Here is a 57,671-nt window from a genome sequence, read left to right as displayed (position 1 = left end):
GGGAAGGCGACCTTACCGTGCTGGGCCGGCGTTATGACTGGGATATGGACGCGATATGGCAGTCGCTGCTCGGCTGGCTGGATAACCAGCCCCGTAGCGTACGCAGCCGCCCGCAGCTTGCGCCGTCTCTGAATGCCCTGCTGAAACAGGCCTGGATGGTGGCCTCATTACAGGGAGAAGAACATATCCGCAGCGTGCATCTGCTGGGTGCCCTGACGGAAAATCCGCACCTGGTTCGCTGTGACGGGCTGTGGCCCCTGCTGACACTGAGTCAGAGCCAGTTGCAGCGTCTGTCCCTGCTGCTGGATGCACAGTCTGATGAGTGTCCGGAGAGGTTACAGGATGCAGAGCCTGTGCTGCCTCAGGGAGACAATGTGACCTTTATCGGGCGCCCTGTCGGTTCGGATACGGCGGGTATACCGTCAGGTGACCTGCCGCCGGTGTTACAGCGTGCGCTGGATAAATTCACCCGGGACATCACGGCCAGTGCGAGAGAGGGTAAAATTGACCCGGTATCGGGACGCGATACGGAAATCCGTCAGATGGTGGATATTCTCTCCCGCCGCCGCAAGAATAACCCGATTCTGGTGGGGGACCCTGGTGTGGGGAAAACGGCTCTGGTGGAAGGGCTCGCCCTGCGTATTGCGGAAGGTAACGTACCGGAATCACTCAGACCCGTCACCCTGCGCACCCTCGACCTCGGTCTGCTGCAGGCCGGTGCCGGTGTGAAAGGTGAATTTGAACAGCGCCTGAAAAACGTGATTGATGCCGTGCAGCAGTCACCGGCTCCTGTTCTGTTGTTTATAGATGAAGCCCATACCCTTATCGGGGCCGGCAATCAGGCCGGCGGCGCGGATGCGGCCAACCTGCTGAAGCCTGCGCTGGCGCGGGGTGAACTGCGCACCATTGCCGCCACCACTTGGTCTGAGTACAAACAATACTTTGAACATGACGCGGCCCTGGAGCGGCGTTTTCAGATGGTCAAAGTGAACGAGCCGGATGATGAGACGGCCTGTCTGATGCTACGCTCCCTGAAATCCCGTTATGCGGAACATCATAACGTGCATATCACCGATGAGGCGGTACGTGCTGCCGTCACACTGTCGCGCCGTTATCTGACAGAACGTCAGCTACCGGACAAGGCCGTTGACCTGCTCGATACCGCTGCTGCCCGTGTGCGGATGAGCCTCGACACGGTGCCGGAACAGCTGACCCGTATCCGTTCACAGCTCGCTTCCCTCGGTATGGAAAAACAGGCACTGCTGGAAGATATTGCCGTTGGTCATCAGCATCACGGCAAACGCCTGTCTGCCATTGAGCAGGAAGAGAACGTGCTGATGACAGCACGTGATGACCTGGAGCAGAAGTACGCCCGGGAGTGCGAACTCACCGGTGAGTTACTTGAAAGCCGCAGCGATATTTCCCGTCAGAGTGAGACGCAGCATCTGCAGCAGGCACTGCACGACATTCAGCAGAATCAGCCCCTGCTCAGTGTGGATGTTGATGTACGCACCGTTGCCGGTGTGGTCGCGGACTGGACCGGGGTGCCGTTATCTTCCCTGATGAAGGACGAACAGACGGAACTGCTGCATCTGGAAAAGGATATCGGCAGACGGGTGGTCGGACAGGACGTGGCACTGGAATCCATTGCACAGCGTTTGCGTGCGGCGAAAACGGGTCTGACATCCGGTAACGGCCCCCAGGGGGTGTTCCTGCTGGTTGGTCCCAGTGGTGTGGGAAAAACCGAAACGGCACTGGCGCTGGCAGACGTGATGTACGGCGGTGAAAAATCACTGATTACCATCAATCTGTCAGAATATCAGGAGCCCCATACGGTTTCCCAGCTTAAGGGGTCACCGCCCGGGTACGTGGGATACGGTCAGGGGGGGATTCTGACGGAAGCTGTACGTAAGCGTCCGTACAGTGTGGTGCTGCTGGATGAAGTGGAAAAGGCCCACCGGGATGTGCTGAATCTGTTTTATCAGGTATTTGACCGGGGCTTTATGCGCGACGGCGAGGGGCGTGAAATTGACTTCCGTAATACGGTCATTCTGATGACCTCCAATCTCGGTAGTGACCACCTGATGCAGTTGCTGGACGAACAACCGGAAGCCACTGAGGCCAGCCTGCACGAACTGCTGCGCCCGATACTGTGCGACCACTTCCGGCCTGCACTGCTCGCCCGTTTCCAGACCGTGATTTACCGTCCGCTGACACCGTCTGCCATGCGCACCATTGTGCAGATGAAGCTTGCACAGGTCTGTGAACGCCTGCACTGCCATTATGGACTGAGCACATCGGTTGATGAACGTGTGTACGATGCCCTGACATCAGCCTGCCTGCTGCCGGATACGGGTGCCCGGAATGTGGAGAGTCTGCTGAACCAGCAACTGCTGCCGGTACTGAGCCGGCAGTTGCTGAGCCATATGGCCGTGAAGCAGAAACCACAGGCGCTGACTCTGGCATGGAGTGACGAGGACGGTATTGTGATGGTATTTGATGCACAGGCAGAGGGAGAGCCGTCATGCGCAGTTTCCTGACCAGCAAGGCTGACAGCGTTGTACAGCAGCTTTCAGGGCAATCACGATACCGGGTTCATGTGCATGAATGCAGCCATTTTCTGGATGTGTTACGTTACAGCGCGGTTGAGTCCCTCAGCCAGCCCTGGCGCTATGACGTGGTTGTCACCTGCTCCTCTGCGGATATTGCCTGTGACGCGTTACTGCTGAAGCCGGCGTCATTTACTTTCCAGACCCCGGTGTCTGACGGAACACCGGCCCTGCCGCTCAGGACGGTATTCGGCGTGGTTGAGTCGTTTCGTCGTATCTCTGCCTCGAATGATGAGACCCGTTACGCACTGACGATCGTTCCCCGTATCGCCCTTCTGAACTATACGAAAGGGAGCGAAATCTACCTCAATCAGTCAGTCACTGAAGTGGTTGAGCAGGTATTACGTAAACATGGTCTGGAAGGGCAGGATTTTGAATTCCGGCTCTCCCGGGAGTATCCACCCCGGGAGCTCATCACCCAGTGGAGGGAAACTGACCTTGAGTTTATCCGGCGCCTGCTGGCGGAGGTGGGGATTTACTGGCGTTATGAAATGGACAGTCGTCTTGAACAGGACATAGTTATTTTCCAGGACAGCCAGCAGCAGTATGAATTTGGCATCACGCTGCCATTGCGCAATCAGGCCGGGATGAGTGACAGCGGACAGGAGAGCATCTGGGATATTCAGACCACCTGTAACGTGGTGAGCGGAAGTGTGGTCACCCGGGACTACAACTACCGTGAAGCGCTGAAACCTCAGGACAGTGCCGAAAGTATTTTCAGTAAGGAAGGGATCACCACCGGAGAAACGTACCATTATGCTGAACCCTTCCTGACGGCAGGTGACGCTGAAAGTCCGGAGACCGGGGCATACTTTGCCCGTCTGCGCCACGAACGCATTCTGAACGCGCAGTATCGTGTCAGCGGGCATTCCTCCAGCCCTTATCTGACGCCGGGTCAGGTACTTGAAACGGACGGCACGTTACCCGATGTCGTTAGGGCAGGCATCGTTATCACCACGGTGCGTTCCCGCGGTTCACGCAAAAGTTGCTTTACGCTGACGTTTGAGGGGATCCCCTACAGCGAAACGGTCTGCTGGCGTCCGGCACTGCTCGGTCGCCCGGTGATATCCGGCTCGCTTCCGGCGCGGATTGAGAGCCACGAGAAGAACGATATCTACGCCCATCTGGACGGGCATGGGCGTTACCGGGTGAAGCTGGACTTCGATCGCAACAGTACAGAACGGGGTTACGCTTATCTGTGGTTGCGGCTGGCTAAACCTTATGCCGGTGATACGTACGGTTTCCACTCACCGCTTATCGACGGAACTGAAGTGGCCATTGTATTTGATGGCGGAGATCCGGATCGTCCCTACATCGCTTATGCCCTGCATGATTCAGAGCATCCGGACCTTGTCACCAGTGACAATCATACGCGGAACGTGTGGCGCACGCTGGCGAACAATAAGCTGCGGATGGAGGATAAGCGCCAGGAAGAGCATATCAAGCTCGCAACGGAATATGGCAAAACACAGCTGAACATGGGACACCTGGTCAACAGCCAGCGTGAAAAGCGAGGTGCCGGTTTTGAACTGCGAACGGATGAGCATGGTGTTGTACGTGCAGCAAAAGGGCTGTTCCTGACGGCAGATGCCCAGGCCAGAGCCCAGGGGCCAGTGCTGGAAATGGCGGCAGCGATAAGTCAGATTAAGCAGGCTAACAGCCAGATGCAGGCCCTGAACAGCGCTGCCGAAGCCGCCGGCGCCCTGCTCTGTGATATCAATACTCAGATTAGGTTTGTAACCGACAAAATCAGGGAACTTCAGTCAGCGGTTCTGCTGGGGAGTGCGCCGCAGGGGGTGGCCCTGACCTCAGGTGAACACCTTCAGCTCTGCAGTACCCGTAACACCATGATCAATGCAGGTCAGCATCTTGATATCGGTGCGATGAAAAATCTGTCGGTAACGGTGGAAAAAGCCCTTGGTCTGTTTGTGCATAAAGACGGGGCGAAACTGGTAGCCAACCAGGGAGATATTGAGATTCAGGCTCAGCACAACACGATGGCGCTGTTCTCTGAAAAACAGCTGACGGTGACCAGTAGTGAAGATGAAATTATTATCAGCACCCCGGAAACCCTGACGCTGAACGGTGGCGGGTCTTACCTGAGACTGAGTAAGAACGGGATAGAGCATGGTTCAGAAGGGATGATGGTGATGAAGGTCGCGAGCTATCTGGTGCCCGGAAATGGGAGCACACTGCCGCAGGAGACACCGGACTTTAAAAGGACAGACGTTACGGTCACGACCCCAAATTCCGCCAAATGGACCAGTGAATAGCATGAAAGGGGATTTATGACAGCAAAGTTACCTGAAATCAGTTACCCCGTACCGTCAAACAAAAATGGCCATGCCTTTTCCTCCGTGGAAGCGTTGTTATCGATGCTCGGAGGGGAAAGCTCAGGGTTGTATCTGGTGGGAAGCCAGGGAATGTGGCATGGCGGTATTCATATTACTGATGCAACGATCCCCTGGTGTGCCCTCAGTACAGACAGTGAGCCCGAAAAAGAGTACTGCCGCGAACTTTATAAAGGGGAGCAATTTATTCGTTGTATGGCCGATGGTGAAATCGTTGCCTGGCGGGTATGCAGGGATTACGAGAGTGCCGCGATTGAATGGCGCGGTGAAAAATTGTTCGCTTCGACATCCTTTGTGCTGGTGAAACATTATATTCAGCCGGCTGATAACGCAGAAAGTGGACTGACGTTTTTTACGCTGTACATGAATCTGGCCCCCTGGGCTGCTTATGGACAACAGGGGCGCCAGGCGGACAGAAAAGTGGCAGGGATCCAGCGCTATTACACCAGTGCGGAAGATATGCAGGCAGGCCGTGAAGCCGGAAAACTGAATAAAGACACGCTTGTCACACTGAGTGACGCTATCGTCACTCGCAGCAGAGACAGGCGTCAGTTTACCGAAGTGACCATTACCAGAGAGACGAAAAATGCAGCGGGAGAGACGCTTGCAGCGGGAACGAAAGTCTGGACGGTATCAGACAGGGGCTCTCTGAGAGCAGTTAAATCAGCGCCGGTTCCGTCCTGGTGGGCAAAATGTACTCCTGCTTACACCACTCAGCCGGAAGGTGTGGTGAACTGTACCTCGCGTACAGACTGGGGTTACTATCTGAGTCGGGAAGATGTGTTGCTCAATAAAAAGGCGGGCAGGCTGACAGCAGGTTTTCCGCTCTCTTACGAACCGGGTAATACGGCGCAGCAGGTTATCCACCCGGGCAGGAGCCCTGGCGATGCCGCAAAAACGTTCAGTCTGGTCACGCTGGGGCGTGATAAGGATACGTTGAAAAAAGGTGACCGGGTATGGGTGGTGTCAGATGGTGATAGCCTGACGCCGGTTGCACCGGCAGCATCCGACAGTGAACCCGTTTTTAATGATGTGTATGTCCCACCAGTCCCTGTAACTGTCAGTGCAGGGGATAATCTCGGCCATATGGGCTTTTATCAGCTACCGGAAGAAAACGGTAAACGATCGCGCTACCAGGTACATATAGAGTGCCTGAGTATGGATGATATGGAAAAGTTCATCACCAACCCCGGAAAAGCAGGAGAAGATGCACCGGTTTATCTGACCTGGCAAACTGATGTACCGTTATTTGATAAGGGGGAACAGGGTATGGTTGCGGGAGAGCGAAAAACAAGAGCCTCTGGAGTTCTGACGCTGGCAAATGTCCCTGGTGTTGGTGCCGGGGGGAATACGCTGACCAGTAATCAGGATGCGGCGTATTATCAGATATGCCCGGAAGATGGCTGGTTACCTGCAGCCAGTGTAAAAAAAGTATCGCAGTACGCGTTAGACGAGCTGGGGTTTGTGACGCTGAATAAAGCACCAGCGAGCTTTGACCTGATTGATGGGGTAAAGCGACCAGATAACGTGGTGAAGGGGATTCTGGAGCAGTTATATAAAGCAGCGCAGGAGGAAAAACGCATCTCTCACGCGCTGAACAAATATAACTACCAGCGGCTGCTGGAGATGACAGACAGTAACGAGGACGGACATTACTCAGAGCAGGAATATCTTCAGGCAATTCATAATGTGTCGTACCGTGACCGCCTGTACCGTATTATTGCGAAACACGCCAGTGAATGGTACTACGGTAAGGATGATCCGCTGTGGAAAAACTATCTGGATCCATTAACCAGGGATGCGCCGTTATGGAAAACATATCTGGAAGCGTTTCTGGATAAGATGACGTGGATGAAAGCAGTATCCGAAAAAGGAGTGGCGCTGGGACCGGAGCTGTGGCATATGCATCCGATTGTGTTTTTGGAGGCAATTCGTGTAAAAGAAAGATGTAGAGAGTTATTCTCTAAAATTTCCAGTGTAATACTTCGACATGAAGGGGGATACGTTAATGACCCCAATGATCGTGGTGGTGAGACAAATATGGGAATTACGATTGCGACCTGGAGAGCGCACGCACCAATTGATCTGGGAATTGAAGCTACTTCCAGTACTCTCAGAAATATGACTAAGGAACAGGCAGAAATCATTTATTATAATCATTATTGGGAACCCAAAGGATTCTGTAAGCTTGAAAATACAAAGGTAGCCTTGATGGTTTATGATTGGACAATTACATCAGGCCGAGCAGTTAAGCAAATACGAAAAATGCTTCATGATGAATACAATAATCGCCTGATAGTAAATAACATAATGGACGATGACATGATTCATTGTATAAATGCAGTTGAAGATCAAGAGCAGTTGTTATCACGCATTGCAGAAATCAGAAAGGATTATTACCGTTCTTTAACCATAACCAACGGTGAGCCTAATGCACAGATTAAATTCCTCAATGGCTGGATAAATAGAGTTGATGATTGTTTGAAGGTTGATATATGAAAAGAATGTTATTATTTTTGACTTTCATTTCATTTCACTCAATAGCTAATTTTTCTGGTCATTGGGTAAATGAGAGTGACTCACAATCGCTAACATTGGATTTAGTTGAAGATGGTGCTTATCTTGTTGGTAAATATTGCTTTATAACTAATGACGGAAATAGAATTGACTGTTCTGAAGACAATGATAAAAATATCAACGGTATAATCAAAGATAATGTTGGGGTTGTGGACTTTGAAAGTACATTTGGGGGTATTGGTCAGGCAACTATATCAATTGAAAAGAATGTTCTTAAATATACCATCACTAATCCTGCTCCATTTGTGAATGCTAATATGTCTGTGCCTAATGTGATATATTTTAAGAAAATAGCGCAAGCCTCAGGCAAAGAATCCACTAAAATCATTACTTGCTCATTACCTGGCGGAGGAGGTAAAGAAGCTTCATTCTTCATTGATAATATTACAAAAGAAATTAATTATAGTTTTGAGAAGAATGGTAAAACAGAGTTAAAAGTGGTTTTTAATGAAGGGAATAAGTTGAGGCGCACCAAAGATAGTAAAATGAGAATTACTTATTATGGTTTCAAGCGCGGCAAGTACAGTTATGTCATTAATGTAGTCGAAGGTTCTGAAGAAAACGAATATACAATGTCGTTTGATATCAAGAAAAATGGAAGGATTATTCAATCCAGCGATTGTTTACCGGGTTCATTTAGAAGCGATAGAATTATAAATAAAAATATACTTGACATTCCTTATGTGAATGAGGAGCGATTTGGTTTTCCATAAGATTATCCTCCAACAAAAACAATTTCTATTTAAACCCACCGAGTGTTTGAAATTTAATGTTAATGCTTTGATTGTTAAATTGATGAATAAGATAGCCTAGTGTAAGGCCAGCGACTGGGATGGAAAAGTATATGGATACACCTAGATGGAAGAAAAGAAGTATTAGTCAGTTCAGGAATGGCTTACATGCATCGGTGTGACTTACCATCTTATGTATATTAAAGGGAAAAACGAAAGAAAGTGCATTAAAAGCCATTTCTGAATACTTGGGTGAAATTTTTATGGAAATCAAACTAAAAAACAAACCAAATATTTTCTTTTCTGAGTAATAATAAGATCAGTACTTATCTTATTTCCGGAGATAAGGTAAGGGATATACAGATATCACCAAATAATAAATGTTGGTTATATCAATGCAAAAGGTTTTACCTCTTATGATCCTGGACCAAAGCTGAAATACTTGAGCAATAAATATTAATTTATTCTGTCCTGTAAACAATAAATTAACGGAGATACAAATGTTGCAAATCATTAGAAAAGGCGACAAAACCACTCACGGCGGCTCTGTTATGACCTGTTCAGACACCATGATATTTGGTGGGATTGGCGTGGCACGTAAAGGTGATATGGTTTCCTGCCCGATACCTGGACATGGCCCGACAACCATCATCGAAGGAAATCCTGATTATCTTGATAACGGGCTCCCGGTTGCCTTTCATGGTCATAAATGTGGTTGTGGCTGTACATTGATCAGTTCTTTTGCACCTGCAAAGGTTGCCTGAGTATGCCAGTCCTGCTGGATACCATCCCTGAAAAGGCGGCGAAGGTTCCACGGCCTGATACCCGTCGGTGGCTACTGTTTCTGGTGTTTGTCATGTCAGGAGGATTTGCGTTAACGCTCTGGAACTGGACGACAGAACGCACAGGCTTTATTTTCTGGTTTACTGCACTGGGATTGCCTTTCTGTCTCTGGGGACTGCTTTTCTCCCTGCGCCGGTTTGCCTACAAAGCAGAGCAGGTGGGGGCTGAGTCCAGGAATGTGGAGCGCGAAGCGCTTATTGAGCGCGAAATCTGTCGGGGGCAGCGCTGTGGCTGGATACTCGATACATACGTTCAACACTTTTCAGGAAATAGTCCCGGTGCACTGGTTAACGCAGTTAATCATACTGTTCCAGCTTCAGAGACCTCAACGCCACGTGGTTCCAAATCTGCTGTCAGGTATGCAGCTTTACCCGGTTTTCAGACAGCTCTTGATACAGAACTCATCTCTGTTACGTCAACACTCGTCACCCATGTACAAAAAATTACAGACACCCTGTCGAAAGATATTTCTTGCTGTCTGATGCTGGACTGTGACGACGATATTCGTCCCGGACTGGAGGAACACTTCAGAAATGAACTCACGACCAGAACCGGCAGAGTCTTCAGACTCCTTGCGGGCAAAGGTCTGGCGGGGTTTGATGCCTGGCTGGATCTGCGCTGGGATACGCCGGGCATTCTTGCAGGAGTGACGTTTTCATTGCCTGCGCAGCCAGATGAAGGTGACGCCGATGCCATTACTCTCGTGGTGCTCAGCAACCGTAGGGTTGCTGGCTATCCGGATGCAGTATGCCTTCATCGCCCTGAAAAGGGCAAGGAAGCCCGGCTTGTGAAAACGCTGAACAGGGCACTGTTATGGGCCGCAACAGCCCCTGAAGCACTAAAAACGGCCTGGTATACAGGTCCGGTTCTTTCAGGTGGAAGTGGATGGAATATGGCCTGTGAAGATAACGGGGTGACATTCAGTCTGTCAAAAGAGAATCATGGAATTGATTCTGCTCTGGGATATGCCAGACGTGCCGCTCCCTGGCTCGCTGTAATTCTTGCCTCAGTGGCATGCAGAGATAATGGCCCGCAGGTTATCGCCGCCCAGCCCACCACTGACAAAGACGACGTCTGGATCGCCGTCATCACCAAAGAAGAAGCTCGCAAGGAATCACCCGGGAATGGCTAAGGTAAAAGTAAAAACACTCATCGGCTCTGTTGTAACTGTCGCCTTTTTTCTGACGGTCATTGTGGCATTTCTTTTTTATGCTTTTCCGGAAAACGTCGCTTCGGCCACCGGCTTCGGTCCGTATGACGGGCAGCGCATACTCACATTCTGCGCCATACTGGTTGCCACGTTGTTTTTACTCGGCTGGCTGACGGAGAAGGCTTTCGACTTCGCCGGTAAATCCGGGCTGTATTTCCAGTGGGGGCAGAAAAAGGCTGAGAGTATCACTCCGGTGACGAACACCAGTCCCGGTGAAGAAGACGACGATGAACCAGTTTTTAGCGAAGATGCCGTTTCAGAACATTTGCGCTTTCGCTATGGGCGTCGCTGGCAGCGTAAGGTACGACTTCTGCTGGTGATGGGGGATCCGGATGTGGTCCGGAAAGCAGCCCCGGGTCTTTGCCATGACCTCTGGCAGGAAGGCGACGGCTACGTGCTGATTTATGGCGGAGACGCGCAGTCACTCCCGGACGAGATCTTCCTTTCAAAACTGAAGCGTCTGCGATCCGGTCAACCGGTTGATGGCATCATTCAGGTGATGAGTATTTCAGCCCTCCCGACGGATGGCGAACGGGATGCCCTCCTGCGTTACCGTCAGAAAGCCGACCATCAGTTGTGCTGGCAGGCGCCGGTCTGGCTGTGGCTGACTGACAACGCTACCGGTGCCCGGCAGGATGCGAAAATGGCCGCAACGGGGGTTATCTTCGGACCGGAAGGAACTGTGAAAGGTGCGGACGACGCGTTTTCCGCACTGGCGTTACACCTGCAAAAAGCAGGAATGGCACAGATACTGAATGATTCTGCTGATTTCGGTTTCCTTCAGTTGTCACTCAGACTGCAGCAGGAGCTGAAAACCAGTCTGGCTGTTTTCCTCAGTGGACTGATGCAGGGATCTGCGGCCTGGCGTCTACGCGGTGTCATGTTCAGCCCTGAACTGACTGTTGCCGGAGCGGTACCAAACACATGCCCCGACACACCTGCCTGGAAAGCTATTATTGATGACTGTGATGCCGTCAGCGGCAGGAAGCTGGGCTTTAACTGGCTGAAGATGCTGCGATTGATTCTGCTTTCCCTGATTGTCCTGTGGGGGGCCGGTACACTGCTGTCTCTGCTCGTTAACCGTACTCAGATTTATCAAGCGCAGGAAATGGCGAGACAGGCAGCGGATACAACAAAACCACTGGCTGAACGCCTGCGCAGCCAGCTTGTACTCCAGCAGGCCATTGCGCGTCTGCAACATCGTGAGGCAACCGGTGCGCCATGGCACACCCGCTTTGGTCTTAATCAGGACAGCGACACGCTGGCCGCGCTCTGGCCGCTGTATGCGAAAAATAACGCACAGCTGATGAGGGATGCCACAGCAGACAGCCTCAGGCAGCAGCTGAATGCCTTTGTGCAACTCCCTCCTGCCAGTGATGCCCGTACGCAGGGCACACAGCATACTTACGACATACTCAAAAGTTATCTGATGCTGGCGCGTCCGGACAAAGCGGACGCCGGCTGGCTGGCAAAAAATGCGCTGAAAGCCTTACCGAAACGCCGGAATGTGCCGGATGGCATATGGCAGAACCTCGCACCGAAACTGCTGGAGTTTTATGCGCAAAACCTTCCGGCGCATCCGGAATGGAAAATTAAGCCTGACGATGAATTAATCAGTACGGTCCGTCAGATTCTGCTTAAGCAAATTGGCCAGCGGAATGCTGAGTCCGGGTTATATCAGGAGATGCTTAAGCGCGTGGCCAGCAACTGGCCTGATTTAACACTTGCGGATATGACCAGTGACACCGATGCCTCAACGGTATTCAGCACTGACGAAGTCGTTCCGGGAATGTTTACGCGCCAGGCCTGGGAAGAGCAGGTACAGGATGCGATTAACGAAGTCGTCAGAACACGCCGCGATGAAATTGACTGGGTACTGACGGACAAGACGCATCAGACAGGGAGCGATATCTCTCCGGAGGCGCTGAAGACCCGCCTGACTGAACGCTATTTTACCGATTTTGGTAATGCCTGGCTGAACATGCTCAACAGCATACAGTGGCATGAACCCACGTCACTTTCCGAAGCCATTGCCCAGTTGAGTCTGATCGGTGATGTCCGTCAGTCTCCGTTAGTTGCACTGATGAACACGCTGAACTACCAGGGGAAAACGGGGCAGAAAGGTGAGGCACTGGCTGATTCAATCGTGGATTCAGCGAAAAAGCTGCTCGATAAGAATAAAAATGGCAGGCAGTTTATTGAACAGGCACAGGGCCATGAAGGCCCGCTCGATGGGGTATTTGGACCGCTGACGGGGCTGATGGAGGGAAAAGAGGGGGCGGGTAGCAACGGTAATCTGAGCTTCCGGTCCTGGATCGCCCGTGTAACCCAGATGCGGCTGAAGCTTCAGCAGGTTACCAGCGCCCCGGATCCGCAGGCGATGTCGCAGATGCTGGCCCGGGCCGTGTTTCAGGGCAAAGCCATCGACCTGACGGACACCCGCGATTACGGCAGCCTGGTTGCAGCAAGTCTGGGGCAGGAATGGAGTGGATTTGGTCAGTCGTTGTTTGTGCAACCGCTGGATCTGGCCTGGCGGCAGGTGCTTGTCCCGGCTGCGGGCAGCCTCAATGCCCGCTGGCAGACAACCATAGTCGATCAGTGGAATAAGGCTTTTGCGGGGCGGTACCCGTTTAAAGCCACCGGCAGCGATGCCTCCCTGCCGTTACTGGCACAGTTCCTGCGTAGCGACTCGGGTCGGATCACGACGTTCCTGAAAACTCATCTTGGCGGGCTCCTCCACCAGGAGGGGAATCGCTGGGTTGTTGATCCTTCCGCAAGCCAGGGGATGGTTGTCAGTCCGGATTTCCTCCGGGCGATTAATCAACTGGCAGAGCTGTCAGATATCGTGTTCTCTCAGGGCGATGCGGGGGTTCACTTCGAACTGATGGCGCGTCCTTCACGGGATGTTGCCAGAGTGCAGCTTACCCTCGATGAACAGAATCTGGATTACTTCAATCAGATGGAAAGCTGGCAGAGCTTCACCTGGCCGGGGAATACTTACTATCCAGGTGTGTCGCTCAGTTGGCGGAGTGTAAGCAGTGGTATGCAACTCTACGCCAGTCACCAGGGGAACTGGGGAGTTATTCGCCTGCTGGACGAAGCTCTGATCACGCCACTTGATGCCAGCCGCACACAACTGGTGTGGATCACTGCCGATGGTAATCCTCTGAAATTCGTCATGCGCAGCGAGCTGGGCGACGGTCCGCTTGCCTTACTGAAGCTACAGGGATTTACGCTGCCCACCGCCATTTTTAGCGTTGCCGCCGGCACGGAAGGTGTTGAGTAAAAATGAACAGGGGCATTCATCCGGCGCCGGCCTTTACTGAAGATCCGGGGGCTGATGGGTACATTTTTCCCCCTTTCAGAGAACGGTTCCTTCATGCCCGTCGGCGTTTTTGCCCCATGTCAGAAAAAACAACCGGTAAGCTACCGGAAGGGCAATCCCACTCAGCAGGAGAAAGTATGCTGCTGAAATGGAGGCCACCACAAATCGCCAACAGTAAGGACGACGCTTCTCCGGAAGCGGTCGTGAGGTTTATGAAAGAGACTGACAAACAGGAAAAAGAATGAGTTCACCTGAATCCCTGTTAACGGCCTGCGCCGCCAGCCAGGAAGAAAGGCTGTGCCTCATTTCCCGCGCAAATGAGGCCCTGTCGCTCTGGGATAACTGGCTGCATCCGTTCACCTCCGGATCTGAAACCGGGGACGATCCTGCATACGATGATAATTTTCAGCTGATGCGTGAAGAGATAAATAAGATTTCAGGTACCGATTCAGCGCTGTTGTGCGAACTGGCTCAGAAGTGCCTTTGCGAATGCGCCAGAGATATTCGAGTCGTGACCTGGTACGTGCTGGCCCGTCTCATCCGCGACGGTGAAAAAGGGTTGTCCGAAGGCTTATTACTTCTTGTTGCGATGCTGACCCGCTACGGACAGGCATGTCATCCCCGGCGTCCTGCCGCCCGGAAAGCTGCGCTGGAGTGGCTGAACAGTGCAAAAGTGACTGATGCACTGCTGTTATGGCCCGGGGTGGACAGCAATGAGGCCGGTCTGACGGCGGGCGCCATAAGCCTGCTGGGATCCGCCGTGGCAGACTGGCCGGAAGCTGAGAAGCCGTCTTTTGCGGGGCTTTGTTCCGCGCTTGAAAACCGCCTGGCACGTTCAGGGGGCGTGGAGGCTCTGGTCCCCCAGAACAGCAGCACCCGGGAGCCCGGGGGAGAATCAGCTCCCCCGGACTCACCACAACTGGCAGCGGTGACATCGGGCCGCGACTTACTCGACCAGGCCAGGTTACTTTCCCGCTGGCTGAGCGGGCAGCCGCAGGGCTGGCTGGCTTCTCATCGGCTGATGAAGACGGTGCGGTGGGATACGGTTGATCAGCTCCCTTCACTGGACAGTAGCGGGCGCACCCGCCTGGTCCCCCCGAAAACAGGGTATCGCGCTCAGCTTAAGCGACTCTGGCTTCAGAAAAACTGGGTTGAGCTGATTGAACTGGCCAGTCAGATGTATTGCGAAGGGGTGAATCATTTCTGGCTCGATCTTCAGTGGTATCTCTGGCAGGGACTCAGTCATGCTGGTCAGCCTTGGGATTCCTGGTCTGACGCTGTCCTGTCAGATCTGCGGCTGTTGCTTAAACGTCTCCCGGGCCTTGAAGGGCTGGCATGGAATGACGGTACTCCCTTTGCTGACGAGGTTACCATTGCCTGGATCGCTGAAAAAGTGAATGAAGAAGATGTGATGTACGGCGATGAAGCTGCCATTCCTGCCGTTGTTAATGGCCAGACTGACGATGTGCTGATCCTTGAGTCTGAAGCCATGGAAAAGGGTGACACGGAAGGCCCTGAAGCGGCGCTGGCCTGGCTCCAGTCCCGACCGGGGATGGATACACCACGTCATCGCTGGCTGATACGCCTGCTCATGGCCCGGGTGGCAGAGCAGTATGGCCGGAACGATATGGCGCTTCACCTGCTTGGTGAACTCATTACCCGTGCGCCACAGTTGACGCTGGAGGACTGGGAGCCCGCTTTGCTGTTTGAAGTCCGGGCCCGGCGCCTGAAGCTGCTACGGATGAAAGCCGGTCGCAGTGAATCTGATAAAGCCCGTCTGATGCCTGAGATGGATACGCTGCTGGCGGGGCTGATCGCCATTGACCCGGCCCGTGCCATGGTGCTCTGTGGCTGATGTTCTCTTTAATCATTTTCAGGAATGCCGTGTATGGATGATTTAACCCTGCGCTATTACGAAGCAGAGATGCGCTATCTGCGGGAAGCCGGTAAAGAGTTTGCCCGTGCCCATCCTGATCGGGCAGCAATGCTGAATTTGGATAAGCCTGGCGCCTGCGATCCCAGTGTGGAACGTCTGTTTGAAGGCTTTGCCTTCCTGATGGGACGTTTGCGTGAAAAGCTGGATGATGACCTGCCGGAGCTCACCGAAGGTCTGGTGAGTCTGCTGTGGCCGCACTATATGCGGACTATCCCGTCGCTGGCCATTGTTGAGTTCTCGCCTGACTGGCGTAGTCTGCGTCAGGCCGAAATACTGGCTGAAGGCTTCTCCGTTCTGTCCCGTCCTGTCGGGCCGCATAAAACCGCCTGTCAGTACCGGACGACCCGCGATGTGTTACTACAACCGCTGCACCTTGCAGATGCCTGTCTCCATACTGAATCCGATGGCCGCTCTGCTATCCGTCTGCGCTTCGAATGCCCTGAAAAAGTGGACTGGAGTAAAGCCGGGATCGACAAAGTCGCCATTTTTCTTAGCGCAGAGGCGCCGGTAAGCGCTGCTCTGCATTTGGCAATGACCCGGCGTGTACATGCCATGTATGCGCGTCATTCCGGGACATATACCGGACGTCATCAGTTTGACGGATGGTGCAGACCTATGGGCTTTGACGACAATGACTGCCTGTGGAAGAAAGCCGATACTGCCTTCAGTGGTTACCAGTTGCTGCTGGAGTATTTCAGCTTCCGTCCGAAGTTTATGTTTGTTGAACTGCGCGGCCTCGACACCATCGGGCTCACGGCGGGCAGTACTTGGTTTGAAATCGACATTGTGCTCAGTGAAGTCTGGTCATCCGGTTTGCCTTTTGAGACAGAAAACTTTCGCCTGCACTGTGCGCCGGTTATCAATCTCTTTACCCTGGAAGCCGACCCGCTGATCCTTAACCCGCTGGATAACGAGTACCTGCTAAGGCCCCTGCGTCTTCAGGATGGTCACACCGAAATTTACAGCGTCGATAACATTCACGGTTCGGTGAAGAATGGCAGACACCCTTATGTCCCGTTCACCAGCTTCCGGCACCGGGGCGGTATGATGCGCCACGATGCTCCTGAACGTTATTACCACACCCGCGTGAAACGGGGACCCTCCGGCCTGTATGACACATGGTTAGTTCTCGGGGGACGTTCGTTCGAACTGGAGCAGTTGTCTGATAAACCGGAGTCCCTCTCGATACGAATAACCGCTACCAACGGGCAGCTTCCGCGCAGGGCGCTGGAAAGTACGCTCCTGGACAGGGTGGTCAAAACCGGCAAAGTCCCCGTCAGAGTCATGAACCTCACCGCACCGACGATGCCACTGTATCCCCCGGCAAATGACCGGTTTCACTGGCGGGTGATGAGTCACCTCGGATCAAACTTTCTCAGCATGATGGACAATCCGGAGGTGCTGCGGGGGACGCTGGCGCTCTATGACTGGACCGACGATGAAATGAACCGCCGCCGGCTTGAAGCCATCGTTGCCGTGAAGCACACCCTGATCCGCCGTTTTGAAAAGGGCTTTATGCTCCGTGGCGTGGACATTGAGGTCACGCTGAATATGGATAATTTTGCCGGCGAGGGCGATGTGAATCTCTTCGGGGAGATGTTGCACCGTTTTTTTGCGCTCTATGCTGATGTCCACCTTTTCAACCAGCTCACACTGGTACTGCAACCCACAGGGAAACGACTGAGATGGAAAGAGAATCACAGCCGGCACGTACCGGGCTGACGCAGGCCCTGGCCCTTAACAACGATATCTGGCGGGCCAGTTTTTATCGTTTCTGCCAGCTGCTGGAGCAGGAAAACCCGGACGGGCCAAAACTGGGCACGTCCAGCCATCCGGGCGATGATCCGGTGCGATTCAGACCTTGGCCCGGGATGGGATTCCCGGTCAGCACCCTGAAAGCGGTGGAGATCGACGAAGACCATCCGACATTACCCCCAACGATCCGCACGACATTTCTCGGAATGTATGGGGTGGACTCACCTCTGCCGACGTCCTGGCTGGATGATATTGCGCAGAGCCGTGAAGGACATGAGGCGCTCACCTCATTTCTGGATATTTTCAGCCACCGCATAACCACGCAGTACTACCGGATCTGGCGAAAATATGCGTATCCAGCCACTTTTGAGGAAGGGGGACGCGATGCCACATCGCAGTGTCTGCTGGGGCTGGTCGGGCTCGGTATGCCCGGTACCGCTGAACAGGTGGCAACGCCGGTTTCCCGTTTCCTGGCCTTACTGGGTGCCATGCGATTACCCACCCGCAATGCTGAAGGCATCCGGGCTCTGGTGAGTCTGCTGGCACCGAATACCCGCGCACTTATCACCGAACCCGATCCGGTTAAGGTCCATATCGATAACCGCAGTGGGTTGGGTGCCGGAAACCGCATCCGTCTTTCGCAGCGGGCCACGCTGGGTAAAACGGCAGGGGAAGCATGCAGCCGGTTCCTGATGACACTGGAAACAGCGGATCCGAACGAGGCGGAAGGCTGGTTGCCCGGTGGTGTCCTCCATACCGATTTGCTGGTCCTGCTGCGCGTTTATCTTGGCTACCGCAGTGACGTCCGGCTGCGCCTTACTGTACCCGTGCAGTTGTTGCCTGAGCCCCGCCTGGGCAAAAGCAGGCCTGTTCAGCTGGGTCGTACCGGTTTGCTGGGGCTGAAAGCGGGGAAACTCAGCAATGGCCGGGAGAGTCTTACGGTCAGTCTGGGCTGCTACGAAGGGCTGAAATGTGCTGCGCTACCGCCTGCTGAAGACGGACATTATCGCTTCGAATAATCACATGTTCTCTCTCAATAAAGGAACGCCTGAATGGTAACAGTAATCCGCTGGTGGGCGCCGATGTTTATTGCCTGTGGCCTGCTCGCAGGCTGCGGTCTGACGCAGACCGTCACGGACGGCACGATCAGCATCACGAAATCCATCTTCTATAAAAAAATCAAAACGCTGCATCTGGATTTTACCCCGCGTACGGCCATTAACGCTGATGGTGCACAGACACCACTGGCGACGATGGTGCTGGTTTACCAGCTCAGGGATCGTAAAGCGGTTGATGCTGCCGATTACCAGATGCTACTGCGCCGGGCCGATGCCGTACTTAAGGATGACGTGCTGGCCTCAAAAGAACTGCTGGTGATGCCCGATGGTAGCGTGACGCTCAATATGCCCATGGATGAAAATGCGCAGTTCGTGGCTGTGGTGGGACTGTTTAACCGCCCGGATCAGAAGGACAATCGCTGGCGCCTGGTACTGACCCGTGATGACCTCAATCCGGATAAGCCCCGCACCATTGAACTGGGTGATGGCTGGCTCAGCCTTGTGCCGGTAAAGGAGTGACGTGATGGATAACCGGTCAGCGTTTTTTGACGGGCAGACCCGTTACTTTCTGGAAATTAATGGCAGTGCAGTAAAGCCTGATGTTTTACGTTTTCGTGGCAGGGAAGCACTGAGTGAGCCGTTCCGATGGGACATCGGGTTCACCTCCCGGAATACGAACATTCCTCCGGAAGAGGTGCTGATGAAATATGCGTCGTTGCGGATGCGTAACGGCAAAAATGTCCATGGCATTGTGACCCGTCTGGAATGGCTGTCCACATCAAAAGACCAGTCCCATTACCGGCTTACACTCAGTTCCCGTCTGGCGCTGCTGGAATACACCCGGCAATGCGCCGTATTTCAGAACCAGTCCGTCCCTGAGGTGGTGGAGCAGGTGCTGCGCAAACACGGGCTGGAGGGCGCTGATTTTGAATTCAGACTGGAACGCGCTTACCCGTCGCGTGAAATTATCACCCAGTGGCAGGAAACGGATTTGCAATTCATTCAGCGCATTCTGTCTGAGGTGGGGATTTACTGGCGCACGGAGATGGATGATGTGCGCGGACTGGATACGTACATTTTTGCCGACAGCCAGCTTCACTACCAGTTTGATGTGCAGTTGCCTTACAGCGAGCCCTCGGGGTTGTTCGACGGCGCAGCAGAATCGGTCTGGGATGTGCGGACCTGGCACAACGTCGCCACCGGCGCTGTCACCACGCGTGATTACAACTACCGGACAGCCACCACGCTGATGAATGCGACGGTCAACGTGCGTAATGATGCGGTCACCACCGGGGAGCATTACGGTTACGCAGTACCTTATCGTGAAGCGGGAGACGATGCCAGCCCGGAGCCGGAAACCGAATCTGGTGCGTTTTACGCCCGGCTTCACCACGAGCGGGAACTCAACAGGTCGGCCCGCATTCACCTGTTCAGCAACGCCGCACATCTCTCCCCGGGGCAGGTGCTGGAGCCGCAGGGGGATGTCATTACGGACCTGAAGGAAGGGATTGTCCTCACACTGGTGACTTATCGGGGAGCCCGGGATTCCCGGCTGCATGTGTCAGCATGGGGAATGTCTTACACCGAACGTTACTGTTTCCGTCCGGCAGAAATCCCGCGTCCGGTCATCCCGGGCACGCTTCCGGCACGGATTGAGAGTCGCGAGAAGAACGATATCTATGCCCATCTGGATGGGCAGGGGCGCTACCGGGTGAAGATGGACTTTGACCGGGAGGAGACGGAACCCGGATTCGGCTACCTGTGGCTGCGGATGGCAAAACCCTGTGCAGGTGAAACACTGGGCTGGCATACGCCGCTCATTGATGGCACCGAAGTGGCGATTGCATACAGCAATGGCGATATTGACCTGCCCTACATCGCGTATGCACTGCACGATGCTGGGCATCCTGACCCCGTGAACCGGGACAATCACACCCGGAACATCCTCAGAACCCCCGCTAACTCAAAACTGCGGATGGAGGACAGGCGCGGCGAGGAGCATATCAAACTCGCCACAGAGTACGGTAAGACACAGCTTAACAGCGGGCATCTGGTGGACAGCCAGGGGCAACTGCGGGGTAAAGGCACAGAGCTGCGTACCGATGAGTGGGGAACCCTGAGGGCGGGGAAGGGACTTTTTGTTGCTGCGGATGCGCAGGCGAAAGCACAGGGCGAGGCACTGGACATGGATGACGCGCTGAAGGAAATCGACAGGCTTAATCAGCAACTGCAGCAACTGGAAAATGCCGCAGAACGGGCACAGGCGCTGAAGGCTGATATTGACATTCAGATACAGATGTTTGAGCAGCGGCTGAAACCGCTCAATGAAGCTGTGCTTTTCTCGGCGCCGGAAGGCATTGCCCTGACCAGCGGTGAAGATATGCAGCTGGCTGCTGGTCAGAATCTGGCGGTTAACGCCGGAGGTGATATCTGCACCGGAACAATGGGCAACCTGACCGCGCTGGCCGGAGAGAGGCTGGGGCTTTTTGCCCGGACCGGTCAACTTAGCCTGAAATCCGGGGAAGGGGCAGTGGATGTTCAGGCACAAAACGGCAGCATGCGGTTGTTTGCTGAGAAGAAGCTGACGCTGAGCTCGGCAAGTGATATTTCCATTGCAGGGAAAAAACGTATCACGCTTATCGGTGGCGGAAGTTATCTGCGACTTGGGGCAGGGAAGATCGAGTATGGTACGACGGCGACGTATCTGCGCAAAGTTAAGCGGACTATGGCCGCATCAGCCAGCTCTGAAGCTGCACAGACCGTATCCTTGCCGACTCCGGTGACCATGCGAGAATTTAACCCAGAAACACTCACTCCATGGGTGACACCAGTTTATGCAAAATCCTGCCTGAAGGAGAAAGGCTGCACGGATGCTGGTACAGCCGAAGAGCTTGTTGATCACTTTGGACAGATGACGATTTTTGCCCAGCCTGTCGAGGACGACTGCTGTGGTTACGGTCATCAGCATGAGCATACAGATGATGAAGTCGTTCAGCATGCCCAGTCAGCCAGAAAACGTAAGCCTGACGTCGGGGGCGCAAAAGCTCCGGCCCCTGTAGGGGCAACGGCTGCGCCGCTTGCTTTGGGGGCTGCTACGGGCGTGATGACCCAGGTCTGGGGGAGGGGGCCCTGACTGGCGTATTGAGTGCAGCTCGGGGAATTCCGTATATAGGAGCAATGATGTCCGCGCTTTACGTTCCATCTGCAGGCGAGGGGAGTGACAGAGTTCCTGGTCGGGATGAATTCTGGTACGAGGAAGAGCTGCGGCAGAAAGCCCTCACTAGTGCAAAAGCGACAACTGCCTTGAAAAACGCCGTTATTACCCGATCTCAATGGATGTTATTGGGTGTTCTCCTTCCATGAAAATACGTAGGGGCACCAGTGCCATCCCAAATCGCAGATAAACTAAGAGGGCAAGAGTTTAGTAATTTTGATGCGTTTAGGACTGCCTTTTGGAAAGCTGTAGCTGAGGACTCAGCATTGCTTTCTCAATTTACAAGAGGTAACAAGGCTTTAATCAAAAAGGGATACGCACCTTTCACTATTCCAGAAGAGCAGATTGGTGGTCGCAAAACATTTGAAATCCATCATAATGAGAGAATAGTAGATAGGGGGAGGTATTTGACATGGACAACTTGTCAGTAGCCACTCCGAGAAGGCATATCTATATTCATAGAGGAAAAAGTGAATGACAACCTCATATAAACAGCTTAATGACTATACTGAAAACGAGTTTATCCAATTCGCAACCGACATTTTTGAAGTCAATTCAAATTCAGAGGAAGAACATCATGCTTTGGTATCAAAATTCGAAGAGCTGGTTCAACATCCAAGGGGCAAAGGCCTTATTCATTATCCAGAAGATGGTGAGGACGATTCTCCTGAGGGAATTGTCCAAACGATCAAAACATGGAGAAAATCTCAAGGGCTCCCGCTTTTTAAGGATAGTTAAGTATTGATACCAGAACTTAATGTAGTTGGTTGATTGGGAAATATGAGCAAAAATTTCTACTCGCACACTATCAGGGATGTAAAGTTTGTTATAATGGATATTAATAGCATTAAAGAGAAATCAGAAAATCATACCGGAAGTGAATTTTAGAAAATATTGTGTGGATTTTGCGAGAGTTATAATTCAACTCCATCACCGGAGGGTGAGGAACTGAAAAAAATCATTTAGATAATGTTCTTGACATTATGACTGTATGAGTTGGAACAGGATAGGTCAGTGTCTTTATATACTATCCAGATACACTTGATAATGACTTATCTGAAGATGCATTGAATGAAATAATTAAATGGACGGAGTTGCGAGGGCTTCCTTTATTTAAGGGGCGTAGGTTAAAATTTTATGAAAACAATAATATCATCATATGCTATATAGCAGTATTAAATTAGACATTTAACATGATAGTAATACAAATTGGATCATTATTATGAACCGAAAATCCCCATCATTATATGAAATTCTCTATGGTAATTTCACTGGCGGGCTGGAGCTGAATCAGGTTGGTGAGGAAGAGCAGGTTATTCTTTCGGTGCTCGATAACATGCAGCGTATTCTGAATACCCGGGCCGGGAGCCTTAAACATCTTCCGGACTATGGGCTGCCGGATATGACAACCGTTCTGCAGGGAATGCCGGATACGGCGCATCAACTGATGCGCGTGCTTTCAGATGTTCTGCTGAAGTATGAGCCACGTATTAAGCACGTCGACGTGACAATGCAGGAACAGACTCAGCTAGGTGAGTTGCATTATGTCATTGATGCAGAACTTAAAGACGCAGGACTGGTTCGTTACGGAACAACATTTATGCCGGAGGGCAGGGTGTTGCTGCGACATCTTAAGCAACAGCAGTTTGTGGACAATTAATCTCATTATTATGTATGATTTTTATCCGGGCAGCCCCTGTGTGGGTGGTCCGGATGAAAAATATATTTTTGTGATTTTGATTATGAACCCGTTATTTAATGATATTCAGATGCGTCTTTTTTATCTGAACCACTCTCCGTACTCCTAGCACTGGAATGTCAGATTCAGACCTCAGGAAGCCGTGTATATTGGCAACGATACCTGTCATATCACCATTACCTGTAATCAGTCCGGTTTTCATTTAACCCGGAACGGACAACGGTTGTTCACTGAGCGTTATATCAGAAACCTTCATGAGCTGTTACCGATTCTGAAACGGCGGTGGGATGTGACACCACCAATCATCCGTACAGTGGAATATCTTTCCCGGGGCCCGGTATCACACTGACGTTCTTTCCGTAACTGTTAATCATGATTTAATACAGCAACACCGAATCTGCCGATGACTTCTGAAGTGAAACTGAAAACCGGTGGTGACCCCCGGTCATTACCGGATTATGCTGCCCTGCGCGATGAAATCAGCAAACTGACCCACCCGGCACGCCCGGATGTGGACTGGCGTTACGTGGAAACGCTCTGCCTGCGTCTGTATGAACACAATGGCGTGGAATTACAGACGGCATCCTGGTACACCATCGCCCGGATGCATACAACAGGGTTAAGTGGCCTGAATGAAGGGCTGGCTCTGATTGTGGCGCTGACCCGGCATCACTGGTCAGTGATGTGGCCGCTGAATACACACGCCCGGCTGGAAATTATTACCGGTCTGTTCAACCGTCTGCAAAAAACGCTCCGGGCCATGCCACCGGATGACCGTGACAACCTGCCCCTGCTGTATCAGACCGAAACATTCCTGAAAGAACTGAGTGACACACTGGCCCGGTACGAACTTAAACAGAGCAGTAAAGTGGCTTTACCGGAAGCCATGGTGAAGGGATATATCACCCGTCTGGAAAATCAGCCGGTGCAGGGCGAAGCGTCGTCTCCGGTAACCCTTCCGGCTCAGGTACTCCGGTCTGATGCTCCGGACGTACAGGAACATCAGCCCCTGCCGCACTCCCGTCTGGTGTATGTTGTTTCTGAAACAAAAGCAGAGCCCACACCCTCCATTCAGAAATCCCCGCCCACGTTTCTGAAGCCGTTTTTGGCTGGTGTCTGTGCGGCATTGCTGGCTGTCAGCGTGGCCATTCCGGGATGGCAGTTTCTGACACAGCCATCACCAGCGGAGCAGCAACTCAGGGCGCTGCTGACATCCCCACCGGATGCGCTTTCAGCAGACCAGATGACGCAGCTCAGCAGAACCCCCTCACTGCTAAATCATGCGTCAGAGTGGATAACCCTTTCCGGTCAGCAGATAACGCGACTGACAGAACTACCGCTGGCATACAACCTGCAACGCAGTGCGCAGTTGCTGCAGCAATTGATGGTACTTTTTCCTGATAATCCCTGTGTTCAGGAAATGGTGGATAACTGGCAGAAGAGCATAAGGAGTCGTGCGCTTCCGGAAGAGGCGATGACGGGCTGGAATGAAGGCATGACCCTCTTACAGCAGCTGGCTGAGCGCCTGAATCGTCTGGATGAACATCGGGGAGAATACATAACGGTCAGTGAACTTAAAACAGCGGTGTTTAGCATCATGCAGGTTTTTAACCGCCACATCCCGGCAGAAGAGCTGTTACGTCGCTATGGTGAAACCCAGAAACAAAATGGCAGTGAACACCATAAAAAACAGGCAGAAACGGTACTTAATCAGTTGAGATATCGCTATCAGATAATAAACTCAGAAAAGCGGGGGGACTTTCCTGACAGCTAGTCAGGCAGACTAATGCAAATTTTTCTATCAAACAAGGGAATGTTTAATTTTCACGAAACTTATTTTTGACTTGGCGTTTAAATTATTTTATGTCGAGGTATTATGATAATATACTATTTCCCATTTCAAATGGAAGAAAATGACATCTTTCTTGATGATGAGATCAAACATCAAAGAGCCAAGAATAAAGAGTCTTTTGGCGTAAGAGCCTCAGACAAAACACCATTGCATTTTTTAAAGATAACTGACAAATTATACATCGTTGCTCATGGAAACACCTCCGTTATAGGCACTGGCTCTGCAACAGGACCGACATTGAGCCCAAAGGCATTAGCAACCCAATTAATTCAGAAACGTTTGCCAAAAAGTTTCAGAGATCTCAGGTTACTGAGTTGCAATTCAGGTATACATTCAAGAGTCCCAGCTTTCGCACAACGCCTGAAAGAGATTATGCATGAACATGGATATCACAACTTAGTAGTTACAGGATATCTTGGAGAAATAGATGTATCCAGAGACTGGAGATTAAAAAATACTGATGATATGTCTTTTTATTCATCGAAAAAAAAAGGAATAATACCAGCAGAAAGCATGTTAAATGAAACTCAAAGAAATCTTTGCAGTTCAGATTTAAAATTCGCGCTTTCTGATTTCAAAAAACGGTTTTAAAAAGTAAGCGATGAGATAATCTTTCCCCCACCTTCACGGCAGAAGCAGATCCTGCCGTGAAGGATACATATTCTAATGTGTGTGATTCATAGACATCGTTTCAATTTTCTCAGCTCAAGTTCAAGCTTGTAATTCTGTTCCTGAATATGCTCCTCATTGGGCTGATAGTTTGCGTGAACGGCATCCGAGTATGGCGTTTTCTCAGCTAGTTCAAAGTAGCGCTCCATCGGCGTTTTACCGTTGTGAGCGCTACGAGGACGTTCCCAGTTATAGTAATGCTGCCATTCTGCCAGTCGCTCCTCCAAGTTATCAGTAGCGATATCTACGGTAGCGTAAAACTCAGCTTTGTCTGTCTTTTGGGAGCGTTCAACTTTGCCATTAAGATGGGGTGATGCTGGTTTATTTGGACGAAACTTGATGCCGTATTCTTTCAGTCTTTCCTGCACCTTAACGGCAAAAAACTCTCTTCCCCGGTCTGTCTGCAAGCGCTGAATCGGGAACGGCATTTCTTCAATAACACAATCAATGAAATCCAGTGTGTTTGTAGCCGTGCGACGGGAATAGAGCCTCAGAACTCTGTAGCGAGTGCAATCATCAACAGATGTGTACTGATATAAGCTGGGGCCAATTTTACAGGTATCCATCTGAACCCGATCACCGGGAACAGGGCGTTCGTAGCGAATGAAATCAGCTTTACGCCGCAGGTTTAACCGGATTCTGGTAAAGAACTTTGTGGATTGTTGCCATTGCAAGTGAGATTGAATGAAGTCGTTTTAACTCGCTTTGAATCCGTCTTGCACCCAGATTTCGCTGGGAACGTAACTCCAGAATCAGAGCGACTTCGCAAGTGCCGGTTTTCGTTGATGGCGAACGCTTAGGGCAACGGCTGTGGCTTTCCAGACCAGCGATGCCCTGAGCCAGATACCTGCGCCACCATTTACGCAATATAGGACGAGAAATGCCACAGCGACGGCATACGAACCCCGAATCACCGGACGTTTCATAGAGTTTTACCCACTGTAGCCGCTGCTGAATTTCCCTTCTCATAGTTAGGCATTATAGTGAAACGATGTTTATGAATCACACATGTTATATGCGGTTTTTTTGCGGGTCTGCGCGGCCTATCGGCATATGAAAATCTGACTCTGTTCAGGTGTATATTTGTAAGCGTAAAACCAATGCCGTCTGTAACTCCTGATCCTTGCAGACTAAATTAGAGCTCCTTCTAAATTAGACGGAGTTCTATTGATGGATAAACTTACAGACTGGCGCTCTGGGACCCGCCGGATATTTTCTAATGAATTTAAGCTTCATATGGTTGAACTGGCTTCGAAACCAAATGCCAATGTTGCACAACTGGCCCGGGAACATGGCGTTGATAACAACCTGATTTTTAAATGGCTACGCCTCTGGCAAAGAGAAGGACGTATTTCTCGTAGAATGCCTCCAACTATTGTAGGCCCTACAGTACCACAATCTTTTCCGGCCTCTCCGACTCTGGTTCCAGTGGAACTTATCGACACCCCGCGCTGTGCTACAGATGCTCCTGCACCGGAGGCATTATCAGTTGCTTGTGCGGCTTCCTGCCATGTGGAATTCCATTACGGTAAAATGACACTGGAAAATCCTTCACCAGAGCTGCTCACGGTGTTGATCCGTGAACTGACCGGGAGGGGAAAGATGATTTCACTCCCATCGGGTACCCGCATCTGGCTGGTTGCCGGCGTTACCGATATACGTAAATCGTTCAACGGATAAGACATATGCTGAAGGAGGATCAGTAATGGATTAAGTGATCACAGATGCCCAGAAATATAGATTCAAATCCAGCTTAGTTAATACTTCAATACTATTTTGATGAAAATTATTATATGTTACCTCGGATTTTAATCAGGCCCCCAGATTAAATTAAATATTGAGCGCCTGATTATGTTTATTCATTAATATCTGTCATTGATTGTCTTATTGACAGCTATCCCCCGTATTAATCTGAGTTTTCATTTATTTTTAATGCATAATCAGATGCCGCCTCATCATTATTCTCAGTATTATCATAGCCGAAAACCTCCCCAGGCACGGGCGTTCACGATAATAGTCATCGTCATAGTTTTCATCGTCAGATAATGATATGTCGTATTCTTAATATGATTCACCACAATTATACATAAAATCATCTCCTTTGGGATGGTTACAATAATTAGTGAGTTTATTCGAAAAAATAATGAGCGCCAGACCAATTCACACGACTTTTGATTATAATCATGAAGATACCTGTTTTAGTACAAATAGAATCAAACTCAATACAGCATGATTCACCTTTATATTCTCTCAGGGAAACCAAATACCACTATTCAACTATTAAGAATAAAATTCTGGAGGTGTGATTATCTGAAGATAACTGCATCCTAAATAATTTCAGACAGATATTATCTCCGTGAATCCCCCGCCATCTTTCCGGTGCGCGGGGTTTTGTCTTTTTTCACCGGGAATACATGTATAAATCCGTCTGATGCCATTGAGGCAATTGAAAAACCGCTCTCCTCCCTGCCTTACTCACTTTCCCGTCACATCCTGGAACATCTGCGCAAACTCACCAGTCACGAACCCGTGATTGGCATTATGGGAAAAAGCGGGGCCGGTAAATCCTCACTCTGTAATGCACTGTTTCAGGGGGAAGTCACACCGGTCAGTGATGTTTACGCCGGCACCCGGGAAGTGCAGCGCTTCCGTCTGAGTGGCCACGGTCACAGCATGATTATCACTGACCTGCCTGGGGTGGGCGATAGCCGGGACAGGGATGCAGAGTATGAAGCCCTGTACCGTGACATTCTGCCTGAACTGGACCTGGTACTGTGGCTGATTAAAGCCGATGACCGTGCCCTGTCTGTGGATGAGTATTTCTGGCGACACATCCTGCAGTGCGGACATCAGCAGGTGCTGTTTGTGGTGACGCAGGCCGACAAAACGGAGCCCTGCCATGAATGGGATATGGCCTGTATTCAGCCTTCCCCCGCACAGGTACAGAACATTCGCGAAAAAACGGAGGCGGTATTCCGGCTGTTCCGGCCCGTACATCCGGTTGTTGCCGTATCGGCCCGCACCGGCTGGGAACTGGATACGCTGGTCAGTGCGCTCATGACAGCACTTCCCGACCATGCCGCCAGTCCCCTGATGACCCGCCTGCAGGACGAGCTGCGCACGGAATCTGTCCGCGCTCAGGCCCGTGAACAGTTTACCGGTGCGGTGGACCGGATATTTGACACGGCGGAGAGCGTCTGTATTGCCTCTGTTGCACGCACGGTTCTGCGAGCCGTCCGTGACACTGTGGTCTCTGTTGCCCGCGCTGTATGGAACTGGATTTTCTTCTGAACAGTCTGCCAGGGAAATGCCTGATTACATTACGTTAACCAACTGAAAACATGACACAAACCCCTCATACTCCTCCTGTTTCTCTTGCGTGGCTGCCTTGTTATTAATAGAATAAAACGATCGATAAAATGGGTATTGATCGTTACTATCGATCGTTTATAGTGGTTAATGGCCTGCGAAAAGGCAGCTGAATCTCTTCATCATGCAGAACGGAATTGCACACAACGGACTGATACTTCTCTGGCGGATGAGAGAGGGTAAGCATTTATGTCCGGGAAAAACCACTTTATCTGACCATGCTGTTTTGTACCTGCCGGTATCCACATTTGTGGGTACCGGCTTTTTTATTCACCCTCTGTAAGGAAAAGCTGATGAAACGACATCTGAACACCAGCTACAGGCTGGTATGGAATCACATTACGGGCACCCTGGTGGTGGCTTCCGAACTGGCGCGCTCACGGGGAAAACGCACCGGTGTGGCGGTTGCGCTGTCTCTTGCTGCTGTCACGTCAGTCCCGGTACTGGCTGCTGACACGGTCGTACAGGCGGGAGAAACCGTGAGCGGCGGAACACTGACAAATCATGACAACCAGATTGTCTTCGGTACGGCCAACGGAATGACCATCAGTACCGGTCTGGAGTATGGGCCGGATAACGAGGCCAATACCGGCGGACAATGGATACAAAATGGCGGTATCGCCAACAACACTACTGTCACCGGTGGTGGTCTTCAGAGAGTGAATGCCGGAGGAAGCGTTTCAGACACGGTTATCAGTGCCGGAGGCGGACAGAGCCTTCAGGGGCAGGCAGTGAATACCACTCTGAACGGCGGTGAGCAGTGGGTACATGAAGGCGGGATTGCAACGGGTACCGTCATTAATGAGAAGGGCTGGCAGGCCGTCAAATCCGGCGCAGTGGCAACCGACACGGTTGTGAATACCGGCGCGGAAGGGGGACCGGATGCAGAAAATGGTGATACTGGGCAGACCGTCTACGGAGATGCCGTACGCACCACCATCAATAAAAATGGTCGTCAGATTGTGGCTGCTGAAGGAACGGCAAATACCACTGTGGTTTATGCCGGCGGCGACCAGACTGTACATGGTCACGCACTGGATACCACGCTGAATGGGGGGTACCAGTATGTGCACAACGGCGGTACGGCGTCTGGCACTGTTGTAAACAGTGACGGCTGGCAGATTATCAAGGAAGGTGGTCTGGCGGATTTCACCACCGTTAACCAGAAAGGCAAACTGCAGGTGAACGCCGGTGGTACAGCCACGAATGTCACCCTGAAGCAGGGCGGCGCACTGGTCACCAGTACTGCAGCAACGGTTCTTGGCAGCAACCGTCTGGGGAATTTCACGGTGGAAAACGGTAAGGCTGACGGCGTTGTTCTGGAGTCCGGCGGTCGCCTGGATGTACTGGAGGGCCATTCAGCGCAGAAAACACGGGTGGATGACGGCGGTACCCTGGCAGTGTCTGCCGGTGGTAAGGCAACAGATGTCACCATGACATCCGGTGGTGCCCTGATTGCAGACAGTGGTGCCACTGTTGAGGGGACCAATGCCAGCGGTAAGTTCAGTATTGATGGTATATCCGGTCAGGCCAGCGGCCTGCTGCTGGAAAATGGCGGCAGCTTTACGGTTAATGCCGGGGGACAGGCTGGCAACACCACTGTCGGACATCGTGGAACACTGACGCTGGCTGCCGGGGGAAGTCTGAGTGGCAGAACACAGCTCAGTAAAGGCGCCAGTATGGTACTGAATGGTGATGTGGTCAGTACCGGCGATATTGTTAACGCAGGAGAGATTCACTTTGACAATCAGACGACACAGGAAGCCGCGCTGAGCCGTGCTGTTGCAAAAAGTAACTCCCCGGTAACGTTCCATAAACTGACCACCACGAACCTCACCGGCCAGGGCGGCACCATCAATATGCGTGTCAGCCTTGATGGCAGCAATGCCTCTGACCAGCTGGTGATTAATGGTGGTCAGGCAACCGGCAAAACCTGGCTTGCGTTTACAAATGTCGGAAACAGTAACCTCGGGGTGGCAACCTCCGGACAGGGTATCCGGGTTGTGGATGCACAGAATGGTGCCACCACAGAAGAAGGTGCGTTTGCCCTGAGTCGCCCGCTTCAGGCCGGCGCCTTTAACTACACCCTGAACCGTGACAGCGATGAAGACTGGTACCTACGCAGTGAAAATGCTTATCGTGCTGAAGTCCCCCTGTATGCCTCCATGCTGACACAGGCAATGGACTATGACCGGATTCTGGCAGGCTCCCGCAGCCATCAGACCGGTGTAAGCGGTGAAAATAACAGCGTCCGTCTCAGCATTCAGGGCGGTCATCTCGGTCACGATAACAACGGCGGTATTGCCCGTGGAGCCACGCCGGAAAGTAGCGGCAGCTATGGCTTCGTCCGTCTGGAGGGTGACCTGCTCAGAACAGAGGTTGCCGGTATGTCTCTGACGACAGGGGTGTATGGTGCTGCAGGCCATTCTTCCGTTGATGTTAAGGATGATGACGGTTCCCGCGCCGGCACGGTCCGGGATGATGCCGGCAGCCTTGGCGGATACCTGAATCTGGTACACACATCCTCCGGCCTGTGGGCTGACATTGTGGCCCAGGGAACCCGCCACAGCATGAAAGCGTCATCGGACAATAACGACTTCCGCGCCCGGGGCTGGGGCTGGCTGGGCTCACTGGAAACCGGTCTGCCCTTCAGTATCACTGACAATCTGATGCTGGAGCCACAACTGCAGTACACCTGGCAGGGACTTTCCCTGGATGACGGCCAGGATAACGCCGGTTATGTGAAGTTCGGGCATGGCAGTGCACAACATGTGCGTGCCGGTTTCCGTCTGGGCAGCCACAACGATATGACCTTTGGTGAAGGCACCTCATCCCGTGACACCCTGCGCGACAGTGCAAAACACAGTGTGAGTGAACTGCCGGTGAACTGGTGGGTACAGCCTTCTGTTATCCGCACCTTCAGCTCCCGGGGAGACATGAGCATGGGTACAGCCGCAGCCGGCAGTAACATGACGTTCTCACCGTCCCAGAATGGCACGTCACTGGACCTGCAGACCGGACTGGAAGCCCGTGTCCGGGAAAATATCACCCTGGGCGTTCAGGCCGGTTATGCCCACAGTGTCAGCGGCAGCAGCGCTGAAGGTTATAACGGTCAGGCCACGCTGAATATGACTTTCTGATTATACGGTATCCCGGAAATACGATTTCAGGGGAATTCATGCAGTAATGGGAAAGGACGCTCATTGCTGTTCACCGCAGTTCTGAATTATTGAATTTATAAAGGTGAATGATGCACGAAAAGAACATCGCCCTGCTTTGTGATGAAGCCGACCGGCTTTTGCAACTGAATATCAATCTGCTCCGGCAAATGGTTGATGAGCCGGATGTGTTATCTGACAGTAAGAACGAAAACGGGCAGCTTTTTGATAAACAGAAAGCACTGAAAAGAATTGAAGAGCTGGAGGGCGAACAAATCAAAAACGCCCGCAGGGAGATGGTGCTGGCTGTTGTCGGCACAATGAAGGCGGGCAAATCAACCACCATCAACGCCATTGTGGGGCAGGAAATTCTGCCCAACCGTAACCGCCCCATGACCTCGGTACCGACATTGATCCGCCACGTTCCCGGAAAAACAGAACCGGTCCTCCATCTGGAACATATTCAGCCCGTCCGCAATTTATTAATCACACTGCAACAAAAACTCGCCACCCCGGCAGGACAGCAAGTCGCACAGACCCTGCAGCAAACCGGGGATACCCGCGAACTGCTGGATATTCTGGCAGATGATGTCTGGCTTAAAAATGAATACCACGGGGAAGACGAAATCTTTACCGGACTGGCATCGTTAAATGACCTGGTTCGTCTTGCTGCGGCAATGGGGACTGAATTTCCTTTTGACGAATACGCAGAAGTGCAGAAACTACCGGTGATCGACGTGGCGTTCAGCCACCTGGTGGGAATGGATGCATGTCAGGGAACACTCACACTGCTGGATACCCCCGGCCCTAATGAAGCCGGACAACCACAGATGGAAATGATGATGCGGGATCAACTACAGAAAGCCTCTGCAGTGCTGGCGGTGATGGATTACACCCAGATGAACTCGAAAGCCGATGAGGAGGTTCGTAAAGAGCTTAATGCCATTGCTGACGTCTCAGCCGGTCGTCTGTTTGTGCTGGTCAATAAATTCGATGAAAAAGATCGCAATGGTGATGGTGCGGATGCCGTACGCCAGAAGGTGCCAGCAATGCTGAACAGCGATGTGCTGCCTGGCTCTCGCGTTTATCCCGGCTCCTCGCGCCAGGCGTACCTTGCTAACCGTGCGCTTCATGAGTTACAGAAATACGGCACACTTCCTGATGATGAAGCCTGGGTCGATGATTTTGTCAGGGAAGCTTTCGGTCGCATGAAAAAAGAACACATCTGTAAAGACAGCGAACTGGCAACCGAAGGGGCAACAGACCTGTGGGAAGGCTCCCTGATCGATAAACTGATAACAGAAGTTATACAGAGCTCACATTCCAGATCTGCGGCACTGGCCGTTGATTCTGCGGCTGCAAAACTCATGCAGAATGCAGAAAATGTCAGTGAATATCTGTCATTACGCCATCAGGGGCTGCAACAAAGTATTCAGTCACTACAGGTGCATATCACCAGCTTGCTTGCGGATATCCAGGAGATTGAGAAATGTCAGAATCGGGTGACTGGTGATGTCAAAATTGCCATGGATAACATCAATACCAAAACCCGGGAATTACTGACGGGGGTCAGCACCTCACTGGAAGAAAAGCTGAATGCCTATTTCAGGAGCGGTAAACGCAAAGAACAGCAAATGCTGGAGGAAGAAAATTCAGCGCAGCCCCGGGAGAGAAACGCATTCGCTTTCTTTCACGATATTTTCGGAACCGGAAATCAGCATGACAGGATGCGGGACTTTGACCCGGACAGCCCCGAAATAAAATTCAGTGATCGCAAGGAAGCCCTTGAACTGATGATGCAAATCGAATCGACCGTGACCAGCCTGCACCGTGAGGCTGAAGCACAGTTCCGGCCTGAACTGGAAAAAATCGTCAGAGGTATCGAAACAGGTTTTCGTGGTACGGCCCTGTATGCCACAGAAAATATTGCCGGACGCATCAATGCCCGCCTGGAGGGCGAGGGCTTCACTGTAAAAATCAGTTTCCCGACAGTCAGCCAGTTACAGACCCGGCTCGCGGTAAAAACAAATCTGAGTGCACTTATGGAGGAAAGAACGGAGACAGTCACCCGTCACCGTCGGCAGAGTGGCGTCTGGGGAACCTTTTGTCGATGGTTTGGTACCAGTGACTGGGGCTGGGAAACCTATAAGGAGGATGTGAGTCGCAGTGTTATCAATATCAACAAGGTCAGGAAGGAAGTGATGTCACTGACCCGGGCATATTTCGGGGAGTTGCAGGCATCCATTGAGCAGAATATTAACCAGCCCGTCCGCCAGGAAATCGATGCTTTTTTCTGTACATTCAGGGAGAAAGTTGAACAGCTACGTAACACGCTTATTCAGAGCTCTGAAGATCATAAACGCGATCAGCAGGCACAGGAACGGCTTACGGAGCATCTTCAGGCATTAAATGAAAGGGTTCCCGAGTTGATTACTGACAGTAAGGCGTTAAAGGAAGAACTGGAGACACTGCTGTGACCTCACCATTTATTCAACAAATTGCTGATAACCGGGTATGTCAGGTACTCACCTGTCTTCCTGAAAAATTTGTGGTTGATTTCGCAAACAGTATTGATGTTGCACAGGATCATATCCGCACGGCCGGAGAGCGCACGTTCTTCCGGCGGTTAAAAGAGGGGCTGAGCGGCGAAGGTGCTGCACGGCAGAATGCCATCAATGCTTCGCTTGCACAGGGCGTTGAGGCGTCCCTGCGCTGGCTGACGGAGCTGACAACGTCACTTGCCACCACAAACTACGCGATTACCCGGGTAAACGACAGGGTCAGTTCACTGGTCAGTGATACTGCCAGGCTGGCGCATTATTCCGCAGATACGCGGGAGCAGTTACTCACCCTGGCCGATCAGGTTCACCAGAAACTGAATCATCTTGAAGAAAAACTCCACCTTGTTGACCAGGTTCAGCGGGCACAGTTACATCTTGAGCAGATATTCTCATGGTGGAGTGCCGGGCGATATGCGTCCTTTTCCCCGGCCGGACGTTGTTATGTGGCGCTTGAAGAGCTTCGCTGGGGCGCGTTTGGTGATGTGATACGTCAGGGCGAAACAGGCCAGGTTAACCAGCTACTGGATATTCTCAGACATAAAGCATTAACGCAGATGGCACAGGAAAGTGGCGGTAGTGCAACCGTGCGTCTGAACACTCTGGACTGGCTTGGTGGTCAGGGCCGGGAGCAGGCAGATAATGAATGGTATGAAGCGATTAACTGGCTGGGGGAATGGTGCAGTGAAGAGCGGCATCCTGTGATCTGGTCGACCACGCAGGCTGCAGAACACTTACCGGTTCGCATGCCCCGTCTCTGCTCTGCAGAACGCCTCTCTGAAAGTATGGTCGATGAGATATTTCAGAAGGGGGCTGCATGAGTACAGAAATGAAAACGGGGCTGGTGCTGTCCGGCGGCGGGGCGGTGGGCGCTTATCAGTCGGGAGTGGTTAAGGCACTGGCAGAGTGTGGCACACAGATCAGCATGGTTTCAGGGGCCAGCATTGGCGCATTCAATGGTGCCATTATCGCGGCCTCTCCCGATCTGTCAGAAGCTGCCGTACGCCTGGAGGCGCTCTGGGATCATCTGGGGAATAATCAGGTGCTGTCGGTAAACAGATCGGTTTACTTTTCATTGCTGAAAAAATTGTTCCAGGCAATGAAGCTCTGCCAGATCCCCGGACGTGCAGGAGCACTGCTTACGACGCTTCTTCGCCATATATCGATAATCAACGGGTTCGACAATCCGATGACTCAGCCGTTGTTGTCAGATGAGCCCCTGACAGCGCTGATGGATCATTATCTTGATACTGATGCTCTGGCAGACGGGCTACCGCTGTATGTGTCGCTGTACCCCACAGAAGGGGGCAGGCAGGATATTATTGACTGCATTCGTGCTGAACTGGGTGTCGGAACCACGAAAAACGCCGTTTTTCAGCATATCCAGAGTCTGCCCCGCGGACAGCAGAAAGAGGCTCTGCTTGCGTCAGCCGCGCTGCCCCTGTTGTTCCGTCCCCGTGAGGTTCAGGGGACAATGTATGGTGATGGTGGTATGGGAGGATGGCGAAATATGCAGGGAAATACCCCTGTAACGCCACTGGTGGATGCCGGATGCAATATGGTGATTGTGTCGCATCTGAGTGACGGTTCTTTATGGGATCGTCGGGTTTTTCCGGACACAACGATCCTTGAGATCCGTCCCCGGAAAAGGCTGAAACATGCAGGTGATGGTGGCAACAGAGGCGGTCTGCTCAGTTTCGCGTCGGCACATACCGACGCCTGGCGTCAGCAGGGCTACGAGGACACGATGCTGGCGATGGAGCATATCCGGAAACCGCTGGCAGCACGTCAGGCACTGTCCCGGTCAGAAACGGTGTTGCAGAAAAGTCTGGAGATAACGGAAGAGGCAGATTTGGCACTGAGAAACGCGATGGTCCGGATTAAATAAAGACGCCCCAAAGAAACGCCACCGCCTGTGGTGGTGTTTTTCCTGTCTGGTGTTATTGAAAATATTTTCAGATATATATTATCTGGGTGATGGTTAAGATGAATTTATTTAATTTTGGGGGAAGATACAAAAACAACCAGTGAACATATTTCCGGCGGGTTATCCGCAATGCTGAAGGTCAGTTGCACTGGCGATGCCGGAATACAGCTTAATACGTGGTTCGCCAGTGAAGGGCTTCTCAGACAATAAACCTCATTCATTTCACCCATCAGGCCGCGTCTTCTCCGGGAGACGCGGCTTTTTCATTTATATCGCTTAATCATTCATAAGGAGCAAATCATGAGATTAGCCAGTCGTTTTGGTTATGCGAACCAGATACGTCGTGATCGTCCGCTGACATACGAAGAACTGATGCGCCATGTACCGAGTATTTTTGGGGAAGACCGACATACCTCCCGCAGTGAACACTATGCGTACATTCCCACTATCACCGTCCTGGAAAATCTGCAGCAGGAAGGCTTTCAGCCGTTCTTTGCCTGCCAGACCCGCGTGCGCGACCAGAGCCGCCGGGAATACACAAAACACATGCTGCGTCTGCGGCGGGCCGGACAGATAACCGGTCAGCATGTCCCTGAAATTATTCTGCTCAACTCTCATGACGGTTCATCCAGCTACCAGATGTTACCCGGATATTTTCGTGCCATTTGTACCAATGGACTGGTCTGCGGTCAGTCTCTGGGAGAAGTGCGTGTTCCACACCGGGGAAACGTGGTGGACAGGGTCATCGAAGGGGCTTACGAAGTGGTGGGCGTTTTTGACCGGATTGAGGAAAAGCGTGATGCCATGCAGTCGCTGGTCCTGCCGCCACCGGCACGCCAGGCGTTGGCACAGGCGGCACTGACTTACCGTTATGGTGACGAACATCAGCCCGTCACCACCGCTGACATTCTGACACCACGACGCAGGGAGGATTACGGTAAGGACCTGTGGAGTGCTTATCAGACCATCCAGGAGAATATGCTGAAAGGCGGGATTTCCGGCCGCAGCGCAAAAGGAAAACGTATCCATACCCGGGCCATTCACAGCATCGACACCGATATTAAGCTCAATCGCGCATTGTGGGTGATGGCAGAAACACTGCTGGAGAGCATGCGCTGATGCCGTTTCCCTGAAAGTGCAGCCCTGAACTCACGTTTGTCCCTTCCCCCGGGTATTCTTCCATTCATTTACTTTTTATAAGGAATCATCTCATGACAACCTTTTCGCATAACTCCATCACACCTTCTGTTTCCGTAACCGCTGCATCAGGGAATAACCCACCTCAGCTGGTTGCCACTCCCGTCCCTGATGAACAGCGCATCAGCTTCTGGCCGCAGCACTTTGGCCTCATTCCACAGTGGGTGACCCTGGAGCCCCGTATCTTCGGCTGGATGGACCGTCTGTGCGAAGACTACTGCGGCGGTATCTGGAATCTGTACACCCTGAACAACGGTGGCGCATTTATGGCACCCGAACCGGATGAAGATGATGGAAAAACCTGGGTACTGTTCAATGCCATGAACGGTAACCGCGCTGAAATGAGTCCGGAAGCCGCCGGCATTGCCGCATGTCTGATGACGTACAGTCATCACGCCTGTCGTACGGAGTGTTATGCCATGACGGTCCACTATTACCGGCTGCGGGATTACGCCCTGCAGCATCCGGAATGCAGCGCCATTATGCGCATCATTGACTGAATGGAGAGAAGTACAATGCAACAGCTTTCCTTTCTGCCCGGAGAGATGACGCCCGGCGAACGCAGCCTCATTCAGCGGGCCCTGAAAACCCTGGACCGCCATCTTCATGAACCCGGCGTGGCCTTTACCTCCACGCATGCGGCACGGGAATGGCTGATTCTGAACATGGCAGGACTGGAGCGTGAAGAGTTCCGGGCGCTGTATCTGAACAACCAGAATCAGCTGATTGCCGGTGAAACCCTCTTCACCGGCACCATCAACCGCACGGAAGTCCATCCCCGGGAGGTGATTAAACGCGCCCTGTACCACAATGCCGCTGCCGTGGTGCTGGCACACAATCACCCGTCCGGTGAAGTCACCCCCAGTAAGGCAGACCGCCTTATTACGGAACGTCTGGTACAGGCACTGGCCCTGGTGGATATCCGGGTACCGGACCATCTGATAGTTGGTGGCAACCAGGTTTTCTCCTTTGCGGAACACGGCCTGCTTTAACCCGTCACCGCCACAATCACATCACACCTGTTTTCACTTTTATCTTCTGTCTTCAGAGGTATCACACTATGAAAATCATCACCCGTGGTGAAGCCATGCGTATTCACCAACAACATCCGGCATTCCGTCTTTTTCCGTTCTGTACCGGTAAATACCGCTGGCACGGCGGTGCTGAGGCGTATACCGGTCGTGAAGTGCAGGATATTCCCGGTGTGCTGGCTGTGTTTGCAGAACGCCGTAAGGACAGTTTTGGCCCGTATGTCCGGCTGATGAGCGTCACCCTGAACTGAGTCTGGAAGGGCATTCTGATGAGCAGAATTATCACCACCACCGTGTATACACTGAATGAGCTATCCTCCACCGCACAGGAAAAAGCCCGCGACGGGTACCGTCAGCATCATGCTGACAGCAACTGGTATGAAAACGTGTATGAGGACTTCAGGGCGGTCTGTGACATTTTCGGGATTGACCTCCGCCAGCGCGTTTTCCGGCTCAGCAACGGCAGGTTTATGGAAGAGCCGTGCATCTGGTTCAGCGGATTCTGCAGCCAGGGGGACGGAGCCTGTTTTGAAGGGCGCTGGCGCTGGCAACCAGCGACAGTCTGGAGAATCCGGGAGTATGCCCCGCAGGCCCATGAACTCCATCGTATCGCGGATATCCTGCAGGCAGTACAGAAGCGTAACTTCTGGCAACTGCAGGCTGAAATCAGTCACCGGGGACGTTACTGCCATCCGTACAGCATGGATATCACCGTCACCCGGAACAGTCCGACTGGTCAGACTGTGACAGCCGACGCGGAAGCTGCAGTCAGCGAAGCCCTGCGCGACCTGGCCTTCTGGTTGTACCGTCAGCTGGAAAACGAGTACAACTGGCTGACCTCAGACACCGCTGTGGATGAGGTCCTGCTCATCAACGAATACACCTTTACTGAAGCCGGTCTGCGCGCCGGCTGACCCGTCATCGTTAAACTATCATTCACTGATTTCCTGTGAGGATTTTATCGTGTCAGACACGCTCCATGAAACAAATTATCCCGACGACAACAACGACCGCCCTTGGTGGGGGCTACCCTGCACCGTGACGCCCTGTTTTGGCGCCCGTCTGGTGCAGGAGGGCAATCAGTTGCATTACCTTGCAGACCGCGCCGGCATCAGAGGCCGGTTCAGCGATGCAGATGCATACCATCTGGACCAGGCCTTTCCGCTGCTGATGAAACAACTGGAACTCATGCTCACCAGCGGTGAACTCAGCCCCCGCCATCAGCATACCGTCACGCTGTATGCCAGAGGGCTGACCTGCGAAGCCGACACCCTCGGCAGCTGTGGTTACGTTTATATGGCTGTTTATCCGACACCCGAAACGAAAAAGTAAACCACCGGAATAATCGTCTGCTCCGGCCTGGTGCGCTACAGCAACACTCTCCTCAAAATTTAATCTCTCATATCAGGAAAATCTTCAGTATGAAAACATTACCCGATACACACGTACGGGAGGTATCGCGCTGCCCGTCTCCCGTAACCATCTGGCAGACACTGCTCATCCGTCTGCTGGACCAGCACTATGGCCTCACACTGAATGACACACCGTTCGCTGATGAACGTGTGATTGAGCAGCATATTGAGGCCGGCATTTCACTGTGCGATGCAGTGAACTTTCTCGTTGAAAAATACGCCCTGGTACGTACCGACCAGCCGGGATTCGGCGCCTGTACCTGTTCTCAGTTAATCAACAGTATCGATATCCTCCGGGCACGCCGGGCAACCGGCCTGATGACCCGCGACAACTACAGAACGGTAAATAACATTACCCTGGGTAAGCATCCGGAGGCGAAACGATGAAACTGGCACTGACACTGGAAGCCGACAGCGTTAACGTGCAGGCGCTGAACATGGGACGAATTGTCGTTGACGTCGATGGTGTTAATCTCGCTGAACTGATTAACGTGGCCTGCGACAATGGCTACTCCCTTCGTGTTGTTGATGAATCTGACCGGACATCAGCAGAGCGCACGCCACCATTTGCTGCCCTGACCGGCATACGCTGCAGTACCGCGCATATCACGGCAAAGGACAACGCCTGGCTGTACTCGCTGTCACATCAGACGAATGACACTGGCGAATCAGAATGGATTCATTTCACAGGTAGCGGATATCTGTTACGTACCGATGCGTGGTCATACCCGGTTCTGCGGCTTAAACGCCTGGGGCTGTCAAAAACGTTCCGCCGTCTGGTTGTCACACTTACCCGACGTTATGGTGTCAGTCTCATTCATCTGGATGCCAGGGCTGAATGCCTGCCGGGTTTACCCACTTTCGGCTGGTAACCAGGAACAACATGAAATCATTAACCACAGAAACGGCGCTGGATATTCTGATTGCGTGGCTGCAGGACAATATCGACTGCGAATCGGAAATTATCTTTGACAATGATGAGGATAAAACGGATTCGGCAGCACTGCTGCCCTGCATTGAACAGGCCAGGGAGGATATCCATACCCTGCGCCAGTTGCAGTTTCTGCACCAGAACCGGTGAGTCTTACTCATCATCTCACTCACCAGACTTCATTCCACTGACGTCAGCCTGAACAGGGCTGGCGTTTTCGTTTATAAACCAAAAGGGAAACCGATAATGTCAGACATCACAATCTCCCGCCCGGAACTGGTCACCGGGCATACGGACGTTATCTGCTCAACCAGTATCCACCACATTCTGGCTGTACGAAAGAGTACACTGCTGCAAATCGACACACTTATCCGGCAACTGGCTGAAATATCAGCAATGACAGAAAGTATTGGCGGTAAAACCGCCCCGGACTGGGCCATGAAACAGGATTTTTGCTGCGGCTGCTGGCTGATGGAGAAACCGGAAACCGCAATGAAAGCCATCACCCGCAACCTTGACCGCGAAATCTGGCGTGACCTGATGCAACGTTCCGGGATGCTTTCCTTAATGGATGCACAGGCCCGTGATACATGGTACCGGTCACTGGAATACGATAATTTTCCGGAAATCAGTGAAGCGAACATTCTGAGCACATTTAAACAACTGCACCAGAATAAGGATGAAGTGTTTGAGCGGGGGGTGATCAACGTCTTCAGAGGGTTGAGCTGGAATTACAAAACCAACTCCCCCTGTAAATTTGGTAATAAAATTATCGTCAACAATCTGGTGAGATGGGACTGGTGGGGATTTCATCTGAACAGCGGGCAACAGGCAGATCGACTTGCCGACCTGGAAAGAATGCTGTATCTGTTCAGCGGCAAACCGATCCCCGACAACCGGGAAAACATCACCATTCATCTGGATGACCACATCCAGTCTGTTCAGGGTAAAGAGGACTATGAAGATGAGATGTTCAGCATCAGATACTTTAAGAAGGGCTCCGCGCATATCACGTTCAGAAAACCAGAACTGGTTGACAGACTGAATGATATTATCGCAAAACACTATCCTGACATGCTGGCAGTATAGCTTTGCCAGTATGCTCAAAGATCGGAAATTGTCCGATAAGATATGATCGTGGGGCATATAAACCGGTTTCAGATGGCATACCCGATGGCATACTGTCCAGAAGGACAAATAAAAAAGCGCATGTTAAACAATAACATGCGCTTGTAATCTGGCGGTGAGGGGGGGATTCGAACCCCCGATACGTTGCCGTATACACACTTTCCAGGCGTGCTCCTTCAGCCACTCGGACACCTCACCAAATTGTTTTGCTGCCTGACCTCATGGGGGGCAACGGGGCGCTACTATAGGGAGTTGGAGTAAAACGGTCAAGAAGAATTTTACTGACAATTCTCGTTTGCTCATACTGTAAACAAGTTGTGCAGTATATCTACATCGAGACAAGTTATGTACTTATACTTCCAACGTTCTTCGTACAAAATAAAAAGGCCGGTTAAACCGACCTTTTACGCGTTCTTTCTCTTCGCCCATCAGGCGGTAAAACAATCAGCGACTACGGAAGACAATGCGGCCTTTGCTCAGGTCGTACGGGGTCAGCTCAACAGTCACTTTGTCGCCCGTCAGGATGCGGATGTAGTTTTTACGCATTTTACCGGAGATGTGTGCAGTAACCACGTGACCGTTTTCTAACTCTACGCGGAACATGGTGTTAGGCAACGTTTCAAGAACGGTACCTTGCATTTCAATATTGTCTTCTTTGGCCATCTAATCCTCTGGGGTATCACTACCGTAATTTGAACCGGCAAGATAATGCCGAAGTTCTGTAAATAAGTAAAGATTTGCGCGCTAAATCGCAACAAACAGGTTTGGCACATTACTCCGAAAACACACGGCTAAGCCGCACCAAAAGCGCAACGTATAAGGGAGCGGTGAGATAAACGATGGGCGTTACCTGACGCGAAAAATTCCTTATCGGCAGCGGGGTAATGAGCGTAACCAACTCTGCGACCGCAATTATAACACTCTGGGGAGAAATGTGCCGAAAACATTCATTCTTGTGGTGAAAACAAGCACCGTGGTACCCAGAAATTATTCGGCAATCGTCCGAGGCGCATTTGATTGAGATAATTTAGATAATCCCGGCGGGGAATTTCGCAGGCACCAAGCGAAGCTGTGTGAGCGTTAAGGACCTGGCAGTCGATAAGTTTGCCACCGTGACGGATAAATTCCTCACAGAAGACCAGAAGCGCCGTTTTAGACGCATTTTCCATCCGGCTGAACATGGACTCGCCACAAAATAGCGTTCCCTGGGCCACGCCGTACATACCGCCAACAAGCTCATCTTCACACCAGACTTCGATGGAGTGGGCATGACCGAGTTCGTGAAGGCGATGGTAGGCTTCGACCACGCCACGCGTGATCCAGGTTCCTTCTTCGCGATCGCTGGCACAGCCTTCAATGACCTGACCAAAGGCGTAATTCATCGTGACACGATAGGGCGAGCGTTTATGAAATCGTTTCATACTACGGCTGATATGCAATGATTCAGGCCATAGTACCGCGCGAGGATCGGGCGACCACCAGAGGATGGGGTCGCCTGGAGAAAACCACGGGAAAATACCACGCTGATACGCCATTAACAGGCGCGCAGGGCTAAGATCGCCCCCCAGTGCCAGCAGGCCGTTAGGCTCACGTAATGCGCCTTCCGGGGAAGGGAAGGCTATTGAATGGCGAGAAAGCTGAACCAGGCGCATGACCGCAAAACTCCACGCAAGTCGGATCGTTCAATAATAGCTTACAAACCCTGCTTAAACTGGTAATAACGCCCCTGTAGGGCAAGCAGTTCTGCGTGAGTACCTTGCTCAATAATTTGCCCGTTGTCCATCACTATTATTTGCTGGAAACGAGAGAGCCCGCGAAGTCGATGGGTGACCATTAACACCGTTTTCTCACGCATCATTTCTGCAAGTAATTCAAGGATCTGACTTTCAGTTGTGGCATCTAAGCCTTCGGTAGGTTCATCCAGCAATACCAGTGGCGCATCATGTAACAGCGCACGGGCGATAGCCAGACGGCGTAGTTCACCACCGGAGAGCTGGCGTCCGCCTTCACCTAACCAACTGTTGAGACCTGCATCCTCGAGCAGCTTCTCCAGACCAACTCGACGCAAGATCTCCGCCAAAACTTCATCACTACTGCCAGGCGAGGCGAGTAACAGATTATCACGCAGTGTGGCGCTAAACAGATGCACTCGCTGTGGCACAACGCTGATGGTCTGTCGTAGAGTTGCTTCGTTCAGACTGGCTATGGGATTATCGTTAAGTAAAATCTCGCCCTGTTGCGGGTCCCATGCGCGGGTCAGCAGTTGTAACAATGTTGATTTACCGCATCCGGTTCGCCCGAGAATCGCCATATGTTCTCCGGCGTTTACTTGAAGAGAAATCCCTTTAAGTGCCTGTTGGGACTGCTCCGGATAAGTGAACTGAACATCCCGTAACGTCAGCGAAACGCAATCGGCAACACGGGTTTGGGTATCAGGGAAGGTGACTTCAGGTTTTTGATCCGTTAAATCGGTGATCCGTACGGCAGAGGCAATGACTTGCCCCAGATGCTGAAATGCACCCGTTACTGGTGCCAGTGCTTCAAAGGCGGCTAACGCACAGAAGACAAACAGGGCAATTAACGCGCCTGGTTGAGTATTGCCACCAACGCCGCCAGACGCCATCCACAGCATCAGGATCACCGCTAACGCGCCAATTAACAGCATTATTGCTTGCGACAAAGCTGTCAGTTCAGATTGACGGCGTTGCGCTTCCAGCCACTGAATTTCAGTATTCTCTAATTGCGTGCGATAACGATCGCTGGCACCAAAAATGGTCAGCTCAGCTTGCCCTTGCAGCCAGGCTGTCAGTTGTTGGCGATACTGCCCGCGAAGATGAGTCAGATTTTGCCCGGTGCTTTTTCCCGCACGATAAAACAGCGGTGGCATCAGGAAAAGCGTCAGTAACATAATGCCACCCAGCGTAAAGGCGAGGGTGAAATCAAGGAAACTTAACCCGATTGTCACCACCATAATCACCACAAAAGCGCCCACCAGCGGCGAGATAACGCGCAGGTAAAGATGATCGAGCGTATCAACATCCGCCACCACGCGGTTGAGCAATTCGCCCTGACGATAGCGCGCCAGTCCGGCAGGGGAGAGGGGTAGCAATTTGCTGAAGGTGTAAATGCGCAGATGCTGCAACACGCGGAAAGTCGCGTCGTGACTTACCAGACGTTCAAAATAGCGCCCGGCAGTACGGGTGATTGCTGCACCACGCACGCCCGCAGCGGGTAGCATATAGTTGAAGCTGTACAGTCCGGCAACCCCCGCTACCGCTGAGGCCGAGAGGAACCAGCCGGAAAGTGTCAACAGACCGATACTGGCGAGCAGCGTGACAATTGCCAGCACAATACCAAGACTTAACATCCATTTATGACGTTTATACAGTGCCAGATAGGGTAGCAAAGCGCGCATTTAAATCTCCTCCTGACGATGGGCCAGCAATGTGGCGAAAGGACCACCAGCCACGCTTAATTCCGCGTAACGTCCTTGCTCGATAATCTGACCATCCTGCATTACCCAAATGACATCCCAGTCCGCAAGATCTTCTAACTGGTGGGTGACCATTAACGTTGTCTGGCGCAGAGAGGCGGCATTCAGCGCCTCCATTACGCGCTGTTCACTGTGAGCATCAAGGCTTGCTGCGGGTTCATCCAACAGTAATAGCGAACAGGGATTCAGTAATGCACGCGCCACCGCCACACGTTGTGCCTGGCCTACGGAAAGGCGGGCAGCCTGGTCGCCAACAGGCGTATCAACTCCTTGTGGCAGGAGCGGTAGAAACTCACTGACCCACGCGTTATCCAGTGCTGTTTGTAACTCTTGTTCGCTGGCATCAGGTCGTGCCAGCAGTACGTTATCTCGTAGTGTTGCTGCTGGTAATTGTGGATTTTGACCAACCCAGGAGAGATGCTTACGCCATGATTCCGGTGATAAATCACGTAATTCTATTCCGTTGATTCGTAGCGATCCCTGATATGAAAGAAAACCGGAAAGCGCATTCAGTAGTGAGCTTTTACCTGAACCGCTACGACCAACCAACACCGCTCGTTGGCCTGCTGGCAAAGTAAAGTTCAACGGTCCGGCCAGCGTTTTACCTTCCGGCGACGTAATAAACAGATCCTCGGCCTCAATGGTCACCGGATCGGCCGACGTTAATTCAGCCTCACCGCGCTGCGGATGGGCGAGCGGGGTTTCCATAAACGTTTTCAGACTGTCTGCCGCGCCAACAGCCTGGGCTTTAGCATGATAAAACGTACCCAGATCGCGCAATGGCTGGAAAAACTCCGGCGCAAGGATCAGGGCCAGAAACCCCGCAGCCAGCGTCACGCCAGTATCGTAGTGCCCAAAATCCAGCTCACCGAGATAGGAAAAACCAAAGTAGACCGCCACCAGAGCAATTGACAGCGAGGTAAAAAATTCGAGAATGCCGGAGGATAAAAACGCCAGCCGTAGCACTTCCATTGTCCGTTGGCGGAAATCTTCCGAAGCAGAACGAATACTTTCAATTTCAGCTTCACCACGACCAAAAATACGCAATGTTTCCATGCCGCGCAGGCGATCGAGGAAATGTCCACTTAAGCGAGCAAGAGCGAGAAAGTTGCGTCGGTTAGCATCGGCAGCCCCCATTCCAACCAGCGCCATAAATAACGGAATTAACGGAGCAGTGCCCAGCAGAATGAGCGCCGCAGCCCAGTTAGAGGGGAAGATCGCCACCACAATCAGCAACGGCACCGACACTGCCAGCGCCATTTGCGGCAGGTAGCGTGCATAGTAATCATGCATATCGTCAATTTGCTCGAGTACCAACGTCGCCCAGCTCCCCGCCGGTTTACCCTGAATCCACGCTGGCCCTGCTTGTTGCAGACGGTCGAGAACCTGACGTCGGATAGCAAAGCGGATATGCTGCCCGGCGTGATAACCCACCCGTTCTCGTAACCAGACCACCCATGCGCGCAGTACAAAGGTCAGAACCAGTAACGTAAAGGGAAGCAGCAGGGCTTCACGGGGAATATTCTCCATAATCATATGTTGCAGAATTCGCGCCATGAACCAGGCCTGGGCAATGATCAATATGCCGCTCACAAAGCCCAGCAGACGAGAAATATTCAGCCAACGTTGGGAGATGACGCTTTGCTGTTTTAACCAGCGGGTTAACTCTTTTTGACGGGATTTATTCATTGCACGCTTAGCAGGTGAGTTATCAGAATTATTTGCAGAGCAATGTTACAACGGGGAAAAAATAAAGGCGACCCATAGTCGCATGGTGTCGCCTTCTTTACTTTTGTTACTGATTTGTAAAATTATTTTGCGTCAGCTAAACCATCGAGGTAGCGTTCCGCATCAAGTGCCGCCATGCAGCCTGTACCGGCCGAGGTAATAGCCTGGCGATAAATATGATCCATCACGTCGCCTGCGGCAAATACGCCAGGGATGCTGGTCTGGGTGGCATTACCATGAATACCCGACTGCACTTTGATATAGCCGTTTTCCAGTTCCAGCTGCCCTTCGAAAATGGCAGTATTCGGGCTGTGACCGATAGCAACAAACAGACCGGCAACGTCGAGTGACTCGATATTATCGGTGTTTTGCGTATCGCGCAGACGAACGCCAGTGACGCCCATCTGATCGCCGGTCACTTCTTCCAGCGTACGGTTGGTGTGCAGAATAATGTTGCCGTTCTCCACTTTATCCATCAGACGCTTAATGAGGATTTTTTCCGCGCGGAAACCATCTCGGCGGTGAATCAGATGAACTTCCGAAGCGATGTTAGACAGATACAGCGCCTCTTCAACCGCGGTATTGCCGCCGCCGATGACCGCAACTTTCTGGTTGCGATAGAAGAAACCGTCGCAGGTTGCACAAGCAGAAACTCCACGCCCTTTAAAGGCTTCTTCAGAGGGCAGGCCGAGATAGCGTGCAGAAGCTCCGGTGGCAATAATCAGCGCGTCGCAAGTGTATTCGCCGCTATCGCCAGTCAGACGGAACGGACGATTCTGCAAATCAACTTTGTTGATGTGATCAAAGATGATTTCAGTTTCAAATTTGGTGGCATGTTCGTGCATGCGCTCCATTAATAACGGACCGGTCAGATCGTTTGGATCGCCAGGCCAGTTTTCCACTTCCGTGGTGGTGGTCAGTTGGCCGCCTTTTTCCATGCCGGTAATCAGCACAGGTTGCAGGTTGGCGCGCGCCGCGTAGACAGCAGCGGTGTATCCCGCCGGGCCTGAACCCAGGATAAGCAGTTTACTGTGTTTGGTCGTGCCCATGAGATCCCCATAGTTGTTGGCAGACAATGGGCAGGATTGTAGGGAATTTACAGACGTAAAAAAAGAGTATGACGATTTTGTTAACAATTTGTGCAATCGGCAGTATCGATAAGCAGGTCAAATTCTCCCGTCATTATCACCTCTGCTACTTAAATTTCCCGCGTTATAAGCCGATTAAATGATGAATAAACGCCCCTGTTAATGAATATCTGGCATGTTGTACTAAAAATCGATGTTTTGCTTTGACAATCCCCTGGTGTTTTGCGAAAACATTCGAGGAAGAAAAAAAACAGTATTCTTATATGCGCATAACCATGCATGTAAATACCATGTTTACCGTGCTAGTGAAATCTACGTATGGCGTGGACAGACGCCATTCGTGATGTCGATAGCTGCCACCAGGCAACGGTCTTCTCACCGTAGACCAGGCATTGCGCGCCGTGAATCTTAATGATTTCGGTCTATCGTGACGGGTAGCGACTCTGAACAGTGATGTTTCAGGGTCAGACAGGAGTAGGGAAGGAATACAGAGAGACAATAATAATGGTAGATAGCAAGAAGCGCCCTGGCAAAGATCTCGACCGTATCGATCGTAACATTCTTAATGAGTTGCAAAAGGATGGGCGTATTTCTAACGTCGAGCTTTCTAAACGTGTGGGACTTTCCCCAACGCCGTGCCTTGAGCGTGTGCGTCGGCTGGAAAGACAAGGGTTTATTCAGGGCTATACAGCGCTGCTGAACCCCCATTATCTGGATGCATCACTTCTGGTATTCGTTGAGATTACTCTGAATCGTGGCGCACCGGATGTGTTTGAACAATTCAATACCGCTGTACAAAAACTTGAAGAAATTCAGGAGTGTCATTTAGTATCCGGTGATTTCGACTACCTGTTGAAAACACGCGTGCCGGATATGTCGGCTTACCGTAAGTTGTTGGGGGAAACCCTGCTGCGTCTGCCTGGCGTCAATGACACGCGGACATACGTTGTTATGGAAGAAGTCAAGCAGAGTAATCGTCTGGTTATTAAGACGCGCTAACACGGAACAGGTGCAAAATCGGCGTATTTTGATTACACTCCTGTTAATCCATACAGCAACAGTACTAGGGTAACCTGGTACTGTTGTCCGTTTTAGCATCGGGCAGGAAAAGCCTGTAACCTGGAGAGCCTTTCTTGAGCCAGGAATACACTGAAGACAAAGAAGTCACATTGACAAAGTTAAGTAGCGGCCGCCGACTTCTGGAGGCGTTGCTGATCCTTATTGTCCTGTTTGCCGTCTGGTTGATGGCTGCCTTACTAAGCTTTAACCCTTCGGACCCCAGCTGGTCGCAAACGGCCTGGCATGAGCCTATCCATAATTTAGGTGGAATGCCCGGTGCGTGGCTGGCAGATACGCTGTTCTTTATTTTTGGCGTGATGGCTTACACCATTCCCGTCATTATCGTCGGCGGTTGTTGGTTTGCCTGGCGTCATCAGTCCAGTGACGAATACATTGATTATTTTGCCGTTTCGCTACGCATCATTGGCGTTTTGGCGCTCATCCTTACCTCCTGTGGTCTGGCGGCAATCAACGCTGACGATATCTGGTATTTTGCCTCCGGTGGCGTCATTGGCAGCTTACTAAGCACTACGCTACAACCACTGCTACACAGTAGCGGGGGAACTATTGCGCTGCTCTGCGTTTGGGCAGCGGGCCTGACGCTGTTCACCGGTTGGTCATGGGTGACCATTGCTGAAAAACTCGGCGGCTGGATTTTAAACATTCTCACCTTCGCCAGTAATCGTACCCGTCGCGATGATACCTGGGTCGATGAAGATGAGTATGAAGACGACGAAGAATATGAAGATGAAAATCACGGCAAACAGCATGAATCACGCCGTGCCCGTATTCTTCGCGGCGCGTTAGCGCGTCGTAAACGTCTGGCGGAAAAATTCATTAATCCGATGGGGCGGCAAACAGATGCTGCGTTGTTCTCCGGTAAGCGGATGGATGATGAAGAAGAGATTACCTACACTGCACGCGGTGTGGCTGCCGACCCTGACGACGTCCTCTTTTCGGGCAATCGTGCAACGCAGCCAGAATATGACGAATACGATCCATTATTAAACGGTGCGCCAATTACCGAACCTGTTGCTGTAGCAGCTGCTGCTACCACGGCGACACAAAGCTGGGCTGCACCGGTTGAACCTGTGACTCAGACGCCGCCAGTTGCCTCTGTTGATGTTCCACCTGCGCAACCTACAGTAGCCTGGCAGCCTGTACCGGGGCCACAAACGGGAGAGCCGGTTATTGCTCCTGCACCGGAAGGTTACCCTCAGCAGCCACAATATGCGCAGCCTGCAGTGCAATATAATGAGCCGCTGCAACAACCTGTACAGCCACAGCAGCCGTATTATGCGCCTGCGGCGGAACAACCTGTGCAACAACCTTACTACGCTCCTGCGGCGGAACAACCTGTTCAGCAGCCGTATTACACAACTGCGGCGGAACAGTCTGCGCAACAGCCGTATTACGCCCCTGCGCCAGAACAACCGGTGGCAGGTAACGCCTGGCAAGCCGAAGAGCAGCAATCCACTTTTGCTCCACAGTCTACATACCAGACTGAGCAAACTTATCAGCAGCCAGCCGCTCAGGAGCCGTTGTACCAACAGCCGCAACCCGTTGAACAGCAGCCTGTTGTGGAGCCTGAACCCGTTGTAGAAGAGACAAAACCCACGCGTCCGCCGCTTTACTATTTTGAAGAAGTGGAAGAGAAGCGAGCCCGTGAACGTGAACAACTTGCGGCCTGGTATCAACCGATTCCAGAACCGGTTAAAGAACCGGAACCGATCAAATCTTCGCTGAAAGCACCTTCTGTTGCAGCAGTACCTCCAGTAGAAGCCGCTGCCGCTGTTTCTCCGCTGGCATCTGGTGTGAAAAAAGCGACACTGGCGACGGGGGCTGCCGCAACCGTTGCCGCGACAGTTTTCAGTCTGGCAAATAGTGGTGGACCGCGTCCGCAGGTCAAAGAGGGGATTGGCCCGCAGTTGCCACGACCGAAACGCATCCGCGTGCCAACTCGTCGTGAACTGGCGTCTTACGGTATTAAGCTGCCCTCACAGCGTGCGGCAGAAGAAAAAGCCCGTGAAGCCCAGCGCAATCAGTACGATTCCGGCGATCATTATAACGATGATGAAATCGATGCGATGCAGCAGGATGAACTGGCGCGTCAGTTCGCCCAGACGCAGCAGCAACGCTATGGCGAACAGTATCAACATGATGTGCCCGTGAATACAGAAGATGCAGATGCTGCGGCAGAGGCAGAACTGGCTCGTCAGTTTGCTCAAACTCAACAACAACGTTATTCCGGCGAACAACCGGCTGGGGCGAATCCGTTCTCGCTGGATGATTTCGAATTTTCGCCAATGAAAGCTTTGCTGGATGATGGGCCACACGAACCGCTGTTTACGCCAATTGTTGAACCTGTACAGCAGCCGCAACAACCGGTAGTGCCGCAGCAGCAATACCAGCAGCCACAACAACCGGTTGCACCGCAGCAGCAATATCAGCAGCCGCAACAGCCGGTTGCACCACAGCCGCAGTATCAGCAGCCACAACAGCCGGTTGCACCACAGCAGCAATATCAGCAGCCGCAACAGCCAGTTGCGCCGCAGCCGCAGTATCAGCAGCCACAACAACCGGTTGTGCCGCAGCCGCAGGATACCCTGCTTCATCCACTGTTGATGCGCAATGGCGACAGCCGTCCGTTGCATAAACCGACGACGCCGCTGCCTTCTCTGGATTTGCTGACACCGCCACCGAGCGAAGTGGAACCGGTAGATACCTTTGCGCTTGAACAAATGGCGCGCCTGGTGGAAGCGCGTCTGGCTGATTTCCGTATTAAAGCCGATGTCGTCAATTACTCTCCGGGACCGGTTATCACTCGCTTTGAATTGAATCTGGCACCGGGCGTAAAAGCGGCGCGCATTTCTAACTTGTCTCGTGACCTTGCCCGTTCACTTTCGACGGTGGCGGTGCGTGTCGTTGAAGTTATTCCTGGCAAACCTTATGTAGGTCTGGAGTTACCGAATAAAAAACGACAAACCGTTTATCTGCGCGAAGTGCTTGATAATGCGAAGTTCCGCGATAATCCGTCACCATTAACTGTGGTGCTGGGTAAAGATATCGCCGGTGAGCCGGTGGTTGCCGATCTGGCGAAAATGCCGCACTTGTTGGTTGCGGGGACTACCGGTTCCGGTAAGTCTGTCGGTGTGAACGCGATGATCCTGAGCATGCTTTATAAAGCACAGCCAGAAGATGTGCGTTTCATCATGATCGACCCGAAAATGCTGGAGCTTTCGGTTTATGAAGGCATTCCGCACCTGTTAACGGAAGTCGTTACCGATATGAAAGATGCCGCCAACGCGCTGCGCTGGTGTGTTAACGAGATGGAGCGTCGTTATAAACTGATGTCTGCACTGGGTGTGCGTAATCTGGCGGGTTATAACGAAAAAATTGCTGAAGCCGATCGCATGATGCGTCCGATTCCAGACCCGTACTGGAAGCCGGGTGACAGTATGGATGCGCAGCATCCGGTGCTGAAAAAGGAACCGTACATTGTGGTGTTGGTGGACGAATTTGCCGACCTGATGATGACGGTAGGTAAAAAAGTGGAAGAGCTGATAGCACGTCTGGCGCAAAAAGCCCGTGCCGCGGGTATCCACCTCGTACTGGCAACTCAGCGTCCATCGGTTGATGTTATTACTGGTCTGATTAAAGCGAATATTCCGACCCGTATCGCCTTTACCGTATCCAGTAAGATTGACTCACGTACCATTCTTGATCAGGCTGGCGCGGAATCACTGCTGGGTATGGGGGATATGCTTTACTCTGGGCCGAACTCCACGTTGCCGGTACGTGTTCATGGTGCTTTTGTTCGCGATCAGGAAGTTCATGCCGTGGTGCAGGACTGGAAAGCGCGTGGTCGCCCACAGTATGTTGACGGCATCACCTCCGACAGCGAAAGCGAAGGTGGTGCGGGTGGTTTCGATGGCGCTGAAGAACTGGATCCGTTGTTCGATCAGGCAGTGCAGTTTGTCACTGAAAAACGCAAAGCGTCAATTTCAGGCGTACAGCGTCAGTTCCGCATTGGTTATAACCGTGCAGCGCGTATTATCGAACAGATGGAAGCGCAGGGGATTGTCAGCGAACAGGGGCACAATGGTAATCGTGAAGTATTGGCCCCACCTCCGTTTGACTAATTAGAGTATCGTAGGCCGGATAAGATGCGATAGCATCGCATCCGGCACTCTATCAACTGAAAATTCAGTATTTTCTTCTTTCCTCAAGCTGATTATTAGCCTGGAATAGAGAGTAGAGGGAGCTCCCGGTCGGGAGTGACGTAATTTGAGGAACAATGATGAAAAAAATTGCCATCACCTGTGCATTACTCTCAAGCTTAGTAGCAAGCAGCGTTTGGGCTGATGCCGCAAGCGATCTGAAAAGCCGCCTGGATAAAGTCAGCAGCTTCCACGCCAGCTTCACACAAAAAGTGACTGACGGTAGCGGCGCGGCGGTGCAGGAAGGTCAGGGCGATCTGTGGGTGAAACGTCCAAACTTATTCAACTGGCATATGACTCAACCTGATGAAAGCATTCTGGTTTCTGACGGTAAAACACTGTGGTTCTATAACCCGTTCGTTGAGCAAGCTACGGCAACCTGGCTGAAAGATGCCACCGGTAATACGCCGTTTATGCTGATTGCCCGCAACCAGTCCAGCGACTGGCAGCAGTACAATATCAAACAGAATGGCGATGACTTTGTCCTGACGCCGAAAGCCAGCAATGGCAATTTGAAGCAGTTCACCATTAACGTAGGGCGTGATGGCACAATCCATCAGTTTAGCGCGGTGGAGCAGGACGATCAGCGCAGCAGTTATCAGCTGAAATCCCAGCAAAATGGGGCTGTGGATGCAGCGAAATTTACCTTCACCCCGCCGCAAGGCGTCACGGTAGATGATCAACGTAAGTAGAGGCACCTGAGTGAGCAATCTGTCGCTCGATTTTTCGGATAATACTTTTCAACCTCTGGCCGCGCGTATGCGGCCAGAAAATTTAGCACAGTATATCGGCCAGCAACATTTGCTGGCTGCCGGGAAGCCATTGCCGCGCGCTATCGAAGCTGGGCATTTGCATTCTATGATCCTCTGGGGGCCACCGGGTACCGGCAAAACAACCCTCGCTGAAGTTATAGCCCGTTATGCGAACGCTGATGTGGAACGTATTTCTGCCGTCACCTCTGGCGTGAAAGAGATTCGTGAGGCGATCGAGCGCGCTCGGCAAAACCGCAATGCTGGTCGCCGCACTATTCTTTTTGTTGACGAAGTTCACCGTTTCAACAAAAGCCAGCAGGATGCATTTCTGCCACATATTGAAGACGGCACCATCACTTTTATTGGTGCAACCACTGAAAACCCGTCATTTGAGCTTAATTCGGCACTGCTTTCCCGTGCCCGTGTCTACCTGTTGAAATCCCTGAGTACAGAGGATATCGAACAGGTACTAACTCAGGCGATGGAAGACAAAACCCGCGGTTATGGTGGTCAGGATATCGTTCTGCCGGGTGAAACAAGACGCGCCATCGCTGAATTGGTGAATGGCGACGCGCGCCGCGCGTTAAATACGCTGGAAATGATGGCGGATATGGCTGAAGTCGATGATAGCGGTAAGCGAGTCCTGAAGCCTGAATTACTGACCGAAATCGCCGGTGAGCGTAGCGCCCGCTTTGATAACAAAGGCGATCGCTTTTACGATCTGATCTCTGCACTGCATAAATCGGTGCGTGGGAGCGCACCCGATGCGGCGCTGTACTGGTATGCGCGAATTATTACCGCCGGTGGAGATCCGTTATATGTCGCGCGTCGCTGCCTGGCGATTGCGTCTGAAGATGTGGGTAATGCTGACCCACGGGCGATGCAGGTGGCTATTGCGGCCTGGGATTGCTTTACTCGCGTTGGTCCGGCTGAAGGTGAACGTGCCATTGCTCAGGCGATTGTTTACCTGGCCTGCGCGCCAAAAAGTAACGCTGTCTATACCGCATTTAAAGCCGCGCTGGCCGATGCTCGCGAACGTCCGGATTATGACGTGCCGGTTCATTTGCGTAATGCGCCGACAAAATTAATGAAGGAAATGGGCTACGGTCAGGAATATCGTTATGCTCATGATGAAGCAAACGCTTATGCTGCCGGTGAGGTTTACTTCCCGCCGGAAATAGCACAAACACGCTATTATTTCCCGACAAACAGGGGCCTTGAAGGCAAGATTGGCGAAAAGCTCGCCTGGCTGGCTGAACAGGATCAAAATAGCCCCATAAAACGCTACCGTTAATGTTATCGTTGCGGTAATGTTGTTACTGTATCCCTGTGGTCGCAGGCTGTGGCCACATCTCCCATTTAATTCGATAAGCACAGGATAAGCATGCTCGATCCCAATCTGCTGCGTAATGAGCCAGACGCAGTCGCTGAAAAACTGGCACGCCGGGGCTTTAAGCTGGATGTAGATAAGCTGGGCGCTCTTGAAGAGCGTCGTAAAGTATTGCAGGTCAAAACGGAAAACCTGCAAGCGGAGCGTAACTCCCGATCGAAATCCATTGGCCAGGCGAAAGCGCGCGGGGAAGATATCGAGCCTTTACGTCTGGAAGTGAACAAACTGGGCGAAGAGCTGGATGCAGCAAAAGCCGAGCTGGATGCTTTACAGGCTGAAATTCGCGATATCGCGCTAACCATCCCTAACTTGCCTGCAGATGAAGTGCCGGTAGGTAAAGATGAAAATGACAACGTTGAAGTCAGCCGCTGGGGCACCCCGCGTGAGTTTGACTTTGAAGTTCGTGACCATGTGACGCTGGGTGAAATGCACTCTGGCCTCGACTTTGCAGCCGCAGTTAAGTTGACTGGTTCCCGCTTTGTGGTAATGAAAGGGCAGATTGCTCGCATGCACCGCGCACTGTCGCAGTTTATGCTGGATCTGCATACCGAACAGCATGGCTACAGTGAGAACTATGTTCCGTACCTGGTTAACCAGGACACGCTGTACGGTACGGGTCAGCTGCCGAAATTTGCTGGCGATCTGTTCCATACTCGTCCGCTGGAAGAAGAAGCAGACACCAGTAACTATGCACTGATCCCAACGGCAGAAGTTCCGCTGACCAACCTGGTACGCGGTGAAATCATCGATGAAGATGATCTGCCAATTAAGATGACCGCCCACACCCCATGTTTCCGTTCTGAAGCAGGTTCATATGGTCGTGACACCCGTGGTCTGATCCGTATGCACCAGTTCGACAAAGTTGAAATGGTGCAGATCGTGCGCCCGGAAGACTCAATGGCGGCACTGGAAGAGATGACCGGTCATGCGGAAAAAGTCCTGCAGTTGCTGGGCCTGCCGTACCGTAAAATCATTCTTTGCACCGGCGACATGGGCTTTGGCGCTTGCAAAACTTACGACCTGGAAGTATGGATCCCGGCACAGAACACCTACCGCGAGATCTCTTCCTGCTCCAACGTTTGGGATTTCCAGGCGCGTCGTATGCAGGCACGTTGCCGTAGCAAGTCGGACAAGAAAACCCGTCTGGTTCATACCCTGAACGGTTCTGGTCTGGCTGTTGGTCGTACGCTGGTTGCGGTAATGGAAAACTATCAGCAGGCTGATGGTCGTATCGAAGTACCGGAAGTTCTGCGTCCGTATATGAACGGACTGGAATATATTGGCTAATACCCAATTTTTCTGAATCTAAAAAGCGCCTTCGGGCGCTTTTTTTGTGCACAGAAAACCCCCAGCTAGGCTGGGGGTTCCGGAAAGCTTTCAGCTTTGAGCCAGTTATTAAAA

44 protein-coding genes, 1 tRNA gene and 6 pseudogenes (1 of these 51 running past the window's edge) are annotated in these 57,671 nt (G+C 52.0%); 43 read left to right on the top strand and 8 right to left on the bottom strand.

What is annotated here, in order from left to right:
* The 21 genes and pseudogenes from tssH to FQ015_RS24295 all read left to right on the top strand — a co-directional run.
* A protein-coding gene (gene tssH, locus FQ015_RS17730) for a type VI secretion system ATPase TssH (protein WP_000431644.1) crosses the window boundary here: on the top strand, positions 1-2,540 show its 3' portion. 139 nt of this gene lie to the left of the window's left edge; 2,540 of the gene's 2,679 nt are visible here — the last part of the coding sequence; the start codon falls outside the window, past its left edge; the stop codon is at positions 2,538-2,540.
* A complete protein-coding gene (locus tag FQ015_RS17725) occupies positions 2,525-4,882 on the top strand; it encodes a type VI secretion system Vgr family protein (protein ID WP_001256125.1) in 2,358 nt (785 codons plus the stop codon). The genes tssH and FQ015_RS17725 overlap by 16 nt, the downstream gene beginning before the upstream one ends.
* 15 nt (positions 4,883-4,897) lie before the next feature.
* Entirely contained in the window at positions 4,898-7,459 is a 2,562-nt protein-coding gene (locus FQ015_RS17720) for a glycoside hydrolase family 108 protein (RefSeq protein WP_160524329.1), read from the top strand.
* Positions 7,456-8,250 carry a hypothetical protein gene (locus tag FQ015_RS17715; RefSeq protein WP_001469826.1) on the top strand — a complete coding sequence of 265 codons (795 nt, stop codon included), beginning with the start codon at positions 7,456-7,458 and terminating at the stop codon, positions 8,248-8,250. Before FQ015_RS17720 ends, FQ015_RS17715 begins: the two co-directional genes overlap by 4 nt.
* 518 nt (positions 8,251-8,768) lie before the next feature.
* The gene (locus FQ015_RS17710; RefSeq protein WP_000939274.1) at positions 8,769-9,032 is read left to right on the top strand and encodes a PAAR domain-containing protein; all 264 of its coding nucleotides are present in this window, start codon (positions 8,769-8,771) and stop codon (positions 9,030-9,032) included.
* A 2-nt stretch (positions 9,033-9,034) separates the two neighbouring features.
* On the top strand, positions 9,035-10,243 hold the full coding sequence (locus FQ015_RS17705; RefSeq protein WP_160524328.1) for a hypothetical protein: 1,209 nt from the start codon (positions 9,035-9,037) through the stop codon (positions 10,241-10,243).
* On the top strand, positions 10,236-13,607 hold the full coding sequence (locus tag FQ015_RS17700) for an ImcF-related family protein (protein WP_001151319.1): 3,372 nt from the start codon (positions 10,236-10,238) through the stop codon (positions 13,605-13,607). The genes FQ015_RS17705 and FQ015_RS17700 overlap by 8 nt, the downstream gene beginning before the upstream one ends.
* 116 nt (positions 13,608-13,723) lie before the next feature.
* The gene (locus FQ015_RS23985) at positions 13,724-13,891 is read left to right on the top strand and encodes a hypothetical protein (protein ID WP_001469828.1); all 168 of its coding nucleotides are present in this window, start codon (positions 13,724-13,726) and stop codon (positions 13,889-13,891) included.
* The gene (gene tssA, locus FQ015_RS17695) at positions 13,888-15,501 is read left to right on the top strand and encodes a type VI secretion system protein TssA (RefSeq protein ID WP_000097914.1); all 1,614 of its coding nucleotides are present in this window, start codon (positions 13,888-13,890) and stop codon (positions 15,499-15,501) included. The genes FQ015_RS23985 and tssA overlap by 4 nt, the downstream gene beginning before the upstream one ends.
* A gap of 33 nt (positions 15,502-15,534) precedes the next feature.
* A complete protein-coding gene (tssF, locus tag FQ015_RS17690) occupies positions 15,535-17,304 on the top strand; it encodes a type VI secretion system baseplate subunit TssF (protein ID WP_000342470.1) in 1,770 nt (589 codons plus the stop codon).
* Complete coding sequence (tssG, locus tag FQ015_RS17685) at positions 17,268-18,356, top strand: type VI secretion system baseplate subunit TssG (RefSeq protein WP_000439137.1); 1,089 nt, start codon at positions 17,268-17,270, stop codon at positions 18,354-18,356. Before tssF ends, tssG begins: the two co-directional genes overlap by 37 nt.
* Before the next feature lie 33 nt (positions 18,357-18,389).
* Entirely contained in the window at positions 18,390-18,914 is a 525-nt protein-coding gene (gene tssJ / locus FQ015_RS17680) for a type VI secretion system lipoprotein TssJ (protein ID WP_000259060.1), read from the top strand.
* Positions 18,915-18,918: 4 nt separating this feature from the next.
* The gene (locus FQ015_RS17675; protein ID WP_160524327.1) at positions 18,919-21,528 is read left to right on the top strand and encodes a type VI secretion system Vgr family protein; all 2,610 of its coding nucleotides are present in this window, start codon (positions 18,919-18,921) and stop codon (positions 21,526-21,528) included.
* Between the two features lie 248 nt (positions 21,529-21,776).
* Complete coding sequence (locus FQ015_RS24645; protein ID WP_332219111.1) at positions 21,777-22,040, top strand: hypothetical protein; 264 nt, start codon at positions 21,777-21,779, stop codon at positions 22,038-22,040.
* 43 nt (positions 22,041-22,083) lie between these two features.
* On the top strand, positions 22,084-22,347 hold the full coding sequence (locus tag FQ015_RS17670) for a bacteriocin immunity protein (protein WP_000213829.1): 264 nt from the start codon (positions 22,084-22,086) through the stop codon (positions 22,345-22,347).
* A 484-nt stretch (positions 22,348-22,831) separates the two neighbouring features.
* Entirely contained in the window at positions 22,832-23,269 is a 438-nt protein-coding gene (gene tssE / locus FQ015_RS17665; RefSeq protein ID WP_001080618.1) for a type VI secretion system baseplate subunit TssE, read from the top strand.
* Positions 23,270-23,450: 181 nt separating this feature from the next.
* The gene (locus FQ015_RS24635) at positions 23,451-23,657 is read left to right on the top strand and encodes a hypothetical protein (RefSeq protein WP_370447178.1); all 207 of its coding nucleotides are present in this window, start codon (positions 23,451-23,453) and stop codon (positions 23,655-23,657) included.
* A gap of 54 nt (positions 23,658-23,711) precedes the next feature.
* Positions 23,712-23,978, top strand: a pseudogene (locus FQ015_RS24310) (type VI secretion system ImpA family N-terminal domain-containing protein); the annotation flags it as partial.
* A 381-nt stretch (positions 23,979-24,359) separates the two neighbouring features.
* Positions 24,360-24,500, top strand: a pseudogene (locus tag FQ015_RS24305) (hypothetical protein); the annotation flags it as partial.
* Between the two features lie 51 nt (positions 24,501-24,551).
* On the top strand, positions 24,552-25,082 hold the full coding sequence (locus tag FQ015_RS24300; RefSeq protein ID WP_225288286.1) for a VasL domain-containing protein: 531 nt from the start codon (positions 24,552-24,554) through the stop codon (positions 25,080-25,082).
* A gap of 102 nt (positions 25,083-25,184) precedes the next feature.
* Positions 25,185-25,751, top strand: a complete 567-nt coding sequence (locus tag FQ015_RS24295) for a hypothetical protein (protein WP_000587971.1) — start codon at positions 25,185-25,187, stop codon at positions 25,749-25,751.
* Between the two features lie 86 nt (positions 25,752-25,837).
* Here the strand turns inward: FQ015_RS24295 and FQ015_RS17650 are convergent.
* Positions 25,838-26,798 (bottom strand): annotated as a pseudogene (locus FQ015_RS17650) (IS481 family transposase).
* Positions 26,799-26,999: 201 nt separating this feature from the next.
* Here FQ015_RS17650 and FQ015_RS17645 point away from each other — a divergent pair.
* Together FQ015_RS17645 and FQ015_RS24290 are read left to right on the top strand one after the other, a co-directional pair.
* Positions 27,000-27,431, top strand: a pseudogene (locus tag FQ015_RS17645) (transposase); the annotation flags it as partial.
* Positions 27,432-27,506 (top strand): annotated as a pseudogene (locus tag FQ015_RS24290) (IS66 family insertion sequence element accessory protein TnpB); the annotation flags it as partial. It abuts the pseudogene before it with no gap.
* A 229-nt stretch (positions 27,507-27,735) separates the two neighbouring features.
* Here the strand turns inward: FQ015_RS24290 and FQ015_RS17635 are convergent.
* Positions 27,736-27,881: pseudogene (locus FQ015_RS17635) on the bottom strand (hypothetical protein).
* A 366-nt stretch (positions 27,882-28,247) separates the two neighbouring features.
* Between FQ015_RS17635 and FQ015_RS17630 the strand changes: the two are divergent.
* The 15 genes from FQ015_RS17630 (at position 28,248) to FQ015_RS17560 (ending at position 42,501) form a co-directional block, all read left to right on the top strand.
* Positions 28,248-29,120, top strand: coding sequence for a GTPase family protein (locus tag FQ015_RS17630; protein ID WP_160524344.1), 873 nt, complete (start codon positions 28,248-28,250; stop codon positions 29,118-29,120).
* Between the two features lie 371 nt (positions 29,121-29,491).
* A complete protein-coding gene (locus tag FQ015_RS17625) occupies positions 29,492-32,338 on the top strand; it encodes an Ag43/Cah family autotransporter adhesin (protein ID WP_160524326.1) in 2,847 nt (948 codons plus the stop codon).
* A 110-nt stretch (positions 32,339-32,448) separates the two neighbouring features.
* The gene (locus FQ015_RS17620; RefSeq protein ID WP_000544696.1) at positions 32,449-34,833 is read left to right on the top strand and encodes a dynamin family protein; all 2,385 of its coding nucleotides are present in this window, start codon (positions 32,449-32,451) and stop codon (positions 34,831-34,833) included.
* Positions 34,830-35,735, top strand: coding sequence for a diguanylate cyclase regulator RdcB family protein (locus tag FQ015_RS17615; RefSeq protein ID WP_000203566.1), 906 nt, complete (start codon positions 34,830-34,832; stop codon positions 35,733-35,735). Before FQ015_RS17620 ends, FQ015_RS17615 begins: the two co-directional genes overlap by 4 nt.
* On the top strand, positions 35,732-36,802 hold the full coding sequence (locus tag FQ015_RS17610) for a patatin-like phospholipase family protein (protein ID WP_160524325.1): 1,071 nt from the start codon (positions 35,732-35,734) through the stop codon (positions 36,800-36,802). The genes FQ015_RS17615 and FQ015_RS17610 overlap by 4 nt, the downstream gene beginning before the upstream one ends.
* A 339-nt stretch (positions 36,803-37,141) precedes the next feature.
* Positions 37,142-37,960 carry a DUF932 domain-containing protein gene (locus FQ015_RS17605; protein ID WP_080030209.1) on the top strand — a complete coding sequence of 273 codons (819 nt, stop codon included), beginning with the start codon at positions 37,142-37,144 and terminating at the stop codon, positions 37,958-37,960.
* A gap of 92 nt (positions 37,961-38,052) precedes the next feature.
* Complete coding sequence (locus FQ015_RS17600) at positions 38,053-38,538, top strand: antirestriction protein (protein WP_000206651.1); 486 nt, start codon at positions 38,053-38,055, stop codon at positions 38,536-38,538.
* A 15-nt stretch (positions 38,539-38,553) separates the two neighbouring features.
* Positions 38,554-39,030 (top strand): JAB domain-containing protein, encoded by a 477-nt coding sequence (locus FQ015_RS17595; RefSeq protein ID WP_001470113.1) that lies wholly within the window; start codon positions 38,554-38,556, stop codon positions 39,028-39,030.
* Positions 39,031-39,098: 68 nt separating this feature from the next.
* Positions 39,099-39,320 carry a DUF987 domain-containing protein gene (locus FQ015_RS17590; RefSeq protein ID WP_000692290.1) on the top strand — a complete coding sequence of 74 codons (222 nt, stop codon included), beginning with the start codon at positions 39,099-39,101 and terminating at the stop codon, positions 39,318-39,320.
* 18 nt (positions 39,321-39,338) lie between these two features.
* On the top strand, positions 39,339-39,983 hold the full coding sequence (locus FQ015_RS17585) for a hypothetical protein (RefSeq protein WP_000086766.1): 645 nt from the start codon (positions 39,339-39,341) through the stop codon (positions 39,981-39,983).
* Positions 39,984-40,032: 49 nt separating this feature from the next.
* Positions 40,033-40,401 carry a type IV toxin-antitoxin system YeeU family antitoxin gene (locus FQ015_RS17580; RefSeq protein WP_024179191.1) on the top strand — a complete coding sequence of 123 codons (369 nt, stop codon included), beginning with the start codon at positions 40,033-40,035 and terminating at the stop codon, positions 40,399-40,401.
* Positions 40,402-40,490: 89 nt separating this feature from the next.
* On the top strand, positions 40,491-40,868 hold the full coding sequence (locus tag FQ015_RS17575; protein ID WP_000854768.1) for a TA system toxin CbtA family protein: 378 nt from the start codon (positions 40,491-40,493) through the stop codon (positions 40,866-40,868).
* A complete protein-coding gene (locus tag FQ015_RS17570; protein WP_000761708.1) occupies positions 40,865-41,353 on the top strand; it encodes a DUF5983 family protein in 489 nt (162 codons plus the stop codon). Before FQ015_RS17575 ends, FQ015_RS17570 begins: the two co-directional genes overlap by 4 nt.
* A gap of 11 nt (positions 41,354-41,364) precedes the next feature.
* Positions 41,365-41,562: a DUF957 domain-containing protein gene (locus FQ015_RS17565; protein ID WP_000839234.1), complete on the top strand. Its 198-nt coding sequence runs from the start codon at positions 41,365-41,367 to the stop codon at positions 41,560-41,562.
* Positions 41,563-41,658: 96 nt separating this feature from the next.
* Entirely contained in the window at positions 41,659-42,501 is an 843-nt protein-coding gene (locus tag FQ015_RS17560; RefSeq protein ID WP_072693077.1) for a DUF4942 domain-containing protein, read from the top strand.
* A gap of 149 nt (positions 42,502-42,650) precedes the next feature.
* Here the strand turns inward: FQ015_RS17560 and FQ015_RS17555 are convergent.
* The 6 genes from FQ015_RS17555 to trxB form a co-directional block, all read right to left on the bottom strand.
* Positions 42,651-42,738, bottom strand: a tRNA-Ser gene (locus FQ015_RS17555).
* A gap of 246 nt (positions 42,739-42,984) precedes the next feature.
* Positions 42,985-43,203, bottom strand: coding sequence for a translation initiation factor IF-1 (infA, locus tag FQ015_RS17550; protein WP_001040187.1), 219 nt, complete (start codon positions 43,201-43,203; stop codon positions 42,985-42,987).
* Between the two features lie 284 nt (positions 43,204-43,487).
* Complete coding sequence (gene aat / locus FQ015_RS17545) at positions 43,488-44,192, bottom strand: leucyl/phenylalanyl-tRNA--protein transferase (protein ID WP_160524324.1); 705 nt, start codon at positions 44,190-44,192, stop codon at positions 43,488-43,490.
* Positions 44,193-44,233: 41 nt separating this feature from the next.
* Positions 44,234-45,955, bottom strand: coding sequence for a heme ABC transporter ATP-binding protein/permease CydC (cydC, locus tag FQ015_RS17540; protein ID WP_160524323.1), 1,722 nt, complete (start codon positions 45,953-45,955; stop codon positions 44,234-44,236).
* Positions 45,956-47,722, bottom strand: coding sequence for a heme ABC transporter permease/ATP-binding protein CydD (gene cydD / locus FQ015_RS17535; protein WP_160524322.1), 1,767 nt, complete (start codon positions 47,720-47,722; stop codon positions 45,956-45,958). It abuts the gene before it with no gap.
* A 122-nt stretch (positions 47,723-47,844) separates the two neighbouring features.
* A complete protein-coding gene (gene trxB / locus FQ015_RS17530; RefSeq protein ID WP_001385255.1) occupies positions 47,845-48,810 on the bottom strand; it encodes a thioredoxin-disulfide reductase in 966 nt (321 codons plus the stop codon).
* Between the two features lie 543 nt (positions 48,811-49,353).
* Between trxB and lrp the strand changes: the two genes are divergently transcribed.
* From lrp to serS, 5 genes are all read left to right on the top strand, one after another.
* Positions 49,354-49,848, top strand: coding sequence for a leucine-responsive transcriptional regulator Lrp (gene lrp, locus FQ015_RS17525; protein ID WP_000228473.1), 495 nt, complete (start codon positions 49,354-49,356; stop codon positions 49,846-49,848).
* Between the two features lie 134 nt (positions 49,849-49,982).
* Positions 49,983-54,050: a DNA translocase FtsK gene (gene ftsK, locus FQ015_RS17520; RefSeq protein ID WP_039020466.1), complete on the top strand. Its 4,068-nt coding sequence runs from the start codon at positions 49,983-49,985 to the stop codon at positions 54,048-54,050.
* A gap of 158 nt (positions 54,051-54,208) precedes the next feature.
* The gene (gene lolA / locus FQ015_RS17515) at positions 54,209-54,820 is read left to right on the top strand and encodes an outer membrane lipoprotein chaperone LolA (protein WP_001295343.1); all 612 of its coding nucleotides are present in this window, start codon (positions 54,209-54,211) and stop codon (positions 54,818-54,820) included.
* Between the two features lie 10 nt (positions 54,821-54,830).
* On the top strand, positions 54,831-56,174 hold the full coding sequence (gene rarA / locus FQ015_RS17510) for a replication-associated recombination protein RarA (protein ID WP_000067769.1): 1,344 nt from the start codon (positions 54,831-54,833) through the stop codon (positions 56,172-56,174).
* 90 nt (positions 56,175-56,264) lie between these two features.
* Positions 56,265-57,557 (top strand): serine--tRNA ligase, encoded by a 1,293-nt coding sequence (gene serS / locus FQ015_RS17505; protein WP_000886683.1) that lies wholly within the window; start codon positions 56,265-56,267, stop codon positions 57,555-57,557.
* The last annotated feature ends 114 nt before the right edge of the window (positions 57,558-57,671 follow it).

This window comes from Escherichia sp. HH26CH, from assembly GCF_009820205.1.
Classification (GTDB): domain Bacteria; phylum Pseudomonadota; class Gammaproteobacteria; order Enterobacterales; family Enterobacteriaceae; genus Escherichia; species Escherichia coli_F.
This window is presented reverse-complemented; position numbering and strand designations above follow the sequence as displayed.

What these genes read in the sequence shown, in the direction of transcription:
- FQ015_RS17725 (WP_001256125.1), top strand. Translation starts at nt 2,525, where the DNA reads ATGCGCAGTTTCCTGACCAGCAAGGCTGACAGCGTTGTACAGCAGCTT.
- FQ015_RS17720 (WP_160524329.1), top strand. Translation starts at nt 4,898, where the DNA reads ATGACAGCAAAGTTACCTGAAATCAGTTACCCCGTACCGTCAAACAAA.
- FQ015_RS17715 (WP_001469826.1), top strand. Translation starts at nt 7,456, where the DNA reads ATGAAAAGAATGTTATTATTTTTGACTTTCATTTCATTTCACTCAATA.
- FQ015_RS17710 (WP_000939274.1), top strand. Translation starts at nt 8,769, where the DNA reads ATGTTGCAAATCATTAGAAAAGGCGACAAAACCACTCACGGCGGCTCT.
- FQ015_RS17705 (WP_160524328.1), top strand. Translation starts at nt 9,035, where the DNA reads ATGCCAGTCCTGCTGGATACCATCCCTGAAAAGGCGGCGAAGGTTCCA.
- FQ015_RS17700 (WP_001151319.1), top strand. Translation starts at nt 10,236, where the DNA reads ATGGCTAAGGTAAAAGTAAAAACACTCATCGGCTCTGTTGTAACTGTC.
- FQ015_RS23985 (WP_001469828.1), top strand. Translation starts at nt 13,724, where the DNA reads ATGTCAGAAAAAACAACCGGTAAGCTACCGGAAGGGCAATCCCACTCA.
- tssA (WP_000097914.1), top strand. Translation starts at nt 13,888, where the DNA reads ATGAGTTCACCTGAATCCCTGTTAACGGCCTGCGCCGCCAGCCAGGAA.
- tssF (WP_000342470.1), top strand. Translation starts at nt 15,535, where the DNA reads ATGGATGATTTAACCCTGCGCTATTACGAAGCAGAGATGCGCTATCTG.
- tssG (WP_000439137.1), top strand. Translation starts at nt 17,268, where the DNA reads ATGGAAAGAGAATCACAGCCGGCACGTACCGGGCTGACGCAGGCCCTG.
- tssJ (WP_000259060.1), top strand. Translation starts at nt 18,390, where the DNA reads ATGGTAACAGTAATCCGCTGGTGGGCGCCGATGTTTATTGCCTGTGGC.
- FQ015_RS17675 (WP_160524327.1), top strand. Translation starts at nt 18,919, where the DNA reads ATGGATAACCGGTCAGCGTTTTTTGACGGGCAGACCCGTTACTTTCTG.
- FQ015_RS17670 (WP_000213829.1), top strand. Translation starts at nt 22,084, where the DNA reads ATGACAACCTCATATAAACAGCTTAATGACTATACTGAAAACGAGTTT.
- tssE (WP_001080618.1), top strand. Translation starts at nt 22,832, where the DNA reads ATGAACCGAAAATCCCCATCATTATATGAAATTCTCTATGGTAATTTC.
- FQ015_RS24300 (WP_225288286.1), top strand. Translation starts at nt 24,552, where the DNA reads ATGACGCAGCTCAGCAGAACCCCCTCACTGCTAAATCATGCGTCAGAG.
- FQ015_RS24295 (WP_000587971.1), top strand. Translation starts at nt 25,185, where the DNA reads ATGATAATATACTATTTCCCATTTCAAATGGAAGAAAATGACATCTTT.
- FQ015_RS17625 (WP_160524326.1), top strand. Translation starts at nt 29,492, where the DNA reads ATGAAACGACATCTGAACACCAGCTACAGGCTGGTATGGAATCACATT.
- FQ015_RS17620 (WP_000544696.1), top strand. Translation starts at nt 32,449, where the DNA reads ATGCACGAAAAGAACATCGCCCTGCTTTGTGATGAAGCCGACCGGCTT.
- FQ015_RS17610 (WP_160524325.1), top strand. Translation starts at nt 35,732, where the DNA reads ATGAGTACAGAAATGAAAACGGGGCTGGTGCTGTCCGGCGGCGGGGCG.
- FQ015_RS17605 (WP_080030209.1), top strand. Translation starts at nt 37,142, where the DNA reads ATGAGATTAGCCAGTCGTTTTGGTTATGCGAACCAGATACGTCGTGAT.
- FQ015_RS17600 (WP_000206651.1), top strand. Translation starts at nt 38,053, where the DNA reads ATGACAACCTTTTCGCATAACTCCATCACACCTTCTGTTTCCGTAACC.
- FQ015_RS17595 (WP_001470113.1), top strand. Translation starts at nt 38,554, where the DNA reads ATGCAACAGCTTTCCTTTCTGCCCGGAGAGATGACGCCCGGCGAACGC.
- FQ015_RS17590 (WP_000692290.1), top strand. Translation starts at nt 39,099, where the DNA reads ATGAAAATCATCACCCGTGGTGAAGCCATGCGTATTCACCAACAACAT.
- FQ015_RS17585 (WP_000086766.1), top strand. Translation starts at nt 39,339, where the DNA reads ATGAGCAGAATTATCACCACCACCGTGTATACACTGAATGAGCTATCC.
- FQ015_RS17575 (WP_000854768.1), top strand. Translation starts at nt 40,491, where the DNA reads ATGAAAACATTACCCGATACACACGTACGGGAGGTATCGCGCTGCCCG.
- FQ015_RS17570 (WP_000761708.1), top strand. Translation starts at nt 40,865, where the DNA reads ATGAAACTGGCACTGACACTGGAAGCCGACAGCGTTAACGTGCAGGCG.
- FQ015_RS17565 (WP_000839234.1), top strand. Translation starts at nt 41,365, where the DNA reads ATGAAATCATTAACCACAGAAACGGCGCTGGATATTCTGATTGCGTGG.
- FQ015_RS17560 (WP_072693077.1), top strand. Translation starts at nt 41,659, where the DNA reads ATGTCAGACATCACAATCTCCCGCCCGGAACTGGTCACCGGGCATACG.
- infA (WP_001040187.1), bottom strand. Translation starts at nt 43,203, where the DNA reads ATGGCCAAAGAAGACAATATTGAAATGCAAGGTACCGTTCTTGAAACG.
- aat (WP_160524324.1), bottom strand. Translation starts at nt 44,192, where the DNA reads ATGCGCCTGGTTCAGCTTTCTCGCCATTCAATAGCCTTCCCTTCCCCG.
- cydC (WP_160524323.1), bottom strand. Translation starts at nt 45,955, where the DNA reads ATGCGCGCTTTGCTACCCTATCTGGCACTGTATAAACGTCATAAATGG.
- cydD (WP_160524322.1), bottom strand. Translation starts at nt 47,722, where the DNA reads ATGAATAAATCCCGTCAAAAAGAGTTAACCCGCTGGTTAAAACAGCAA.
- trxB (WP_001385255.1), bottom strand. Translation starts at nt 48,810, where the DNA reads ATGGGCACGACCAAACACAGTAAACTGCTTATCCTGGGTTCAGGCCCG.
- lrp (WP_000228473.1), top strand. Translation starts at nt 49,354, where the DNA reads ATGGTAGATAGCAAGAAGCGCCCTGGCAAAGATCTCGACCGTATCGAT.
- lolA (WP_001295343.1), top strand. Translation starts at nt 54,209, where the DNA reads ATGAAAAAAATTGCCATCACCTGTGCATTACTCTCAAGCTTAGTAGCA.
- serS (WP_000886683.1), top strand. Translation starts at nt 56,265, where the DNA reads ATGCTCGATCCCAATCTGCTGCGTAATGAGCCAGACGCAGTCGCTGAA.